The following is a 56,182-nucleotide window of genomic DNA, read 5'->3' on the forward strand; positions in this document are numbered from 1 at the left end:
GCTCCACCGACTTGCGCCCGCCGTCCAGCAGCAGACCCCGCAGATAGACCCCGCCCCACCGGCGCTGATCCGCCCGCGCGAACGGCTCGAACATCTCCGCCGCGAAGTCCTCCAGATCACACCGGACCGCAGCCAACTCCCCACCCAGCACACCCGGTCAACGACACGACCAATCAAGAAGACACGCCACCACGAACCGCACATGACCAAGCACTACTAGCCACGCCCCGGCCTCAGGACGCCGCCCGGCGTGCCACGCGGTAGCGGAGGTGGACGACGTTCGAGCTGAACGTGCGGGTTTCGACGAGATCGAGATCCACCCGGCGCTCGCGCCGGGGGAAGAACGGAACACCGCCGCCGACCAGCACCGGGTAGACCCTGGCCCGGTACTCGTCGATCAGGCCCGACGCGGCCGCCTCGGCGGCGAGGGTCGCGCCGCCGATCGCGATGTCGCCCTCCCCCGGCTCGGCCCGCAACCGCTCGATCTCCTGCGCCAGGCCGCCGGAGGCCAGGCGGGCACGGCCCTCCACCGCCGTCAGCGTGGTGGAGAACACCACCTTGGGGAGCGACTTCCAGAGCGCGGTCCACTCGAGCTTCGAGTCGTCGAGCGAGGGATCCCGGTCGGCGGTCTCCCAGTACAGCATCGTCTCGTACAGCCGTCGGCCCAGCAGGTGGACGCCGACTCCCCGGATCTCGTCGATCCAGGAGCGGAAGACCTCCTCGTCGGGCCCTGTCCAGTCGAAGCCGCCGTCCGGCCCGACGATGTAGCCGTCGAGCGAGACGTTCATCGAATAGGTCACGCTGCGCATCAGAAGTCCTCCTCGTCACGGGGTCGCCCACCTCGTGGACCTGCTACCCACCTCGTGGACCCGCTGCCCACTCTCGGTGCAGGTCGGGAGCCGGAGCTTTCGGCACCGCCCGCGAAGGCGCCTCAGGGCGCCGTCTCGCCCCGCACCAGCGGATGGCACACCGGCTGGACGCCCTCGGGCAGGTCGTCCGGGCGGCACCAGCGGGCCTCCAGGATCTCGGCGGGGTCGATGCGCAGCTCGCCGCCCAGCAGGCGGGCCTCGTACGCCACCTCCAGGCGGGTGCGCAGGCCGCTGTTCAGCATGACCAGGCGGCCCACCTCGACGTCGAGGCCGGTCTCCTCCCTGACCTCGCGCACCACGGTCCGGCGGAAGTCCTCGCCCTTGCGCGCGAAGCCGCTCGGCAGGCCCCACTGGCGGCCCGGCGGCCACATCCTGTGCCTCAGCATCAGGACCCGCCCCTCGTCGTCCCGTACGACGCCGGTCACACCGACCACGAACTTCGCGTTCACGAGCCACATGACGCGGCTCTGCACCGGGCGCAGGAGGCGCCAGAGGCGGGTCAGGAGTCGTCTCACAGAGCGGACGGTACCTGGTCGACGTATCGGCCCGTCCGGCGAGTCCCGCCCGCCTGACGGACGTACGTTGACAGCCGCGTTCCCCTCCCGCGACAGTTGCATGAGAGTGCCATACGCCTGACCGAGTCCAATACCCTGAACTCTGCCGTGCAGCACGATGAACGACGTCCACCCGCACACCGTCCCGGAGCCCTCGTGAGCACTCCCAGCGCCACCCCCGGCACCCCGTCCCCGGCAGCCGCCCCCGTGGCGGGCCCCGAGGCAGCGCCCGCCACCGGCCACGCGCCCGCGCCGAGCGGTGCCCCGGGCGGCCGGTGGGGTGCCCTCGGCCCCGTCGGCCTGGTCCTCGCCGGTGGTCTGTCCGTGCAGTTCGGCGCCGCGCTGGCGGTGAGCCTGATGCCCCGGGCCGGTGCGCTCGGCGTGGTGACCCTGCGGCTGGCCGTGGCCGCCGTCGTGCTGCTGCTGGTGTGCCGGCCCCGGCTGCGCGGCCACTCCCGGGCCGACTGGGGCACGGTCGTCGTCTTCGGCATCGCCATGGCCGGCATGAACGGCCTCTTCTATCAGGCCGTCGACCGCATCGCCCTCGGCCCCGCCGTCACCCTGGAGGTGCTCGGCCCGCTCGCCCTCTCCGTCTTCGCCTCCCGGCGTGCGGTCAACCTGGTCTGGGCCGCGCTCGCCCTGGCCGGCGTCTTCCTGCTCAGCGGCGGCGGCTTCGACAGCCTCGACCCGGCCGGTGCCGCCTTCGCGCTGGCGGCGGGCGCGATGTGGGCGGCGTACATCGTCTTCTCCGCGCGCACCGGACGCCGCTTCCCACAGGCCGACGGACTGGCCCTCGCGATGGCGGTCGGGGCGGTGCTGTTCCTGCCGCTGGGCATCGCCGAGTCGGGCGCCGAGCTGATCGACCCGGTGACGCTCGCGCTGGGCGCCGGGGTGGCCCTGCTCTCCTCCGTCCTGCCCTACACCCTCGAACTCCTCGCCCTGCGCCGCATGCCCGCGCCCACCTTCGCCATCCTCATGAGCCTGGAGCCCGCCATCGCCGCGGCGGCCGGCTTCCTCGTCCTCGACCAGGCCCTGTCCGCCACCCAGTCCGCCGCCATCGCCCTGGTCATCGCGGCCAGCATGGGCGCGGTGCGGACCCAGGTGGGGCGGGGCAGCCGGAAGCGGCGACCGCTCCCGGGGCCGGGGGACGACGGCCGGTAGCCCCCGCCCCCGGGGCCGCAGACGACGGCGGGCAGCCCCCGCCCTCCGGAGTCGGGGGCGACGGCGGGTGGCCCCGCCCACGGGACGCCGACGGCAGCCCTCAATCCACCTAGCCCCCGGGGCGCTGTCGGCGCGCGTCGCGGGGCGCCGATCGCTCCGTCAACGTTGAACGCCGAGCCCGAGCCCGCGCACCACGCCTGTGGCCCCAATTCATGCAAGCGTGCTTGATTGTTTCCGCACCCCCTGCCATGCTCCTCCCCACACCGCGCCGCACGCCGCCGTGCCCGAGGGGAGCGCCCCGTGTCCGATCCGACGCCCGTGATCGACGACCTGCGCGAGGAGAGCGAGGAACTCGACGCGCTGGTCGCCCGGCTGAGCCCCGAGGAGTGGCGGCTCGCCACCCCGGCGCCCCGCTGGACGATCGCCCACCAGATCGCGCACCTGGCCTGGACCGACCGGTCCGCCCTGCTGGCCGTCACCGACGAGGACGGTTTCCGCGTCCTGGTGGAGCAGGCCCTCGCCGCGCCCGACCGGTACGTCGACGACGGCGCGCGGGAAGGCGCCCGGCAGCCCCCCGGCGAGCTGCTGGCCGTCTGGCGCCAGGGCCGCGCCGCCCTCGACAGAGCACTGCGCGAGTCGCCACCCGGCGCCCGTTTCCCCTGGTACGGCCCGCCCATGGCGGCCGCCTCCATGGCCACCGCCCGCCTGATGGAGACCTGGGCCCACGGCCTGGACATCGCGGACACGATCGGTGTGACGCGCCCACCCACCGACCGGCTCCGGCACGTGGCCCGCATCGGCGTACGGGCGCGGGACTTCGCCTACGCGACCCACGGCCTCACCCCGCCCGCCGAACAGTTCCGCATCGAGCTCACCGGGCCCGGCGGGGACCTGTGGACCTACGGCCCCGAGGACGCGGGCCAGCGCGTCACCGGCCCCGCCCTCGACTTCTGCCTGCTCGCCACCCAGCGCGCCCACCGCGCCGACCTCGCCCTGCACGCCGAGGGCCCGGACGCCGACCGCTGGCTGGACATCGCCCAGGCCTTCGCGGGACCGCCCGGGGCGGGACGGAAGCCGAAGGGGGCCCGGCGGTGACGGGGCCGCTGCGCATCGGCAACGCCTCCGGCTTCTACGGCGACCGCTTCGACGCCCTGCGCGAGATGCTCACCGGCGGCCCCCTCGACGTCCTGACCGGCGACTACCTCGCCGAGCTGACCATGCTCATCCTGGGCCGCGACCGCCTCAAGAACCCCGACGCCGGATACGCCCGCACCTTCCTGCGCCAAATGGAGGAGTGCCTGGGCCTCGCCCACGAGCGGGGTGTCAGGATCGTCAGCAACGCCGGCGGGCTCAACCCCGCCGGCCTCGCCGACGCCGTGCGCGCCCTCGCCGACCGCCTCGGCATCCCCGTACGGGTCGCGCACGTCGAGGGCGACGACCTCACCGCCGCCCACCCGGGCAGCCTCGCCGCCCACGCCTACCTCGGCGGCTTCGGCATCACCGAGTGCCTGCGGGCGGGCGCCGACGTCGTGGTCACCGGGCGGGTCACCGACGCCGCCCTGGTCACCGGGCCCGCCGCCGCGCACTTCGGCTGGTCGCCGACGGAGTACGACCGGCTCGCGGGCGCGGTCGTCGCCGGCCACGTGCTGGAGTGCGGGGCGCAGGCGACCGGCGGGAACTACGCGTTCTTCCACGAGGGAGACGTCCGCCACCCCGGCTTCCCCCTCGCCGAGCTGCACGCCGACGGCACCTGTGTCATCACCAAGCACGACGGCACCGGCGGCTTCGTCGACATCGGCACGGTGACCGCCCAACTGCTGTACGAGACGCGCGGCGCCCGGTACGCCGGGCCGGACGTCACCGCCCGGCTGGACACCGTACGGCTCAGCCAGGACGGCCCCGACCGCGTACGCGTCCAGGGCGTGCGCGGCGAGGCCCCGCCGGCCACGCTCAAGGTCGGGCGCAACCGCCTCGGCGGCTTCCGGGGCGAGGTCGCCTTCGTCCTCACCGGCCTCGACATCGAGGCCAAGGCCGCGCTGGTACGGGCGCAGATGGCACCCGCCCTCGGCAAGGTCGCCGACGTCCGCTGGGACCTGGTCCGCACCGACCGGCCCGACGCCCCGACCGAGGAGACGGCCGCCGCCCTGCTGCGGCTCGTCGTCCGCGACGCCGACCAGCGGGTCGTCGGGCGGGCGCTGAGCGGGGCCGCCGTCGAGCTGGCCCTCGCCAGTTACCCCGGGTTCCATGTGCTCGCGCCACCGGGAAAGGGCGAGCCTTATGGGGTCTTCGAGGACGTGTACGTCCCCCATGGCGCCGTCGACCACGTGGCCGTCCTCCACGACGGGCGCCGGGTCCCGGTGGCACCGGCCCAGGACACCGCAGTACTGGCGGACGTACCGGAACCCGCCTTGCCGCAGCCGCTCCCGCCGGGCCCCGCGCGCCGCGCCCCCCTCGGCCGGGTCGCCGGAGCCCGCAGCGGCGACAAGGGCGGCGACGCCAACGTCGGCGTGTGGGCGCGGACCGACGACGCCTGGCGCTGGCTGGCGCACGAGCTGACCGCGGACCGCTTCCGGGAGCTGATCCCCGAGGCCCGCGACCTGCCCGTCACCCGGCACGCGCTCCCCAACCTGCGCGCCCTCAACTTCGTCGTCGAGGGACTCCTCGGCGAGGGCGTCGCCGCCCGGCACCGCTTCGACCCGCAGGCCAAGGCGCTCGGCGAATGGCTGCGCGCCCGCCACCTGGACATCCCGGAGGTACTGCTGTGACGGTCCTGTCCTCCGCCCTGGACCCGGCCGACCCCGACCACCGGGCGAACCGCGAGGCCATGCTCGCCAAGCTCGCCGAGCTCGACGCCGAACACGCCAAGGCGCTGGCGGGCGGCGGCGAGAAGTACGTCGCCCGGCACCGAGGACGCGGCAAGCTGCTCGCCCGCGAGCGCGTCGAGCTGCTCCTCGACCCGGACACGCCGTTCCTGGAGCTGTCGCCCTTGGCGGCGTGGGGGAGCGAGTACACCGTGGGCGCCTCGCTCGTCACCGGCATCGGCGTCGTCGAGGGCGTGGAGTGCCTGATCACCGCCAACGACCCGACCGTGCGCGGCGGCGCCAGCAACCCCTGGTCGCTGAAGAAGGCCCTGCGCGCCAACGACATCGCGCTCGCCAACCGGCTGCCCTGCATCAGCCTGGTGGAGTCCGGCGGCGCCGACCTGCCCTCCCAGAAGGAGATCTTCATCCCCGGCGGCGCGATCTTCCGGGACCTGACCCGGCTGTCCGCCGCCGGCATCCCGACGATCGCCGTCGTCTTCGGCAACTCCACGGCCGGCGGCGCGTACGTCCCCGGCCTGTCCGACCACGTGATCATGGTCAGGGAGCGGGCGAAGGTGTTCCTCGGCGGACCACCGCTGGTGAAGATGGCCACCGGCGAGGAGAGCGACGACGAGTCGCTCGGCGGCGCCGAGATGCACGCCCGCACCTCCGGCCTCGCCGACCACTTCGCCGTCGACGAGCCGGACGCGCTCCGGCAGGCCCGCCGCGTCGTGGCCCGCCTCAACCACCGCAAGGCGTACGCCGACCCGCCCCTCGCCGAACCGCCGAAGTACGACCCCGAGGACCTGCTCGGCATCGTCCCCGGCGACCTCCGGACCCCCTTCGACCCGCGCGAGGTCATCGCCCGCGTCGTCGACGCCTCCGACTTCGACGAGTTCAAGCCGCTGTACGGGACGAGCCTGACGACCGGGTGGGCGACCCTCCACGGCTACCCGGTCGGCATCCTCGCCAACGCGCGGGGCGTCCTGTTCAGCGAGGAGTCGCAGAAGGCCGCCCATTTCATCCAGCTCGCCAACCAGCGCGACATCCCCCTGCTCTTCCTGCACAACACCACCGGCTACATGGTGGGCAGGGAGTACGAACAGGGCGGCATCATCAAGCACGGCGCCATGATGATCAACGCCGTCTCCAACTCGCGCGTCCCCCACCTGTCCGTCCTCATGGGGGCGTCCTACGGCGCCGGGCACTACGGCATGTGCGGCAGGGCCTACGACCCCCGCTTCCTCTTCGCCTGGCCCAGCGCCAAGTCCGCCGTCATGGGCCCGCAGCAGCTCGCCGGCGTGCTGTCCATCGTCGCCCGCCAGTCGGCCGCCGCGAAAGGACAGCCGTACGACGACGAGGCGGACGCGGCGCTGCGCGCCATGGTGGAGCAGCAGATCGAGGCCGAGTCGCTGCCCGTGTTCCTGTCCGGCCGGCTCTACGACGACGGCGTCATCGACCCGCGCGACACCCGCACCGTCCTCGGCCTGTGCCTGTCGGCCGTCCACACCGCGCCCTACGAGGGTGCGCGCGGTGGCTTCGGCGTCTTCCGGATGTGAGGGGATCACCTTGATCAGCACTGTCCTCGTCGCCAACCGGGGCGAGATCGCCTGCCGGATCTTCCGCACCTGCCGTGAGTCGGGAATCCGAACGGTCGCCGTGCACTCGGACGCCGACGAGAACGCCCTCCACGCGCGCGTGGCCGACGCGGCGGTACGGCTGCCGGGGACCGCCTCCGCCGACACGTACCTGCGCGGCGACCTGATCGTGAAGGCCGCGACCGCCGCCGGGGCGGACGCCGTGCACCCCGGCTACGGCTTCCTCTCCGAGAACGCCGACTTCGCCCGCGCCGTCGTCGACGCCGGCCTGACCTGGATCGGACCGCCCCCGGAGGCGATCGAGGCGATGGCGTCCAAGACGCGCGCCAAGGAACTGATGGGCGTCGCCCCCCTGGACCACGTCACCGAGGCCGACCTGCCGGTCCTGGTGAAGGCGGCGGCGGGCGGCGGCGGACGCGGCATGCGCGTCGTACGGCGCCTCGCCGACCTGGAGGCCGAACTGACCGCCGCCCGCGCGGAGGCGGCGAGCGCGTTCGGCGACGGCGAGGTGTTCGTCGAGCCGTACGTGGTCGACGGCCGCCACGTCGAGGTGCAGGTCCTCGCCGACACCCACGGCACGGTGTGGGCGCTCGGCACCCGGGACTGCTCCCTGCAGCGCCGCCACCAGAAGGTGATCGAGGAGGCCCCGGCACCGGGCCTGACCGCATCGCTCACCCAGGACCTGTACGAGCAGGCCGTACGCGCCGCCCGCGCCGTCGACTACGTCGGCGCCGGCACCGTCGAGTTCCTCGTCGCGGACGGCAGGGCGCGCTTCCTGGAGATGAACACCCGCCTCCAGGTCGAGCACCCGGTCACGGAGGCGGTCCACGGCGTCGACCTCGTCGCCCTCCAGCTCCGGATCGCCGAGGGCCACGCCCTCGCGACCGACCCCCCGCGCGCGCGGGGCCACGCCGTCGAGGCCCGCCTGTACGCCGAGGACCCGGCGGCGGGATGGGCCCCGCAGACCGGACGCCTGCACCGCCTCACCGTCCCGGACGGCATCCGCCTCGACACCGGCTACACCGACGGCGACGACATCGGCGTCCACTACGACCCGATGCTCGCCAAGGCCGTCGCCCACGCCCCCACCCGCGCGGAGGCCGTCCGCCGACTCGCCGGAGCCCTGGAACGGGCGGCGATCCACGGCCCGGTCACCAACCGCGACCTGCTCGTCCGCTCCCTGCGCCACGAGGAGTTCACCTCCGCCCGCATGGACACCGGCTTCTACGACCGCCACCTGCCCGAACTGACCGCACCCGCACCCGACCCCCTCGCCCCGCTGGCCGCCGCCCTCGCCGACGCGTGTGCCGCCCCCCGCTCCCGCTTCGGCGGCTGGCGCAACCTGCCCTCACAGCCGCAGGTCAAGCGGTACGCCATGGCGGGGGAGGAGCACGAGGTCCGCTACCACCACACCCGTACGGGACTCGCCGCCGACGGCGTCCGTGTCGTGCACGCCGACGCCGCGCGGGTCGTCCTCGAAACGGGCGGCGTGCAGCACCGCTTCGAAGTCTCCCGCTACGGCGACCAGGTCCACGTCAACGCCACCGCCCTCATCGCCCTGCCCCGCTTCCCCGACCTCACCACCCCCCATGCCCCGGGCTCCCTCCTGGCCCCCATGCCGGGCACGGTCGTCCGCGTCGCGGAGGGCCTGGCGGACGGCGCCGCCGTCGAGGCGGGCCAACCGCTGTTGTGGCTGGAGGCCATGAAGATGCAGCACGTCATCGCGGCCCCGGCGAACGGCACGCTGGCGGAGTTGCCGGTGACGGAAGGACAGCAGGTGGAGATGGGGGCCCTCCTGGCCGTCGTGCAGGAAGCCGACCTATAGGGGCGCGGGGAACTGCGCGACCAGCCACGACGAACCTGCAGCCGAAGGAGCCACATGACCACCCTCATCGAATCCGAAGAGCACAAGGCCCTCCGCGAAGCGGTCGCTTCGTTCGCGAACAACCACCCCCGCACCCCCGGCACCGACAACAGGCCGTTCTGGCAGCAGGCCGCCAAGCTCGGCTACATAGGCGTCAACCTGCCGGAGGCATACGGCGGAGGCGGCGGCGGCATCGTCGAACTCTCCCTCGTCCTCGAAGAGATGGGCGCCGCCGGCAACCCCCTGCTGATGATGATCGTCTCCCCGGCGATCTGCGGCACGGTGATCGCCCGCTTCGGCACCGAGGCCCAGAAACGCGCATGGCTCCCCACCCTGGCCGACGGCAGCCGCCTGATGGCCTTCGGCATCACCGAACCCGACGCCGGCTCCAACAGCCACCGCATCACCACCACCGCCCGCCGCGACGGCACCGACTGGCTCCTCACCGGCCGCAAGGTCTTCGTCAGCGGCGTCGACATCGCCGACGCCACCCTCGTCGTCGGCCGCACCGAGGACGCCCGCACCGGCAGGCTCAAACCCTGCCTGTTCATCGTCCCCCGTGACACCCCCGGCTTCGGACGCCGGCAGATCGACATGGAACTGCAGGCCGCCGAGAAGCAGTTCGAGCTGACCCTCGACGACGTACGGCTGCCCGCCGACGCCCTCGTCGGCGACGAGGACGCGGGCCTCCTCCAACTCTTCGCCGGCCTCAACCCCGAGCGCATCATGACGGCGGCGTTCGGAATCGGCATGGGCCGCTACGCGCTCGCCCGCGCCGTCGAGTACGCCCGCGAACGCACCGTCTGGAAGACCCCCATCGGCGCCCACCAGGCCATCGCCCACCCCCTCGCCCAGGCGCACATCGACCTCGAACTGGCCCGCCTGATGATGCAGAAGGCGGCCCACCTCTACGACGCCGGTGACGACGCGGGCGCCGGCGAGGCCGCCAACATGGCCAAGTACGCCGCCGGGGAGGCCTGCGTGAAGGCCGTCGACCAGGCCGTGCACACCCTCGGCGGCAACGGCCTCACCCGGGAGTTCGGGCTCGCCTCGCTGATAACGGCGGCGCGCGTGGCGCGGATCGCCCCGGTGAGCAGGGAGATGATCCTCAACTACGTCTCCCACCAGACCCTGGGCCTGCCCAAGTCGTACTGATCCGGCGGTGCGTTGTGCGAGGAGGAAGCACGTGGTGACGGCACGACCGAACCCTTCGGAGGGCGGGAGCCCATGACCCCGACCGGCCTCGCCCGCGCCCGTGAACGCGGCGTCGAGACCCTCACCCTCGACTCCCCGCACAACCGCAACGCCCTCTCCGCCGCCCTCGTCGGCGACCTGGCCGACGCCCTCACCGACGCGGGTGAGGACCCCGGCGTCCGCGCCGTCGTCCTCACCCACACCGGCACCACCTTCAGCGCCGGCGCCGACCTGCACGACCCGCCCGACCCGGACGCCCTGGTCGCCCTGCTCCGGGGGATCGTCGAGCTGCCCAAACCGGTCGTCGCCCGCGTCGCCGGACACGTCCGCGCGGGCGGCCTCGGCCTGCTCGCCGCCTGCGACATCGCGGGCGCGTCCACCGCGTCGACGTTCGCCTTCACCGAGGTCCGCATCGGCGTGGCGCCCGCCGTCATCTCCCTGCCCCTCCTGCCGCGCACCGATCCCCGCGCCCTCGCCCGCTACTACCTCACCGGCGAACGCCTCGACGCCGCCGAGGCCACCCGGATCGGCCTGGTCACGGCGGCGGGCGACGACGTGGACGCCGTACTCGCGCCCGTCCTGGACGGTGTGCGCCGTGCCTCACCGCAGGGCCTGGCCGAGACGAAACGACTGCTCACGGCTAGGGTGCTGGAGGCCTTCGACCGGGACGCGGCCGATCTGACCGCGCTCTCGGCCCGGCTGTTCGCCTCCCCGCAGGCCCGCGAGGGGATGACGGCCTTCCTCGAACGACGGGATCCGGAATGGGTGGTGTGAGCGGCGCCGTGAGCACGGCCGACCGCGCGGAGCGCGTTCCCAAGCAGGACCGCAGCCGGGCCACCCGGCAGCGCCTCCTGGAAGCCGCCGTGGCCTGCCTCGCCGAACACGGCTGGGCCGGCTCCACGGTCTCCGTCGTCGCCGAACGCGCCGGAGTCTCCCGGGGCGCCGCCCAGCACCACTTCCCGACCCGCGAGGACCTCTTCACGGCGGCCGTGGAGTACGTCGCGGAGGAACGGTCCGTCGCCCTGCGGGCCCTGTTCCCCGACGGCGCCGCGGCGGCCGGCCGCCGGGCCGTGGTGTCCGCCCTGGTCGACCTCTACACGGGCCCGCTGTTCCGCGCCGCCCTCCACCTGTGGGTCGCCGCCTCCAACGAGGAGCAGCTGCGCGGCCGGGTGACCGAACTGGAGGCCCGCGTCGGCCGCGAGAGCCACCGCATCGCGGTCGACCTCCTCGGCGCCGACGAGACCCGCCCGGGCGTCCGCGAAACCGTCCAGGGCCTGCTGGACATGGCCCGCGGCCTGGGCCTGGCCAACCTCCTCACCGACGACGGGACACGCCGCGAACGGGTGGTCGAGCAGTGGGCCCGGCTGCTGGACGAGGCGCTGGACTGAAGCTCGTTCTTCTCAGGGGCTGAGCCGCTCCACCCGCCAGCCCCCGTCCGCCTCCGCCACGTAGCGCAGCCGGTCGTGCAGCCGGTTCTCCCGACCCTGCCAGAACTCCACCGCCCGCGGCGCCACCCGGAACCCGCCCCAGTGCGGCGGCACCGGCACCTGCTCGCCCTCCGGATAGCGCGCGGCCAGCTCGGCGTACGCGGCGTCCAGGGCGTCCCTGCCGGAAACCACCGACGACTGGACGCTGGCCCAGGCGCCCAGCTGGGAGCCGTGCGGCCGGGTCCGGAAGTACGCGGCGGTCTCGTCCCGCCCGGTCCGCCGCGCGACACCCGTGACGACGACCTGCCGGGCCATCGGATGCCACGGGAACAGCAGCGAGACGTGCGGGTTCTCGCCCAGCTCGCGCGCCTTGCGGGAGTCGTAGTTGGTGTAGAAGACGAAGCCCTGCTCGTCGAAGTGCTTCAGCAGCACCGTGCGGGAGCTGGGCCGGCCCTCGGCGTCGGCCGTCGAGACGACCATGGCGTTCGGCTCGAACAGCCCGCCCTCCGTCGCGGCCTGCTTGAACCAGCGCGCGAACTGCTCGACGGGCGTGGCGGCCAGCTCGCTCTCGGAGAGGCCCTCGGCCCGGTACTGCTTGCGCATCGACGCAAGATCGAAAGCCTCGGACGATGCAGACGACGCAGACGATGCGGAGGAGACGGAAGCGGGGACGGCGGGGACGGCGTCACGGTCGGTCACGCGGCCATCCTGCCGTATGCACGCCGCCCTCAGGCCGGATCCCCGGTGTCCTTGGTCACTGAGTGGCACTGAGTGCCGCGCCCCCTCCCCAATCGTGGCACTCAGGGATATCGTGCTGATCCCGGCCCGGTTGGATGACCGCCGACCGTACGGGGCATCACAGGGGGGACCGCCAGGACCGCGAGTCGACGACACGACCGTGGATCCGAGGGACCCGGCGGGCCCATGGCGGAGACCGCACAATCGCCGCACGGGTTCGCCGCCACACACCACGATCACGAGGAGCCGCCTGATGTCCGACTTCGTACCCGGACTCGAAGGAGTCGTCGCGTTCGAAACGGAGATCGCCGAACCCGACAAGGAGGGTGGCGCCCTGCGCTACCGCGGCGTCGACATTGAGGACCTCGTCGGCCACGTCTCCTTCGGCAACGTCTGGGGCCTGCTCGTCGACGGCGCCTTCAACCCCGGCCTGCCGCCCGCGGAGCCCTTCCCGATCCCCGTGCACTCCGGCGACATCAGGGTCGACGTCCAGTCGGCGCTCGCCATGCTGGCGCCGGTCTGGGGCCTCAAACCCCTCCTGGACATCGACGCCGAACAGGCCCGCGCCGACCTCGCCCGCGCCGCCGTCATGGCCCTGTCCTACGTCGCCCAGTCCGCCCGCGGCCAGGGCCTGCCCATGGTCCCGCAGCGCGAGATCGACAAGGCGCAGTCCGTGGTCGAACGCTTCATGATCCGCTGGCGCGGCGAGCCCGACCCCAAGCACGTCGCCGCGGTCGACGCCTACTGGACCTCCGCCGCCGAACACGGCATGAACGCCTCCACCTTCACCGCCCGCGTCATCGCCTCCACCGGCGCCGACGTCGCCGCCGCCCTCTCCGGCGCCGTGGGCGCCATGTCCGGCCCCCTGCACGGCGGAGCCCCCTCCCGCGTCCTGCACATGATCGAGGAGATCGAACGCACCGGGGACGCCGAGGCCTACGTCAAGAAGACCCTCGACGCCGGCGAACGCCTCATGGGCTTCGGCCACCGCGTCTACCGCGCCGAGGACCCCCGCGCCCGCGTCCTGCGCCGCACCGCCCGCGAACTGGGCGCCCCGCGCTTCGAGGTCGCCGAGGCCCTGGAGAAGGCGGCCCTGACCGAGCTCCACAACCGTCGCCCCGACCGTGTCCTCGCCACCAACGTCGAGTTCTGGGCCGCCATCATGCTGGACTTCGCCGAGGTCCCGGCCCACATGTTCACCTCGATGTTCACCTGCGCCCGCACCGCCGGCTGGTCCGCCCACATCCTCGAACAGAAGCGCACCGGCCGCCTGGTCCGCCCCTCCGCCCGCTACGTCGGCCCGGGCTCCCGCGACCCGCGCGAGATCGAGGGCTACGACGCCATCGCGAGCTGACTTCGCCACAGGGCCCCGAACACCACAGGGCCCCGAACACCACAGGCTCCGAACACCACAGGGCCCCGAAAACGCAGACGACCCGCGAGTCTGGTTCCTCCGGAGGAGGAGCCGGCCGGACGTACCGGCGACTCGCGGGTCGGGTGACTGCTCGGGATTGGGCCGGCTGCACGCGTCTGTCACGCGCTGGTCCGGCACCGCACTGAGTGTGGTGGCGGGCCGCTAGCCCGCAGTCACCTCACGCGTCCGGTATTCATACATCTGCCGAACCACCTCCCTTCTCGTGTACTGAACACCCTAGGAACTGGTCGGCCGCCGATCAATCGGTTTTTCCGACTCGATTCGCCGTCGATCTCCATGGACGCGTCCGCGCTGGTCACCTAGCGTTCCGCCCATGATGAATCGTCAGGGGGAGCCGTCGGGACCGGGGCTGCGGATCGAGGCCGTGGACGGCGACGCCATGGTGGAGGAGTGGCGGCACGTGCACAACGTGATCGTGCCGCCCGCCGCGATGTCCCTGGAGGAGGCGCGGGAGCGCAGCGCGCGCTACCGGCTGGAGAACGCCTATCTCGGGGACGTGCTCGTCGGCTGTTCCACCGTGCGCCCGCCCGAGGGCGAGGAACGGGTGGCGACCGTGATCGCCCGGGTACTGCCCCCGTTCCGGCGGTGCGGGATCGGTAGGGCGCTCTACGCGTCGGGGCTGGCGCACGCGCGCGTGCTGGGCGCCGGGGCGGTGGAGACCGTGGTGCTGGCGGCCAACGCCGACGGGCTGCGGTTCGCCGGGGCGCGGGGGTTCGCGGAGCGGGAGCGGTACGTGCTGGACGGCGAGAGTGACGAATGGGTCGGTCTGCGACTCGTCCCGCACCCGGCATGACGGGGGCGTATGCCGAGTTTCCGCAGTACAACGATTTCTGCAATCTTGCGGGAACCCGGTGTGCGGTGCATCACGTTCGAGTTGAATGAAGGCCAGTGAGCGAACCGACGTACGGTACGGCGGACGCAGCCTGCAGGGGGTCCAGGTGAGTGCTTCCCGGCGTAGTGGGACCACCGACGAGCTGGGGCCGGACGAGCCGGAGCAGCCCGAGCGGGACGGCGCGGACCTGTTGGCCGCGCTCCTCGACGGCATGGACGCCGCCCTGTGCGCCTTCGACGCGGACGGGGTCGTCACCCACTGGAACCGCGAGGCGGAGCGCATCCTGGGCTGGACCGCGGCCGAGGCCGTGGGGCGGCAGGGGTTCGCCGGGTGGGCGGTGCGCAGGGCGGACGCCGGGGAGGTCGAGGAGCGGCTGCTGTCCGCGATGCGGTCCCCGGGGCGGCAGGTGCACGAGTTCGCCCTGCTGACCAAGGACGGCGGACGGGTCCTGGTGCGTACGCAGTCCGCGGCCGTGCGCGGTCCCGACGGCAGGCCCGCGGGGGTGTACTGCGCGTTCAGCGAGGTGCACGCGCAGATCGACCTGGAGCGGTCCATCGCGCTGAGCGAGGCCCTGCTGGAGGACGCGAGCTGGGGTGTCGTGCTGGTGGACGCCGATCTGCGCCCCGCCGTCGTGAACGCCCACGCGGCGCGTGCGCTGGGGGCCGGGCGTACGTCCGTGCTGGGCCGCCCGCTGGGCGACCTGCTCACCCAGGGCGTCGAGGAGCTGGAGAACGCGCTGACGCACGTCCTCGCGGAGGGAGCGCCGCCCGCGCCCGCCGAGGTGTGGGTGCGGGTGCGCACCCCCGAGGGCGAGCGGCGCAGGTGCTGGCGCAGCGGGTTCGTGCGGCTGGCGTCGCCGCTCGCGGAGGAGCCGGTGCCGCTGGGCGTCGGATGGCTGTTCCAGGACGTCACCGAGGCCAAGCAGGTCGAGCAGGAGGCGGCGCTGCTGCGGTTCCGGGCCAACCAGTTGCACCGGGCGGCGCGGGCGGCGGCCGAGTGCGAGGATCCGGCGGAGGCGGCGGTCGTCCACCTGGACTTCGCGCTCGCCGGTTTCGCCGACCACGCCCTGATCGACCGGGTGGTGGGCGGGGCGGCGGCGGACACCGACGCGGCGGAGCCGGTCCGGCTGGTCCGGGTCGCGGCCACGCCGTCCGGCGCGCCGGGCCCGAGCGTGCCGACCGGGACGGCGGGGCTGCCGGTGCGGTACGGCGAGGGGCATCCGGCGGTGCAGTGCGTGGAGCGGGCGGGCTCGGTGCGGGCCAGCGCGGGGGTCAGGGCCGCGCCCGAGCAGGTACGCGAGTGGGCCGTGGCCCGGCAGTGGCCGGCGGACACGGTGCACGGGCTGTGCGCGGTGCTGCGCAGCCGGGGCCGGACGCTGGGGGCCGTGACGTTTCTGCGGGGCGCGGGCCGCAGCGCGTTCGAGCGGCCCGACGCGATGTACGCCGAGGACGTGGCCGCCCACATCGCGACGGCGCTGGACCTGGCCGGTGCGACGGACGCGAGGGAGACGCCGTAGCGGGGCCGCCGTGGGCGGGCGTGGGTCCGCGGCGGCCGGGTGACGCGGGTGGGCGGAGTGGCGGTGTCGGCCGGGGGAGCGGTCGTCCGTCGGGGGAGTCCGGTTCAGCGGCGGTAGAAGATCCGGTCCTGGTACTGGTCCAGCACGCGCCCGTTCCACTCGAGGCCGCCGTCCACGTTGCCCGAGCGCAGCAGCGGGGGTTCGATGCCGCGGTCGGCGAGGGTGGCGGCCGCCGTGGCCATCACGGCCTGGAGGAGGGCGCTGGTGACGACCGTGGAGGCGGGCGCGAAGGGCGCCGGGACGGTGTCGAGCGTGAGCTCGGCGTCCCCGACGGCGATCTTGGAGTCCAGGACGAGGTCGCAGTGGTCCTTGAGGAAGGTGCCGGACGAGTGCCGCGACGTCGTCTCGCGGGCGTACGCCACCGACGTCACGCCGATGACCTTCACGCCGAGCGAGCGGGCGTTCACGGCCATTTCCACGGGCAGGGCGTTGCGCCCGGAGAGGGAGACGACCACCAGTGTGTCGCCCGCGCGGAGGGGCGAGGAGTCGAGGACGGCCCTCGCCAGGCCGTCGACGCGCTCCAGGGCGGAGCCGAGCGTGGCCGGCATGACGTCGACGCCGACGACACCGGGCACGGCGAGCAGGTTCATCAGGGCGAGTCCGCCGGCGCGGTACACGACGTCCTGGGCGGCGAGGGAGGAGTGGCCGGCGCCGAAGGCGAAGAGCCGGCCGCCGTCCTGCACGGTGTCGGCGAGCAGGACGCCGGCCGCCTCGATGGCCCCGGCCTCCTCGTCGCGGACGCGTCGCAGCAGGTCGATCGCCGCGTCGAGGAACTGGCCGGCGGGCTTGCGGTCGCTCATGCGGTGCCCCTTCGGTGTGGCTGCGTCGCGGATCACCGTGCGGTCTGGACCAGCGTGGTGTCAATACGACGGGCGGGCCGCGTCGGCGGTACCGGTGGCCGGAACGCGCGGCCCGGGCGGCCGGGTGGTCGCGGCGAGGCACGGTTGTCAGTGGTATGCGTCAGAATTGAATCCAGGGCCAGCGCACGCGCCGGTGGGCCGTAGCCTCCGGCAATCTCATCGAGGGGCATGTATGTCCGGACTGATCGACACCACGGAGATGTATCTCCGCACCATCCTCGAGCTGGAGGAGGAAGGTGTGGTCCCGATGCGCGCCCGGATCGCCGAGCGGCTCGACCAGAGCGGCCCGACGGTCAGCCAGACGGTGGCGCGCATGGAGCGCGACGGTCTGGTGTCCGTGGCGGCCGACCGGCACCTGGAGCTGACCGACGAGGGCCGTCGGCTGGCCACGCGTGTGATGCGCAAGCACCGGCTCGCGGAGTGCCTGCTCGTCGACGTGATCGGCCTGGAGTGGGAGCAGGTGCACGCCGAGGCGTGTCGCTGGGAGCACGTGATGAGCGAGGCCGTGGAGCGCCGCGTGCTGGAGCTGCTGCGGCACCCCACGGAGTCGCCGTACGGCAACCCGATCCCGGGCCTGGAGGAGCTGGGCGAGACGGACGGCGCGCACCCGTTCCTGGACGAGGGCATGGTGTCGCTCGCCGACCTGGACCCGGGTCTGGAGGGCAAGACGGTCGTCGTGCGCCGTATCGGCGAGCCGATCCAGACGGACGCGCAGCTGATGTACACGCTGCGCCGGGCGGGTGTGCAGCCCGGCTCGGTGGTGAGCGTGACGGAGTCGCCGGGCGGCGTGCTGGTGGGCAGCAGCGGCGAGGCGGCCGAGCTCGAGTCGGAGGTCGCCTCCCACGTGTTCGTCGCCAAGCGCTGAGCGTCGCCGTGCGCTGAGTGCCGCCATTCTCCGAGGGCCGCCAAGCGACGCTGCCGGGATTCTGTGCGCCGAACCGCAACGCCCGCACGCCTCGCGTGCGAGGCTGCGCCGTGAGGCGTATGGCGTGCGGGCTCTTGGCCGTGGGCGGGCGGTGACGGCCCCGGTCGGAGAGGTGGTGGGCGTGGCGGAGAGATGGAGAGGGCCCCGGCGCGATGTGGCGCCGGGGCCTGTCCTCCCCTGTGCTGACCCGGAGCCCCGAGCTCTCAGGGTCAATCCCCTCGGACCGTTTTCCCCGAGCGGTCCGCCTCCCGTTGGAGATCTCCCCCCGGTGGCGACGATCAATCCCTGAGGGGTGTCACTCGAATGAGCGGTGTTGCTCACCGATACGGCCGTTTCGAATAGGCATTCGATAGGCTGCGGGTGCCGTCTCCGGCCGTGAGTGCGACGGCGACACGGCGAGCAGGACAGGCACGGCAGGCAGGACACGGTTCACAGGACCGGTCGGCCCGAGAGGGCGACGGTCCGAGCGGAGCTTGGGGGTGCCAGACCTATGGCGCGGCGCATCGACGTGACCGGCGCGGGCGGCGTACGCCTCGCCGCCTGGGAGTTCGGCGACCCACCCAAGACCGACACGTACGACCAGGACCAGCACGACACGCCTCTCGGCCACGGGGCCGGTGGCCTGCCGGGCGTGCTGTTACTGCACGGCCTGATGGGCCGCGCCTCGCACTGGGCCGCCACGGCCCGCCGGCTCTCCGCCCGCCACCGGGCCGTCGCCCTCGACCAGCGCGGCCACGGCCGCAGCGACAAGCCCCCGCGGGCCTCCTGCACCCGGGAGGCCTACGTGGAGGACGCCGAGGCCGCCCTGGAGCAGCTCGGCCTCGGCCCGGCCGTCCTCGTCGGGCACGCCATGGGTGCGCTGACCGCCTGGCAGCTCGCCGCCCGACGCCCCGATCTGGTCCGCGGTCTGATCATCTGCGACATGCGGGCCTCCGCGCTCGGCGCCGCCTCGCGGGACGTCTGGGCCGAGTGGTTCCGCGCCTGGCCGGTCCCCTTCGCCACGCTCGCCGACGTGCGCAAGTGGTTCGGCGAGGACGACCCGTGGGTGGAACGGCCGAATCCGGCCCGCGGCGAGTTCTACGCCGAGGTGATGGCCGAGTCCCCGGACGGCTGGCGGCCCGTCTTCGAGCCGGAGCAGATGCTCAGGTCCCGCGAGACCTGGGTCCACGACGCCCACTGGGAGGAACTGGCCCAGGTGCGCTGCCCGACCCTGGTCGTCCGCGGCCTGGACGGCGAGCTGGGCCGCGCCGAGGCGCAGGAGATGGTCCGGGTGCTGCCGTGCGGCCAGTACGCGGAGGTCGCCGACGCCGGCCACCTCGTCCACTACGACCAGCCGGAGGCGTGGTGGGCGGCCATCGAGCCCTTCCTGGACGGCCTCCGGGAGAGCTGACCCCGGCGCCCGGAACCCGAGGCCGGCCGTCAGGCAGCGGAGTGGTGCCGTACGGCACTCGCGGCGACCTCCGACGCCATCCCTCCCGCCTTTCCCGTCCCCTCCGCCGCGTCCCCGCCCGTCACCGTCAGGAAGGCCACCGCGCCCACCGCGACCAGCAGGACCGCGAGCAGGCACCACCGGCGGGCCGTGTGCAGGGCGGCGCGGAACTGCCAGACGTGGGCCATGGCGAGCAGCCAGCGCACGAAGGGGTCCGTGCGCGCCACATTGGCCCGGGCCCGCCCCAGATGGTGCCGGAGCAGCTCACGCCGGGCGGGGTCGGTTTCGGCGGCCAGCATGCGCTGGACCTTCGCGGCGACGACCCGGTGGCGCAGCAGGTCGTCCACGCCGGTGGCCGCGGCGCCGAAGAAGTCGGCGGGGGAGGCGTCGATCATCTGCCGCAGGCCGCGCAGCGCCGGGGAGGCGAGCGTGGCCGTGGTGGTCACCGGGGGCACCAGCACCCGGCTGACCTGCCACACGGCGAGGCTCACCCCGGCCAGCGCGACGACCAGGGCGGCCCCGGCGACCAGCGCCTCGCCGAGCCCGTGCACCTTTCCGACGGCCACCAACGGGCCGCCGCCGACGAGTGCGGCGCCGACCGCGCCGAAGGCGCCGATCATCCAGCGTGCCGCCGCGCGCAGCTCCGGTACCGCGTCCAGGGGTGGGGGCAGCGCGTCGAAGGGCGTGCCCTGCGTGCCCGGTTCCGGGGCCGGTGGCGAGGTCACCGTGTGTCGTCCTCGCGGTTCACCGCGTTCGGCGGGCCGTGGTCCTCGGGCACGTCCGGGTACGGCACCCACGCGGTGCCGTCTTAGAACTCCAGTACGCCGTCGATGCCGAGCCGCACGTCGTTGATCTCCGGCTCCTCCTCCATGTGCCGCAGTATGGCAGCCGGGGCCGACACCCACTCAGCGCCCGGCGAAGCAGGGGCAGTTGGAACCTCCTGGGCCATCCGCCGGGTCGGCTGTCTGGCGGGTCTGGCGGGTCTGGCGGGACTGGCGGGTCTGGCGGGGCTGCCGGGTCTGGCGGGGCTGCCGGGACTGTCGGGGCTGTCGGGGCTGCCGGGGCTGCCGGGGCTGCCGGGTCAGCCAGGTCCGCTGGGGCTGTCGGGGCTGCCAGGTCCGCCGGGGCCCTCCGTGTCCTCGAGGTCGGCGACGCTGTGCAGCAGGGCCGTCACCATCGCCCGCTGTGCCGGGTCGCGGAGCCGTGCGGCGAGGGCGGGGTCGCGGTGGCCGGCGAGGATTTCCGTCAGGGCCGGGGCGAGCGGGGCGAGGAGCGGGTCGGCGCGGAAGCCGTCGAGGGCCTCGCGGGTGGCCGCGGCGGTGCCCGAGTCGCCCGCGGCGGCGCCGACCAGGTTGCCGAGCACCAGCCCGAGGTGCATGACGGACCAGAACCATCTGGCCACGCTCGCCCCTCAACCGGTGGATGCCGACGGTGTCGCCCTGGACTACTCCCCGGTCTTCCCCGCCTCACCCCTTGCCGACCGCCGTGAGAATCCCGGGCGCCGACCCGCCGTCCTCGGCGCCGGCCCGACGGGTCCGACGAACCCGCCCGCCGGCGACCCGAGTTCGACGCCGCCCCCGGCGACCCGCTGCCCGAACCGCTTCCAGGGCCCTTGCGTACGTACGGCGCCGGGAGTCACCGCGTCTCCCTCCGTCACCTTCGAACCGCACGGGGGAGAGAGGCGCCCCGGCAGGGGGCGCGGGACTGTGCCGTCGTGCGGCGCGGCGGCGTGGGTGCGAAGGCGCCCCTAACGATCGCGACCGCACGCGTACGCCAACGGCGAGATCAACTCCTCCACGTCCGGCAACCACCGGTTCGCCGGCGTCGGCCGGCAGGCCCACTGCACGGCCCCCCGGGTCCCGTACCGGGTGGGCGGCGCGGCCACGTACGTTCCCTCCCCCCACACGGCCAGGTCGAGGGACAACGGCGCCCACCCCAACCGCCGCACCAGGTCCGGCACTTTCGCCGCCGCCCCCGGAAGGACGAAGAACCGCATCCGCCGGTCCGGCGACAGCGTCACCGGCCCGAGCGTCAGTTCCATCCGCTCCATCCGGGCCAGCGCCAGGAAACCCGCGGTCTCGGGCACGTCGATCGCGTCGAAGGTCCGGCCCGTGGGCAGCAGGATCGACGCCGTCGGCTGCTGCTGCCACATCCGGCGGGCGACGCTCGCGCTGCCCGTCGCCTGCGTCGCCCAGTCCTCGTGCGCCGGGTGTGCGCCCGGGGCGGCGCACGCCGGGTCCCCGCAGGAGCAGCGCTGCACTCCGTCGGCGGCCTCCAGCCAGGTGCCGGGGAACACGTCCCAGTGGCGCTCCTCGGCATAGCGGACGGCGGTCTCCAGCAGCGATGCGCCACGCTGCTGCGGGATCTGAGCGGCTTCGGTGCCGGGGATGGTCTCTTCCACGTGGAACTCAACTCCCGTGCTCAACCGGGGTTACGGGGGTTGCGCGCGCGGGGGAGGAGCATCGATTCCGCATTCGGGGCGCATGGGTGCATATGTGGGGGCGCGCGGGAGGATCCGCCGCGGGAGCCGGGTAGTCACGTCTGGGGCCGGCAACGGCCGTTACCCCGGCAATCTTCGCAAGCTTCGCAAGGCTCGCATTGTCGGCACTTCGACGGGGCACTGATCTTCACGGCAGGACCTTCTCGTCCGCCGGGACAGCTTCGAACCGCAAGAGACCGCATGGGGGTACGCCATGGCCGCAAGGCCTCTCGTCGCGCGGCAGCCGAACGAACGACTGCAGGCGCTCATTCAGGAAGCGGGCTGCTCGAACGCGGGCCTAGCCCGCCGGGTCAACATGTGCGGCGTCGAGCACGGCCTCGACCTGCGGTACGACAAGACGTCCGTCGCCCGCTGGCTGCGCGGACAGCAGCCGCGCGGCCGGGCCCCGGCGATCATCGCCGAGGCGCTCGGACGCAAGCTCGGCCGCACGGTCACGATCGACGAGATCGGCATGGCCAACGGCAAGAACCTCGCGTCGGGCGTCGGCCTCCAGTTCTCGCCGACGGTACTGGGGGCCATCGAGCAGGTCTGCGAGCTGTGGCGCAGCGACGTCGGACGCCGGGACTTCCTGTCCGGCTCCTCCGTCGCCGCCTCCGCGCTCGTCGAACCCAGCCGCGACTGGCTGATCTCCGCCCCCGACCCCCAGGTGTCGCGTGCGGCCGGGCCGAGGGTGGGCCGGTCCGACGTGGCGGCCGTGCGGGCGACGACGCAGGCGCTGGTGGACCTGGACCACCAGTACGGCAGCGGGCACGTGCGCCCGGTGGTCGTGCACTACCTGAACAGCGTCGTCTCGGGACTGCTCGGGGGCTCCTACCGGGAGGCGGTCGGACGCGAACTGTTCGCCGCGGTCGCCCGGTTGACCGAGCTCGCCGGATACATGGCCGTCGACACCGGGCAACCGGGCCTCGCCCAGCGGTACTACATCCAGTCGCTGCGGCTCGCGCAGGCGGCCGGCGACCGCGGGTACGGCGGGTACGTCCTCGCCGCGTCCATGAGTCACCTGGCCGCGCAGCTCGGAAACCCGCGCGAGATCGCGCAGTTGGCGCGTGCGGCGCAGGAAGGGGCGCGGGGGCGGGTGACGCCGCGCGCCGAGGCGATGTTCCACGCGGCCGAGGCGCGCGGTCACGCGCTGCTCGGCGACGTGCGGGCGGCCCACGAGGCGGTCGGACGGGCGGTCGGTGCCATGGAGGCGGCCGACGCGGCCTCCGGGGACGACCCGGTGTGGATCAGCCACTTCGACGAGGCCTACCTCGCCGACGAGTTGGCGCACTGCCACCGGGACCTCGGGCAGGCCGACGCGGCGGCGCGGTACGCGCGGCAGGCCCTGGACGGACACCCCGAGTCGCGGGCGCGCAGGCGGGCCATCGGGCATGTGGTGCTCGCCACCGCACAGGTGCAGCAGCGCGAGGTCGAGCAGGCCTGCAACACCGCGACGAAGGCCGTGGAACTCCTCGAGACGCTGCGCTCGAACCGGGGCGCCGAGTACCTGGAGGACTTCCAGGCGCGGCTGGAACCGTACCGGGAGGAGGCGGTGGTCAGGGAGTTCGGGGCGCGGCTCGACCTGCGGACGGCCGCGTGAGGGGCCGGGCCGGCGGAACGTGAACGGGCCGGAGAACGCGGCACGGTGAGGGGGAAGGGGTGTCAACAGCGTGTCGCGGCCCGGTTTTGTTACCGCGGTCACAGGGAAAGAGGTGACGCCCCCCTGCGGCGTGGCAGTGGACTCCGGGGACCCGGTAGCGTGAGCCGACGATTCCGAAGGTCCCCCATTCATTGGAGTCCCGGTGACGCAGAGCGGACAGGGCGAGGAGCCCTCGGCGCGGCAAGCGCGCGAAGGCATCGTGCTGCCCTCCGACGGTGGCGAGCCCTTGCTGCCCGGCCCGGCGGGCGGCCCCGTCGGCCCGCAGGCCGGCCGGCCCGCGCCCGCCTCGGCGCCGCCCGGCGGCCAGGCCTGGGACCGGCCGTGGGGCCCCGACCGGCAGCAGAGCCCGGCCACGGGCCAGGGCTGGCCCACGCAGTCCGGCGGCCAGCCCTGGGGGTCCCCGGACGCCGACGGGCAGCCCGCCACGCAGGCCTGGCCCGTCCAGGGCGGCCCGGCCCAGGCACCCGGCGCCCTGCCGCCCCAGGCAGGCCCGGGCCCGCTGCCCCCGGAGGGCGCGCCCGCCCCAGCGTACGGCGCACCGGCCGACGGCCAGGCCTACGGCGCTCAGCCGTCGTACCCGCAGTACGGCCAGGCGCCCGCCCCCCGGCCGTCGGCGCCCCTGCCGCCCGCCGACCAGGGCGCCACCCAGTACCTGCCGCCGGTCGGCGCGCCGGCGGACGAGGGCGCGACGCAGTACATACCCCCCGTGGGGCCGGGGGCGCTGCCTCCGGAGAGACCCGCGGAGACGCACGCCGAGTCGACCCAGTTCCTCGGCCGGGCCCCGCAGTACCCCCCGCAGCCCGCGGCCGGGCAGCAGTACGCCCCCGCCGCGCCCGGGCACCAGCCCGTCCCCGCCGCGCCCGTCCCGAACCCCGACGCAGAGGCGACGCAGTACATCGCGCCCGTGCCCGGTGGTCCCGCCGCGGGCCCGTACGGCGCGGTGCCCGGCGGTGACGAGGGGCGGCAGCCGCCCGCCGAGTTCGACAACCTCTTCCGCAGCGCGCCGGGAGCCGACGCCCCGGCCTCGGCCACCCAGCAGCTGCCCCGCTTCGACGAGCCGCAGCCCCCGCACCCCGCCGACCGGTCCGGGTACGCCCCGCAGGGGCCGGGCGGTGACGGAGGCAGGCGGCGCGGCGGATACGACGACGGCGGCGGCCGGGGTGGCCGCGGCGGCCGGTCCGGTTCGCGCGTGCCGCTCTTCGCGGCCGTCGGTGTCGCCATCGCCGTCGTCGGTGTCGGCGCCGGGGCGATGATGGCCGGGGGCGGCGAGGAGGACAAGGGCGGCAACCGGACCGTGTCCGCCACGGCCCCCGCCTCCGAGTCCGCGTCGGCCTCCGCCCCGCCGTCCGTGGACCCGGTCCGGCAGCAGGCCGTCGAACTGGACAAGCTGCTGGCCGAGAGCGGCACCGGCCGGACCACGGTGATCAACGCCGTGGCCGACGTGAAGTCCTGCGACAACCTGCCCCAGGCGGCCAAGGACCTGCGGGAGGCCGCCAAGCAGCGCACCGGGCTGGTCACCAGCCTCTCCAAGCTGTCCGTGGACAAGCTGCCGCAGCACACCGAGCTGACCACCGCCCTCACCAAGGCGTGGCAGGCCTCGGCGTCGGCCGACAACCACTACGCGGCCTGGGCCGACCAGACGGCCGGCAAGAAGGGGTGTCAGAAGGGCAAGGCCCGCTCCACCAGCCAGCACCAGGCCGGGAACAAGGCGAGCGGCACGGCGAGCAAGGAGAAGGCCACGGCCGCCAAGCTCTGGAACGCCATCGCCAAGCAGTACGGACTGACCGAACGCGGCCCGACCCAGCTGTGACCCGCCGGGCGGGCCGCCCGGCGTGCCTCGCGTGCGGGCCCGGCCCGGCCTGCTCCACGTGCCGGACCCGTCGGGTCCGGGGCTGATCCCCCGCGCCGGGTCCCGGGTGGTCCGGCCGGCGCCTGCCTCAACCCGCGCCCGGCCGGGCGCGGGTCAGGCCACGTCGGCGCCGCGCAGGATGCGTGTGGTGTCCACGGTGTCCTTGCGGGCCGACACCAGCCGGCCCTGCCGTACGACCTGGAGGGTGACCTCGGTGTTGACCAGGCGCGGGAAGCCGACCGAGGCCAGCTTGTCCGCGAACGTCCACTGGAGGGGCGGCGTGAGTCCCCCCGTGCCGACCTCCAGCCCGCCGTCGACGGCCCGCCTGACGGTGCCGGCGCTCACCTCGCCGTCGCCGAGCGACTCGACGACCCGCTTGAGGACGGTGTACGCGATCCAGGTCGTCTGCACCCCGGCGTCCGCCGCGTCGACGCTGTTGTCGCCGAACGCCTCCGCCTCGATCACCTTCTTCATCCCGTCCCAGGCCGGGTCGCTCACCGCCGGGTACCAGCCGGTGACGTACGCGCCCTCGTAGGGCCCGGCCGCCCCGCCGCTCGCGTTGACCGTGGTCTGGTCGACGCTGCCGAGCACGGTCGCGGTCCGCACCTCGGGGTGGTCCGCGCGGTCCCGCCGGAAGGAGTCCATGAAGGTGCCGGTGCGGTCCCCGAGGACGGGCACCACGCACCCCGGTTCCACCGGGTCGGCGGTCGCCCGCTCCAGCGCCTGCCCGGACTGGTCGTCGTACTCGGTGGCGTCCTCCGCCGCCCGCTGGTCGTGGGCCCGCGCGTGCCGGCCCGAGGTCAGCCCCGAGTCGAGCAGCACGGGAAGCGGGTCGCCCGCGATGGTGTCGGGGCGGACGAGGACGACGGGTCCGCAGGAGTCGGCGAGCACGCTGCCGAGGCCGGCCAGCAGCGCGGGCTGGCCGCCGTTGACCGGGTAGGACAGGGGGCTGGTGAACTCCGTGTTGGTGATGCCGTACCCGCCGATGTACGGGATGCCGGCGCCCTCCAGCACCGGGAAGAACGAGTCGGCGTGCTGGCTGTAGGAGCCGACGACGGCGATCGCGTTCTCCTTGGCGGCGCGGCGGGCGCACTTCGCGGCGGTGACGCCGTCGTTGTGGTCGTTGCAGGTCAGGACGTTGAGCTTGCGGCCGTTGAGGCCGCCGTTGGCGTTGACCCAGCGGGCGTACGCACGCGCGAGGGCGGGCATGCCGGGCTTGTTGGTCGCGCCCGTGTCCTCGGGCGCCCAGGTCATGACGGTGATCGGGTCGTCCCCGGAGCCCCCCGTGGCACCGGGGACGACCCCGCAGCCGGCGGTGAGCGACACACACGCCACCAGCGCGCCCGCGGACAGCGCACCGGTACGGGTGGTCCGGGAGCGGCCGCGGAGGCCGCGGAGGAAGGTGCTGCGGGTGGGTCGCCTGCCGGTCATGTGCCCGCACGATTCCGTCACACGGCCAACCACGCGGTGACCTGCGGTCAACGCGTGGTGACGCGGGGGTGAATTGCGGGGGCCGGTGTGCCGGGGACGGAGGGGAACGTACGATCGATGACCGTGCAAGGTTCGGAGAACTCTTCCCGTCGCGGCCGTCGCTCCTCCACCATGGGCGGCATGCCACTCAACGACATGCCGTGGTGGCGCTGGCGCAGCAATGTGCGCTCCGCGCTGCACATGCTCTCCGCCCCCGCCTTCCAGCGGGACGTCTGGCTGGCCGGTGTGGACGGCTACGGCGACGTCACCGACGCGGTGTACCGGCTGGTGGAGGACACCTGGCTGGACCACTGGTCCGCCGAGAAGTACGTGGGCACGGTCTTCCGTGACTCGCAGGAGGCGGCCCTCGTCGACACCGCCGTGCTGCGCGTCCTGCGGATCATGCACCAGGTCGGGCCGGACGCGCCGGTGCACGCGTACCTCGACCACGCGGACTGGCCGGAGGCGGTGCGGGCGGCGCGGGACGCGCACCTGCGGCTGGCCACCGGCGACGGCGACGATCCGGAGGCGGAGCCGCGCTCGCTCGAGGTGCTGCGGATTCTGACCCGGTCCGCCTGACGGGACGCCCGCCGGAACAGGGGTCGGATATGGGACCCTGTCCTGCATGAACGAGCAGTCCTCCCCGGCCGCCCCCTCGGCCGCCGCCCCGGCCGACCAGTACGTCCTCACCCTGTCCTGCCCCGACAAGCAGGGCATCGTGCACGCCGTGTCGAGCTACCTGTTCATGACCGGCTGCAACATCGAGGACAGTCAGCAGTTCGGCGACCACGACACGGGACTGTTCTTCATGCGGGTCCACTTCACGGCCGAGGCGCCGGTGACCGTGGACAAGCTGCGCGCCAGCTTCACGGCGATCGGTGACGCCTTCCACATGGACTGGCAGATCCACCGGGCCGACGACAGGATGCGCATCGTCCTCATGGTCAGCAAGTTCGGGCACTGCCTGAACGACCTCCTGTTCCGGTCCCGGACCGGCGCGCTGCCGGCGGAGATCGCGGCGGTGGTGTCCAATCACACCGATTTCGCCGAACTGGTGGGGTCCTATGGCATCCCCTTCCACCACATCCCGGTGACGAGGGACACCAAGGCGGAGGCCGAGGCGCGGCTCCTGGAGATCGTGCGCGAGGAGAACGTCGAACTCGTCGTACTGGCCCGCTACATGCAGGTCCTCTCGGACGACCTGTGCAAGCAGCTCAGCGGCCGGATCATCAACATCCACCACTCCTTCCTGCCGAGCTTCAAGGGTGCCAAGCCGTACCACCAGGCGCATGCGCGGGGCGTGAAGCTGATCGGCGCGACCGCGCACTATGTGACGGCCGACCTCGACGAGGGGCCGATCATCGAGCAGGAGGTCGAGCGGGTCGGCCACGACGTCACGCCGGACCAGCTGGTCGCCATCGGGCGGGACGTGGAGTGCCAGGCGCTGGCGCGGGCCGTGAAGTGGCACGCCGAGCGGAGGATCCTGCTGAACGGGCGGCGGACGGTGGTGTTCGCGTAGGGCTCGGCCCGCCCGCGGAACCGCGATCCGCCCCTACATCCGGCTCAGACTCGCCGCCGCGAACAGCACGTCCCTGATCGCCTCCCGATCGCCCACCTGGCCCGCCGCCGCCTCCGCGGGAGGCACACGGCCCGCGGCCAGCCGGCAGAACTCCACGCTGTCCAGGGCGACATGGGCCACCTCGTGGTCGGCGGAGCCCACCGCGCCCGGTGAGTCCAGCGGGATGAGCCACTCGCCGCCGCCCGAGCCCTCGATCTCCAGCCGCAGACTGCGGCCCGGCTCACCCGCCTCGACCAGACGCGGTCGGGCGCCGTGCGCGGCCAGTCCGGCGCGGCGACGCTCGGCCAGTACGCCCGGCAGCATCCGGGCCGCGAGGTCGACCATGAGGTTCAGGTGGCGTGCGGAGGGCGGCTCGTACGGGTAGTCCACCGCCTCGGCGATGTCCTCCGCGTGCACCCAGCACTCGAACGCCCGGTCCACCATGGCGTCGTGCAGGGGCAACGCGAAGTCGCCGTACGGGACCGGCATCCGGCCCGCGCCGCCACCGGAACCGCCCGTGCTGCCGGTGAACGCCACCGTGCGGACGATGTCGTGGCTCTGCTCCCGCCACGGAGCCCGCACCGCGCGGGTCGGCGGGTAGTGCGAGGCGCGCCAGTAGGCCTCGGTGCGGGCCGCCGGCGCGGGGACCGGCGCGGTGATCTCGCCCAGTGGATCGGCGAGACCCAGGGCGACCGCGACCAGCCCGTCGACCGACAGCAGGTGTGCGATGACCCCGGCGACGGTGGTACGGCGACTGGCGGTGCCGTCCGCCTCGAACCAGCGCAGCCTCACCGGCGCGTGCCACTCGGCGTCCCCGATGTCCTGCGGCAGCGCGTCCAGCCGCGCCGTCTCGGCGTCGTACGGCGTGGCCCACCCGGGCACCGGGATGCGCGGCGGCCGCCGCTCCAGGCAGCCCCGCAGGACACGGGTGCGCAGGGCGGGGTCCAGGTCGAGGCTCTCCGGGCGCTGGAGCAGCCCGACGGCCTCGCGCAGCCGCAGGGCCTCGTCGGCGCAGGCGTCGCACGCGCCGAGGTGCTCCTCGACGGACGCCGCCTCCTCCGGCGAACAGGCGGCCAGTGCCCAGGCTCCGAGCAGCGACGTCAGCACGTGGTGCTCCAACGCGAGCGGCGCGACCGGGGGCGGCGGGTCGGGCAACGACCACCCACCGTCCTCGACGGGGGCCCGCGGAAGCGGTATGCGCGGTGCCCGGCCCGGCCCGGAGCGCGGCATCACTCCGCCGGGGCCGCCCGGTCCGTTGCGGGTCGCTCCGCCGGGGGCGTCCGGCTCGGCGGGGGCGACAGGTCTGCCCGAGGCGCCCGGTTCGGCGTGGCCCGCGGGCGCGTCATGCGTGCCGGGCCGGTCGGGGCCTGCACCGTTGCGGGATGCCGGGTCGGCGGGGGCTTCCGGGCAGCCGGGGTCGCCCGGTTCGCCGTGGCGCGCCGGGTCGTCGGGGTCGTCGGGGCCGTCCGGCCCGTGGTGCTGTGCCGGGCCGGCGGGGGCGGTCGGTGACTCGCCGCCGGTGTGGTCCGGACTCCCGTTGCCGGCGGGGGCGTCGCGGTGCTCGTCCTCGTCGTACGCCCCGCTCATGCCGCACCCCCGTATTCGGGCGGCGCCCCGGGGGCCTGCGGTGATCCGGCGTCGCGGGCGGTGGAGAGCAGTTGGAGGCCGAGGCGGAGGCGGCGGCGGGCCTCGTCCTCCGTGACGCCGAGGTCGGCGGCGGTCTGGCGGTAGTCGCGGCGCTGGAAGTAGGCCAGCTCCAGGGCGGCGCGCAGGGGAGCCGGCATGGACTGGACGATGTAGTCGGCGCGGGCGGCGACCGAGGCGTGGCGCACCTTGCTCTCCAGTTCCTCGGTGGTGCCGGGGCCGCCGCGCGCGAGGGCGGCCGTCTCGGTGGCGCGCAGCCGCCGCACGGCCAGGCGGTGGGTCAGCGTGGCGATCCAGGTGCGCAGCGGGCCCTGCCGGGGGTCGTAGGCGTCCGGGTGCTCCCAGACGTGCGCGAAGACGTCGCGCGTGATGTGGTCGGCGGCCCGTTCGTCACCGAGCACGCGGTGCGCGAGACCGTGCACGAGCGACGCGAACCGGTCGTAGAGCTCGCCCAGGGCGGCCGCCTCTCCGCGTGCGAGCCGCTGCTGCATCTTGCGGTCCCAGGGCAGCGGTACGTTCCTCTTCGCCATGCGGTCCCTCCACCCCCCTGTCCGGCCCCCGTGTTCGGCCACCACCTCCCCGAATGTAGTCGGCACGTCCGACAGTGCACTCCCCTTTGTGCCAATACGCGCCCCCGACGGTCCGCAGGTGATAAGCGCCCCCCTACTCTCTATCGTGCGGCCGGATCCGATCGAACAGGATCGAAACCGTCTGAAACAAGCCGCTTCCGGCCCGCCTCCGTTTCCCGTCGCGTGTTTGCGGGAACGGCCGGTGGGCAGGCGCGCGCCCAAGAAGCGTAATCACGGCTTCCGTTTTGGGTGAATCCGAACGTTCCGACGAATGAAGGGCATGGTGGTGACGCTCAAAGTGACCGGCGGCGGGCAGGGCGAGTGGGCCGTGCTCCAGGTGTCGGGCGAACTGGACCTGGTGACGTCACCGGTGCTGCGGCAGCGCGTGCACGACGAGGTGGCCGAGGGGCGGCACAGCCTTGTCCTGGATCTCTCCGAGGTCCTGTTCTGCGACTCCAGCGGGGTCGGCGTGCTCATCGCCGCCCGCCGGCTGATCCGCTCCTGCCAGGGCCGGCTGCGCCTGATACTGCCGGCCCAGGGAGCCGTCGACGGCTCCCACGTCAACCGCGTACTCGGCGCGCTGGGGGTGCGCCGGCTCTTCGACGTCCACCCCGACCTGGCCTCGGCGACCGGCGACGAGCCGCGCCCGCTCTCCGCGTAGATCCCGCCCGGGACCGCGTCCGGCGTCGTACGCTCCGAGCGAGACGTACCCACCGACACCGAAACGTGAGGCGGCCGGAGAAAAGATGGTCAACAGCGAGTACGGGCGCCAGATCGCCGCGCGGTTCGCCACCTTCGACCAGGACGGCAACGGCTACATCGACCGCGCGGACTTCAGCGCAGCGGCCAAGGCGCTGCTCGCCGAGTTCGGCACCACCGCCCGGTCCGACAAGGGCCAGGCCCTGTACGGCGGCGCGGAGGCGTTCTGGCAGGGCATGGCGGGCATCGCCGACCGGGACGGCGACCAGCGCATCACCCGCGAGGAATTCGTCACCGGAGCCGTCAAGCGGCTGCGGGACAACCCGGAGCGGTTCGCCGAGATCGCCCGCCCGTTCCTGCACGCGGCCCTGGACGTGGCCGACGCCGACGGCGACGGAGCCGTCACCGTCGCGGACGCCGCGCGCGTGCTCACCGTGCTCGGGGCGGAGGAGGGCACCGCCCGGTCGGTCGCCGCCGCGCTCGACACGGACGGCGACGGCAAGGTGGGGGAGGCGGAGATCGTCCCGGCCTTCGCCCGCTACTTCACCGTGCCCGAGTGACACCGCCCGCCTCGCCGACGGACGCCCCCCGATTCCTGGCCGGATGTCATGGATCGTGGCAGGGCGTGATTACAGAGCGTTGATATCGGGTTGTGTCCGACGTGTGACCCGTTACGGTCCGGAGTCGGCGCCACGCTCCGGTACCTTGTGTGGGATGCGAGTGGTACCGAGCGCCGACCGTGCCGGAGTTGCCCCTGGGGCGGCTGCGGAACCGGCGGTGCGCGCCTTGTACCGCAGGGCGGAACGGCCGTCGGCCGCCGCCTGTTCGACTTCCCGGAACGAGCGTCGCACAGTATGCCGCACGGGTACTCCTTCGCGCTGGAATATGCCCGAAGCGCTTGTTGGGGTGACTGTACGTCAACCATGCTGTCCCATAAGGGATTCACGTTCCGTGATCCCTCGCCCGGCCTTTGTTCTGGTCATGCAGAAAATGGCTACGATCGTGGCCCTCATGAGGCGTGAGCCTTTGTGTCCGCCGGTTCGGATGGTGTGAGCGGTGCAGGTGCTTCAAGTGCAGCTGGAGATCCGGCCCGACCCCTCGGAAGTGGGGCGTGCCCGGCGGTGGGCGCGTTCGCGGCTCGTCGGGTCCGGGATACAGGCCGATGAACCCCTCGCGGAGACGCTGGTCCTGCTCGTCTCCGAACTCGTCACCAACGCCGTGGTGCACACCGGCTGTACCGCCGTCCTGCGGCTGGTACTGCCGGGGGCGGTGACCGAGGAGACCGGGGAGGCCACCGTCCGCCTGGAGGTGGACGACGCCAGCGACCGGGCCCCGGTGCCCCGTTGCGTCAACGGCGACGCGACGGGCGGCCGGGGGCTCGCCCTCGTCGACGGCCTCGCCGACCGCTGGGGCTGGAGCCGCCAGGGCGCGGGCAAGCGCATCTGGTGCGAACTGGACCGCTGCGCCGAGCGTGTGGCGCCGGCACCGGTCTGTGGAAACGCCGGCGCGGTGGCGTACGAGGGGCTGGCGTACGAGGTGGTGTAGTCGGCGGTCGGCGGTCGGGTCGGCGCGGGCGCGTGGGACGCGCCGGGGGCACGGGGCGCCGTTTCCCCAGCGGTTGATGCGGCGGTGCGCCGGGGTGTGCTTCCGTGCGCGTCCTTCGCGCACAGTACGTGACTGAGGAAGCCCCCTGCGCCGGTTGACGGATCGTGACCGTTTCCTCACGCTGTAGACAACGATTCGCCGCGAGGGGACGACGAGGGCTCGGTGACGGAGGCCCTCGGCGAGCGTGGGTCGTGATTCGGCGGCGGTTCCCTCGGGGGGCGAGGGGAACCGGGCGGGAGCGCCGGAGTCGGGTGGCGGCGCGCGATGCCATGCTCGGGGCGGCCGGTGCCGCGCCGCCGACCGACGCGTCCCGGCCATGACGGCTCAGGTCCGGGTTCGGGCGGGCCCACGCTCAGCGGGACCGCTTCCGCTCATTCTCCACAGGCTGTGGACAACTCGGCCCGGAAGGTCCGCCGGTACGCGGTGGGCGTGACCCCGAGCGCCGCCTGCAGATGCTGCCGCATCGACTGCGCGGTACCGAAGCCCGCCTCGTGGGCCACCTGGTCGATGGACAGGCCGGAGGACTCCAGCAGATGCCGGGCCCGCTCGACGCGCTGCTGCGTGAGCCACTGCCCCGGGCTGATGCCGACCTCCTCACGGAAACGGCGGGTGAAGGTGCGTACCGACATGGACTCCTGCGCCGCCATGTCCCGCAACTGGATCGGCTCCCGGAGCCGGGCGAGCGCCCAGGCGCGGGCGTTGGTCGTGGACGACTGCTGCGGATCGGGCACCGGCCGCTCGATGTACTGCGCCTGCCCGCCGTCCCGGTGCGGCGGTACGACCGTGCGGCGGGCCACCTCGTTGGCGACGGCGGTGCCGTGGTCCCGGCGCACGATGTGCACGCACAGGTCGATCCCCGCCGCCACCCCGGCCGAGGTCAGGACGTCCCCGTCGTCGATGAACAGCACGTCGGCGTCCACCCGCACCTTCGGGAACAGCCGCTGGAAGTGCTCGGCGGAGGCCCAGTGCGTGGTCGCCGGGCGGCCGTCGAGGTACCCGGCGGCGGCCAGGACGTAACCGCCCGTGCAGATCGCGACGAGCCGGGTGCCGGGCCGGATCCGCGCCAGCGCGGCGGCCAGTTCCTCGGTCAGCACGCCCTCCTCGTGGACCGGGCCGAGCTCGTAGGAGGCCGGGACGACGACCGTGTCGGCGGTGGCCAGGGCCTCGGGGCCGTGCCCCACCAGGATCGCGAAGTCGGCGTCGGTCTCGACCGGCCCCGGCGGCCGGACCGAGCAGGTGACGACCTCGTAGAGCCGACGCCTGCGCTCGTCCCGGGCGAGCCCGAAGATGCGTTGCGCGATGCCCAGTTCGAAGGGGATCAGACCGTCGAGGGCGAGGACGACGACGCGGTGCCTGTCGGACGCGTGACCGGATGCCATGGCCCGATCCTAGTGAACAATGGCATTCGGGTCACTCGATCGAGCGGTCACCGCACCGCACCCTCAATGACGTGACCCAGACAACCGACCCCGCAGCAGCCGTACGGAAGCCCGAGCCCACCCGACCACGCCGCGGTACCCGTGTGCACCGCGCGTGGTGGGTCGCGGCCGTCACCTTCGTGACGATCATCGGCGCCGCGGCCTTCCGCTCCCTGCCCGGCATCCTCATCGACCCGCTCCACGAGGACTTCGGCTGGTCCCGCGGCACCATCGGCGCCGCCGTCTCCGTCAACCTGGCGCTCTACGGACTCACCGCCCCCTTCGCCGCCGCGCTGATGGACCGCTTCGGCATCCGTCGCGTGGTCGCCGTCGCCCTGGCCGTGATCGCGCTCGGTTCGGGCCTGACGGTGTGGATGGACTCCGCCTGGCAACTCATCCTCTGCTGGGGCCTGCTGGTCGGCCTCGGCTCCGGTTCGATGGCGCTGGCCTTCGCGGCCACCGTCACCAACCGCTGGTTCACCGAGCGGCGCGGCCTGGTCACCGGCGTCCTCACCGCCGCCTCGGCCTCGGGGCAGTTGATCTTCCTGCCGCTGCTGTCCTGGATCGTGGAGACGTACGACTGGCGCCCCGCGGCCGTCACCGTCGCCCTCGCCGCCCTCGCCGTCATCCCCTTCGTCTGGCTCCTGCTGCACGACCACCCGGCGGACGTGGGGCAGAAGCCGTACGGCGCCGAGGAGTTCGTGCCGAAGCCCGCCCCCGTCACGGGCGCCGCCCGCCGCGCGCTCACGGTGCTCTTCTCCGCCGTCCGCACCGGCCCGTTCTGGCTGCTGGCCGGCACCTTCGCGATCTGCGGCGCCTCGACCAACGGCCTGATCCAGACCCACTTCGTGCCCGCCGCCCACGACCACGGCATGCCGTTGACGGCCGCCGCCTCGCTGCTCGCCGTGATCGGCGTGTTCGACGTGGTCGGCACGATCGCCTCCGGCTGGTTCACCGACCGCTTCGAACCGCGCCGCCTGCTCGCCGTGTACTACGCCCTGCGCGGCATCTCCCTCCTCTTCCTCCCCCTGCTGCTCGCGCCCAGCGTCCACCCGCCGATGATCTTCTTCATCGTCTTCTACGGCCTCGACTGGGTCGCCACCGTCCCGCCCACCCTCGCCCTGTGCCGCGAGCACTACGGCGACGACAGCGCGATCGTCTTCGGCTGGGTCCTCGCCTCCCACCAGGTCGGCGCCGCCCTCGTCGCCTTCCTCGGCGGCGTCGCCCGCGACACCTTCGGCTCGTACGACGTGGTCTGGTACGCGTCCGGCGCGCTGTGCGCGGCCGCGGCGCTGATGGCCCTGGTGATCCGGCGGCGGGCCACTCCGGTGCTCGGGCTGTCCTGAGCCTGGCGTACGCTCCCGGGCATGGGGTGGGGAAGAGGGCCGGGGGCGGCCGGGCGCAGACGCCTGAGGTGGTCGAACGACGAGTGGAACGGGGCGGCGGCGCTGTGCGCGGCGCAACTTCCGCTGGTGTGGCTGGCGTGGTGGTTCGTCGCGGAGGCGGGGCACGACGACCACGGCCGCGGCGGTGGCTTTCTCGGCATCGTGTGCGCCCCGCTGATCCTGCCGTTGCTCGGCGTCCTGCACGCCAGTGCGCAGATCATGCCCGGCGCGACCCTGGCCCGCCTCGTCGCGCCGCGTCGGCGCGGTCCCGGGTGGGCCTGGCACGCGGGGGCGTCCGCACTGGTCGGTGCCGGCTGGGCGGTACTGGGACGCGTGGTGTGGGAGGACTGGTCGCTCCCGGACACGCTCCCGTGGTTCGCGGGCGCCGGCGTCCTGCCCGTACTGGGCCTCACGTACCTGCGCGGGCGGGAGTGGGGACGGTGGAGCGTCTGGTTCCGTTCGGCGGGCGCCTGCTTCGTCCTCTTCGCGGTCGGCGGGCTGGGCGCGGCGGCCCTGGCCGACGAGTACGAGCCCCCGGCGCTCTCCGCCGAGCGGCTCGCCGGGGACTGGCACGGCGACCACGGGGCCGTACTGCGGCTGGCTCCGGGCGGCCGGGCCGAGCTGACCCGGGTCCCGGCCCAGCCCGACCTCGACGCGACCGGGGACTACACCCGGTGCGACGGCACCGGCACCTGGACCCGCCACCCGGACGGGCACGGGAGCGGTGGCCGCGACGGCGTCCTGGTACGCCTCGACGGCGACTGCGGCGAGGAGACGTACTGGACGATCGGCGGCACCGGGCAGGAGCCCGAGCTGTTCGCGCTGTTCGGCGACCCGGACGCCGGGGAACTGTTCGTCCTCGACCGCGACTGACCCCGCCCGCCCCCGCCCCTCGCCCTCAGCCCGCCGGCCGGGAAATCCGCTCGCCACCGTGTCGCGCGACCGCCTTGGCTATCCGCGCCGCGTCGAGCGCCAGCTCGCGGAGCATGCCGCTGAGGGGGTTGGTGAAGCCGGTGAAGTACAGGCCGGGGGCGCCGGCCGCGGTGTGCCCGCCGCGTACGAGCGGCCGGCCCGCCGCGTCGAGTACGCCGAGGTGGCCGACCAGCCCCTCCAGGCCCCGCCGATAGCCGGTGGCCGCGATCACCGCGTCCGGGGCGAGGCGGGTGCCGTCGGCCAGGAGCACCTTGCCGTCCTCGAAGCCGTCCACCGCCGCGACGACCTCCACCCGGCCGGCGCGCACCGCGTCGATCAGGCCGACGTCCTGCACCGGGATGGCGCCCTCCGCCACCCGGCTGTAGAGCCCGGTGCCGGGGCGGGGCAGCCCGTGGGCCGACAGGTCGGGCACGCTGATCCTGGCCACCGGCCGGGCCAGCCGGTCGACCAGGCCGACCGGGAGGCGCCGGCAGAGGACGCCGGTGTACTGGGCCGGCCACCCGGCGGTCGAGCGGCGGACGATGTGCGGCGCGGTGCGCACGGACAGCCGTACCCGGGCGGCCCCGCCCTCCACCAGGTCCACGGCGATCTCGGCCCCGGTGTTGCCGACGCCGACCACCAGGACGTCCCGCCCGGCGTAGGGAGCCGCGTTCCGGTACTCGGCGGCGTGCCGGAGCCCGCCGGGGTAGGTGTCCCGGCCGGGCCAGTCCGGCAGGCGCGGGGTGTGGTTGTAGCCCGTGGCGACCACGACCGCGGCGCCGGTCAGCTCGCGGCCCCCGGAGGCGTGCAGCAGCCAGCCGGTGCCGTCGGGCGCGCGCTCGACGCGGGAGACCTCGACACCGGTGACGATCTCCAGCTGGTGGTGCTCGGCGTACTTCTCCAGGTACCGCACCACGTCGTCCCGGGCCACCCACCGTCCGAAGCGGCGCGGCATCGCCAGCCCCGGCAGCGCCGACATGCGGCGGGTGGTGTGCAGCCGCAGCCGGTCGTAGTGGCGCCGCCACGACGCCCCGACGTGGTCGGCGCGTTCCAGGACGACGGCCCGCAGACCCCGCACGCGCAGCGCGTGGGCGACGGCGAGGCCGCCGGGACCGGCGCCGATGACGTACACGGGGCGGTCCGCCGGGTGGGTGGGCCGCGCTGCGGCGGACGCGGTGGAGTCGGCCATGCGGCGAGCGTAATGGCGCTGACGGTTGATGGGTCTCGGTCAAGCCGGGAATGCGTTGCGGATCGGTCACGACCGCCCGCCGGTCGGTGCCCTTGGGGGCGGGGGCCGTGGGCCGCGGTGCTGTGGGTCGGGTTGTCGCCGGTCGGGTGGCGCGGGTCCGGCTGCTGTGGGTCGGGGTGGCGTGGGCCGGGTGGCGTATCCAGGGTGCTGTGGGCCGGGGTGCCGCGGGTCGGGGTGTCGCCGGTCGGGTGGTGCGGGGCGGGGTGCCGTCGACCGGGTGCCGTGGGCGGGGTGTCGGCGGTCGGGTTGAATGGCTCGATGGCCCACACACGCATGTACACTCGCGACCCCTCCCTCACCGAACCGCACGGACACGGCCTCCGCCTCCGCGCCTGGGACGCCGGCTCGGACGCCGACGTGGCGACGTGGCTGCGCGGCTTCCTGGACCCCGAGTTCCAGCGCTGGAACACGCCGCTCAAGCTGTGGACCGACCTCGCCGGGGCCCGCGAGTCGCTGCGCGCCCGGGCGCGGGAAGCGGAGGAGGGCACGGCCGCGTCGTTCCGGGTCACCGACGAGGAGAGCGGTACGACGCTGGGGCACATCGGCGTCAACGAGATCAGCCCGCAGTTGAAGGTCGCCCGGGTCGGCTACTGGGTGCTCCCCGAAACCCGGGGCCGCGGCGTCGACACCCGCGCGCTGCTCCTCGCCTCGCGCTGGGCCTTCACGGAACTCGGCCTCCACCGCCTGGAACTGGGCCACGCGGTGGGGCACGTCGCCTCCTGCCGGGTCGCCGAGCGGTGCGGCTATCCGGCCGAGGGGACCCTGCGCGAGGCGATGTTCGAGGCCGGCCGGCACGACGCGTTCCGGGACGTGCACCTGCACGCCCGGCTCGCGACGGACGAGGAGCCGGCGGCGGCCGGCGGACGGTGACGCCCGCTCACGGCCACAGCAGCCGCGTGCGCCAGCCGCCGTCCTCCGTCCGCCGGTAGGCCAGCCGTAGGTGGCGCCGACGCGCGTCCCCCTGGAAGAACTCCGCCTCGTCGGGGAGCAGTCGGTACAGCGTCCAGGACGGAACGGGCGCGTCCGGCTCCCGGCCCGCCCGCTCCCAGGCCGCCTCGGAGGCCCGGGCCAGCTCCTCGGGCGACTCCAGCTCCGCGCTCTGCCGTCCGGTGAGGGCGGCGGCCAGGGCGCCGGTCGACCGCGCGTGCAGGTCGGCCAGCGCCTCCTCGGCCCCGGCGACGGCGACCGGGCCGCGCAGGCGCACCTGACGGCCCAGCACCGGCCAGTAGAAGGAGAGGGCGGCGTACGGGCGGGCGGCGAGGTGGCGGCCCTTGCGGCTGTCGGCGTGCGTGGCGAAGGACCAGCCGGCCGCGTCCGCGCCGTGCAGCATCACGATCCGTACGTCCGGCAGCCCGTCGGCGTCCGCCGTCGCCAGCGCCACGGTGTGCGGCTCGGTCTGGCCGGCCGCCACCACCTCGGCGAACCACCGCGCGAACAGGGGCAGCGGTTCGCCGGGCGCGGTGGCCGGGTCGAAGGGCGGCAGTTCGGTGACCGCGGGGTCCCACACCCGCAGCGACCTCAGCAGTTCGTGGAGATCGGTTCCCATGCCCCCGATTGTCACGCGCCGGGCCCGTCGCCGTCCGGTACCGGCCGCCGTCCTACACCGATCCGAGGTCGGAGGAGACCCAGCGTTCGGGCCGCATGCGGACGACGATCTGCTCGCCGTGGTTCGCGGTGGCGAACGCGACGTAGCCGTCGACCTTCTCGGCCGGGAGGTAGCGGGCGGAGATCTCCCGCAGGTCGCCCTCCGTCGCGGGGACCGTCTCGACGACCGGCCCCTCGACCGAGACGTACCGGATGGTGGGCTCCAGCCGGTCGACCATCAGGGAGAACCGGCCCGCCGCCTTGATCAGCCGGTTCTTGCGGCTGTCCAGCCCGGTCATGATCCATACGTCGCCACCGGGCTCGTACTGGTACCAGATCGGCACGGTCAGCGGGGCGCGGCCCGCCTCCGCGTCGACGGCGAGCGCGGCGATGTGCGGCTCGGCCAGGAACTTCTCACGCTCGTCGCGGGTCAGGGCCATTCCGGTCTCCTCCAGCGGGTAAGGCGGACGCGGGCAGCGGTGCTGAGCACAACACCGGCCGGGCGGAGGGCTGTTCCCCGTTCGTGCGACGCCCGCCGGACGTCCGCCGGAGCATCGCCGGGCGCCGTACCGGCGCGAACGCGCCGATGCCCGGCCTCGCGGGCCCCTGACGGGCGACGGCACGGCACACCCGGCGCAGCAGCCCCAGGACGACAGTCTGCACGGGCACCGGCGGGTGCGCACCCCGGGTGACCGGGAAGTGCGACGGCACGGATGCCCGCCGGGCTGCGGCAGGGTGATCGGTGGCCACCGGGCGGGGGTGGATGCGGTGCGGCCGCCGTGGGGCTGAGGGCCGAACTTCGAGGCGCCGGTCCTCGTGTCGGTGCGGCGGGAGGGCCGGGACACGGGGCGCCGAGTTCGAGCGGGAGGCCGGCGGGGCGGCGGCGGTGGCGGTGCGGGGCCGGCCGCGGTCGGCCTGGTGGGGGAGGGGACGTGGCACAGATGACAGGGCTGCTGTGTCGCGTCACCGCGCCACCGGTTACTTCGTGGGCTTCTTCCCGGTGACACCCAGGTACATCAACAGCGACAGCGCGGGCTTGAGTTCGGCCTGCTTGACGCCCCAGGAGGAGAAACCTTTCTGGTGCGAGGCGGCGGCGGCCAGCATGACGACCAGTGAACCGGCGATCGCCGCGGGGTTCACGTCCTTGTCGACCTTGCCCTTGGCCTGCAGTTCGGCGACGGAGTCCGCGAGGGAGGAGTTCACCGAGTTCAGGATCTTCATACGGAGCTTGGCGAACCGTTTGTCGCCCTCCGCCGCGCCCAGGTCGACGACGCGGAGGATCGCGTCGTTCTTCCGCCAGAACTCCAGGAATCCGTCGACGAGTTCCTGCGCCGTCTGCCAGCCGGCCTTGCCGACCCACGAACGGCCCGCCGTCAGATCGGCCAACCCCGAGCTCTCGGCGGCCATTTGGTCGGCGATCTCCAGGACGGCGCCCTCGACGTCCGGGAAGTACTGGTAGAAGGTCGCCGGCGACGTGCCTGCCTTGCGGGCGACATCGATGACTTTGACATCGCGATAGGGGGAAGAGCTGAGCATGTCGCTGAGGCAGTCGAGCAGTTTCTGCCGGGTCGCCTGCCCACGTCGACCGGCCACGCGGCCGTCGACGGTACGCACTTGTCCTGTCATGACGTCAGCTTACCGACGGGTGATCGGCGCGCGATTCGGCCGACTGCAAATGGGGTGCGCGGGCGCGGAGAGGCTGGTGTGCCTGGTCTGCGCGGTGCGGGCGGCACGGTTACTTTGACGGCATGGCCGAAAAAGGGGCATCCGCGAAGCGGACATCCAGCCGCCCGTCCGCATACCCGGAAGGCGTCCCCTGCTGGGTGGACGCGCAGCTTTCCGACGTCGAGGCGGGCAAGCGCTTCTACGGCGAGCTCTTCGGCTGGACCTTCGAGGAGGGCGGGGGGACGGGACCCGGCGCCTACGCGTGGGCGAGGCTGGACGGCGAGCCCGTCGCCGCGCTCGTACGCAAGACGGACGGCCGGATGCCCACCGTCTGGACGGTGTACTTCGCCGCCACCGACGCCGAGGCCCTGGCCGGGCGGGTCCGCGCGGCCGGCGGGCAGATCGTCACGCCGCCACAGCCGGTGTCCGAGCTGGGCACGACCGCGCTGGTCACCGACCCCCAGGGCGCCGTCTTCGCCCTGGTGCAGCCCCCGGGCGCGCCCCGCACCCCCGGCCACGCCGGTTTCACCGGTTTCGGGCGGCGGCACGAGCCGGGCACCTTCGCCCGGGTGGAGCTGTACACCCGGGACACCGAGGCCGCCGGCGCCTTCTACGGCGACCTGTTCCACGACGCCCTCCTCGGCCCGGACGCCGCACCCGACTTCGGCCGCGCCCCGGTCTCCGACGTCTTCCCCGCCGAGATGCCGCCCCACTTCCTCGTCCACTTCCTGGTCGAGGACTGCGAGGCCGCGCTCGGCACGGTGGCCCGGCTCGGCGGACGGGTGCGGGTGCCGCCGTTCGAGACGTCGTACGGACGGGTGGCCGTGGTCTCGGACGGTCAGGGGGCGTCGTTCGCGCTGCTGCAACGCTGACCGCGGGTCGGCGGGTGTGGCTCTTTGCCCTGGTTCGGGTGAGACACCCTGATTATCCTCAGGTTCGCCACCGGCGCCTCGGCCAGGAAGAATCGGGGTGCGTGCCGCCACGGAGGTGCGGTGGTGAGACGCTGCACTTCGGTCGCGTACATATGTGGGTGGCGCGGCTCGTACGGGGAGGTGGCAGGCAAGTGGTGGATCAGCTGACGCAGCACGATCCGCGGCGGATCGGGCCGTTCGAGGTGCTGGGGCGACTCGGCGCCGGCGGCATGGGGCTGGTCTATCTCGCGCGCTCGGCGTCCGGCCGGCGCGTGGCGATCAAGACGGTCCGGACGGAGCTGGCGGAGGACCAGCTCTTCCGCGTCCGCTTCACGCGCGAGGTGGAGGCGGCCCGCGCCGTCTCCGGCTTCTACACGGCGGCCGTGGTCGACGCCGACCCGCGCGCCGCGGTGCCGTGGCTGGCCACGGCGTACGTCCCCGCACCGTCCCTCGAAGAGATAGTGAACGAGTGCGGGCCGCTCCCGGCCCAGGCGGTGCGCTGGCTGGCGGCGGGCGTCGCCGAGGCGCTGCAGTCGATCCACGGTGCCGGGCTCGTCCACCGCGACCTGAAGCCCTCCAACGTCCTCGTCGTCGAGGACGGCCCCCGGGTGATCGACTTCGGCATCGCGTCCGGCGTCTCGAACACCCGTCTGACGATGACGAACGTCGCCGTGGGCACCCCCGCCTACATGTCCCCGGAGCAGGCGAAGGACTCCCGCAGCGTCACCGGCGCGAGCGACGTGTTCTCGCTCGGCTCGATGCTGGTCTTCGCCGCCACGGGCCACCCGCCCTTCCACGGGGCCAACCCGGTCGAGACGGTCTTCATGCTGCTGCGCGAGGGCCCCGACCTGGAAGGCCTCCCGGACGAGCTGCGTCCGCTCATCGAGTCCTGCATGCAGATGGAGGCCACGGCCCGCCCCAACCCCGCCGACCTCCAGTCCCAGCTCGCCCCGCACCTGTTCGGCTCCGGCTCCGACGACAGCGGTACGGCGTCGGCGTGGCTGCCCGAGCGGGCGGTCGGCCTGATCGAGGGCCGTCGTGGCGGCCGGCCTCCGGCCAAGCCCGCCACGACGGCCGGCGGCCGCGGCGGCGGGGCCGGTGGCGGTGGCCCGGTCGGCGCCCGTCCCGCGGTCCCCGTGCCCCCGCCCCCGCCTTCGCACGACCCCGTCGTACCGGCGCCGCCGGTGCACGCACCGCCCGTGCACGCGCCCGTCGGCGCGCCCGACACCGGCCCGGTCCGGCTGGCCGGCGTCGCCGTGCCCATCGGTCCCGGCCCGCGCGTCGCCGACATGCGTGCCGCCGCCGTGGCCGCGCCCCCGCCGGAGTCCGCCCTCGCCGCGTCCTGGTCCCGCCCCCGCCCCGGGGTCAACGGCGCCGACCCCGCCGTACCGGCCGCGCCGCCCGCCCCCCTCGCACCCCCCGAGGCGTCGCCGGCCGGCTGGCGCCCCTGGCGCTTCCGCATGTCCAACGACGTCTGGGGCACGCCGTCCGTCGCCGAGGACCTGGTCTACGTCACCTCCTTCGAGGTGCACGCCCTGGACGTGGGCACCGGTCGCCGCCGCTTCAAGACCCGGGACGTCGCCTGGTCGATGGCGGTCGCGGACGGCCGTATCCACGCCTCCGACGGCCCGACCCTCTTCGCCCTGGACGCCCGCGAGGGCGCCGACCTGTGGCGCGTGCAGACCGATGCCTGGGTGTACTCCCTCCAGGCCGACCGGGGCACGGTCGTCACCGCCACCCGCGGCGGCGGCGTCCAGGCCTGGGAGGCCTCGGGCGGCCAGAAGCTGTGGGAGATCACCGGCGCCCAGAGCGACTTCGAGTCCCCCGAGGCGGGCGCGGCGCTCCACGACGGCACGGTGTACGTGTGGCAGGACGCCCGGCTGCGCGCCCTGGACGCCCGTACCGGCGACGAGAGGTGGTCGTACCCGATCGGTGACGCCGCCTCCTGCGGCGGGGTGCCGGTCCGCGTCACCCAGGCACCCGACGGTTACGTCTACGTCGCGGCCGGCACCCGGGTCCTCGCCCTGGAGGTCACCTCCGGCCACGTCCGCTGGCACTTCGAGGCGCCGGCGGTCTTCCTCGCCCCGCCGGCCTTCGTACCGGGCCCCGCGGTGACCGGCGGCGGTGTCTACCTGGCCGACTACCTCGGCACGGTCTACGCCCTCGACGCCACCGACGGCCGCGACCGCTGGCGCATCGCGACGGAGGCCCGTTCCTCGACCGACCCGGTCCTGGTGGCCGCCGGCCACGTGCACGTGGGCAGCGGCAAGGGCCTGTACACCCTGGACGCGGTCACGGGCACGCCCAAGTGGCGCTTCCAGGCGGGCGGCGACATCGTGGGCGCGCCCGCGGTGGCCGAGGGCCGCATCCACTTCGGCTCGACGGACCACCTCCTCTACACCCTGAAGGCCGACGACGGCCGCCTGCGCTGGAAGCTGGCGACCGGCGGCGAGATCACCGGCTCCCCGGTCGTCCGCGACGGCATCGTGTACGCGTGCAGCAAGGACCGCTGCGTGTACGCGCTGGACGCGGAGAAGGGCACGGGGACGGCCCGTACGACGTGAGACGGGGCGGCGGGCCGCGGGCCGTGTGGTCGGGTGCGCTGGGTGGGCGGGGTGCGCCGCCGTGGCGCCCTGGTGACATGCCCGTGACACGTGGTCGTTAGCGTGAGCGGCATGACAACACGGGGGCGAGCACTCAGGTTCACGGCGGTCTCGGCACTGGTGGTCCTCAGCCTGACCGGCTTCTCGACGGGACGCGGTCACGGCCACGGGGGCGGTGACGGCGGCGGCGGTTGCAGCAGCTCCAGCCAGGACCACGACAGCTCGTCGTCGACCACGTCCGGCGGCGGCGCCCACAAGGACGACGACACCGACGACGACAGCGGCTACGGCGGTGCCACGACCGGCGGCTACGGCAGCGGTTACGACACCGATGACGACGGCGGCGGCAGCGGGGGCGGCGACGCGGACACCGGCGGCCCGGAGCCCGCCACGGTGGAACTGGTGAGCTGCGCGACCGAGTCCGACCCGTACGCCACCGTCGAGATCACCAACCCGAACGCCCGCGAGTACACCTTCGCCGTCACCGTGTACTTCAAGGACGGGGAGGACTTCGCGATCGACGACGCCCGCGAGGAGGCCACGGTCCCCGCCCGCGGCGTGAGCCAGGTCCGCCTGAGGCTCGTCACCGACACCCTGCCCGACCACTGCGAGCTGTACGACCCGGAGCCGCTGCCGCTCACGTAGGCGGGGCCGGCATCACGGACACACGTCGGCCGCGGCGGCTCCCCTCCGCGCCGCCGCGGCCGATCCCCGTGTGGGAAAGAAGGTCTACTTGCCGTCCAGATCCAGGGCGGGCGGGGCCGGCATGGGGTTCTCCCCCATCGTCGTGATCGCGGGCTTGGCCGGTCCGCTGGGCATCGGGTTCTCCAGCGTGGTGGCGCCACCGTCCTTCGGCGGCGCGGGCATCGGGTTCTCGAGCGTCGTGATGGCCTCGCCCGTGACCGCCCTGCCCGTGGCCGCCACTTCCGTGTCCTTCTGGTTGTCGCTCATGGGCTTGGTTCCCTCCGCTGTGGTGGCATGTGGCAGACGCCCGCCCGGGGGCTCCCCCGCGGGCCGCCGGGCGGGCGTTCGGAGCCGCACCATAACTGGTCGGTCCCCTGGCCAGACCGCCTGCCCCCCGACGCGACGGTGTGACGGGTACGACCATGCCGTGGGGCGATAAACGAACGCTGAACGCCCTTCGCCACGCACGCGGTTCAGGCGGCCGAGGCGGGGGTGAGCAAGGCCCGTGCCTCACTCGCCTCCTCGGCACCCTCCTGCTCGTAGAGGCGCAGAGCCTTGTTCCAGCAGGCCCTGGCCCGGTCCGTCTGCTCCAGGTCGGCCAGGGCGCGGCCCAGCAGCGTCAGAACGTTGCCCAGCATGCGGTCACCACCGATGCAGCCGAGGGCGAGGGCCTGTTCGGCGTGCTGGGCCGCCTGCGAGGGCCGTTGGGCCGCGAGGTGCACTTCGGCGATGCGGAAGTTCGTCGTTCCCTCCCAGAGCCGTTGGCGGTGGGCGGTGAAGATCGTCAGTGCCTCGGAGAAGTGCCCGAGGGCCTCCGTGTGCCGACCGGCCCGGTTGAGTGCGATGCCCAGCGCGTAGTGGCTGTTGGCGAGCCGGACGGTCCTGCCGAACTCGGCGTGCGCGGCCAGCCCCCGTCGTGCGAAGTCGACGGCTTGCACCACGTCGCCCACTCCCAGGTGGGCCCGTGAGAGGTTGCACAGGGCCGTCGCCTCGGGCGGACGGTTGCACAGGGCCCGGAAACCCTCGATGGCCCGCTCGAAGAACGGCTTGCTGTCGCCGTGCCTCCCCTGGTGCAGGCAGATGAGCCCCAGACTGTTGGCGACCCAGCTCACCGCGACGGCGTCCCGGACCGACTCCGCGAGCCGCATCGCCAGCCGGGACTCCTCCTCGGCCTGGGAGATGCGGCCTGACACCAGCAGGACGTCGGTGAGCACCGTCCGCGCCCGTCCCTCGGCCAGAGTGTCGCCGGCCGTGCGGGTCGCTTCGCACATGCTTCTGGCCGTCGTTTCGTACTGATGCGAGTTGGCACCGGACTCGGTGAGGTCCTTGGCGGCCCAGAGCAGGTCGACGGCACGCCGGAGCCGGTCCGACTCGGCGGCCTGGCGTACGCACGCGAGCAGGGGCGCCGCCTCGCTGTACAGCCAGTCCAGCGCCGCCGAGCCCTCGGTGAACGTCAGCCCGGGATGGTCCGTCGGCTCCAGGCCGTCCACCAGCCGGTCCCCGGGCCGCTCGATCGCGTAGACCCCCGCCGCCGTGGCCAGGTAGAAGTCCAGCAACCGCGACAGCGCCGCCCCCCGCTCGCTCGGCGGATGCTCGTCCCGTTCCGCGCACGCACGCGCGTAGAGCCGCACCAGGTCGTGGAACCGGTACCGCCCCGGTGCCGCCGATTCGAGCAGCGACGTGTCGACCAGGGACTCCAGGAGGTCCTCCGTGTCCTCGACCGGCAGGTCCAGCACCGCCGCCGCCGCCGCGAGGGAGATGTCCGGGCCGTCGGCGAGGCCGAGGAGCCGGAAGGCGCGGGCCTGGGCCGGTTCGAGCTGGCCGTAGCCCAACTCGAAGGTGGCCTTGACCGCGAGGTCACCGGCCTGCAGCTCGTCCAGGCGGCGGCGTTCGTCGGCCAGCTTGGCGGCGAGGACCGAGACCGTCCACGTGCGGCGGGCCGCGAGGCGGGACGCGGCGATGCGGATCGCGAGGGGGAGGAAACCGCAGGCGCCGACCACGTCCAGGGCCGCCTTCCGCTCCGAGGCGACCCGCTCCTCGCCCACGATCCTCGTGAACAGCGCCAGTGCCTCGTCGGGGGACATCACGTCCAGGTCGACCAGTTGCGCCCCGGCGAGGTCCACCATCCGCACCCGCGCCGTCACCAGCGCGGCGCAGCCGTCCGTGCCGGGCAGCAGCGGGCGCACCTGGGCCGCGTCACGGGCGTTGTCGAGGAGGACGAGGACGCGGCGGCCGTCCAGGACGGAGCGGTAGAGGGCGGCCCGGTCCTCCAGGGACTCGGGGATGGCCGAGTCGGCCGTGCCCAGGGCGCGCAGGAAGGAGCCCAGCACCGTCTCCGGTTCCGCCGGCCGCGCGCCCGCGCCCTGGAGGTCGACGTAGAGCTGTCCGTCCGGGAAGGCGGCCCGCGCCTGGTGGGCGACGTGCACCGCGAGGGTCGTCTTGCCGACGCCGCCGATGCCGGCCAGCGCCGAGACCGCCATCACGCGGCCCGCGCTGCCGGCACCCGAGGCCGCGGCCAGTACGTCGCTCAGCTCGCGGACGAGGGACGCGCGTCCCGTGAAGTCCGGGACCGTGGCGGGTAGCTGGGCCGGGCGGAACCGGGCCACCGTCGACTCCGCGGCCGGCGCGGGCGGTTCGGCCAGACCCGGGTCGGCCCGGAGGATGCGCTGCTGGAGTTCCTGGAGGCCGGGGCGCGGGTCGACGCCGAGTTCGTCGGCGAGCAGGCGCCGCGTGTCCGCGTAGACCGCGAGGGCCTCCGCCTGGCGTCCGCTGCGGTAGAGGGCCAGCATCAGCAGCTCGCGCAGGCGTTCCCGGAGGGGGTGGGCCGCCGTGAGCGCCGTCAACTCCGAGACGGCCTCGGCGTGGCAGCCCTGCTCCAGGTCCATGTCCAGCCGGGCTTCGAGGAGTTGGAGCCGCCACTCCTCCAGGCGGACCCGCTGCGCCTCCGCGTACGGGCCTGGCACACCGGCCAGTACCTCGCCGTCCCACAGCGCCAGCGCGCGGCGCAGGACGTCACGGGCGCGGCACAGGTCCCCGGCGCCGCGCGCCCTCTCCGCCTCGGCGGCCAGGTCCTGGGCGGCGGTCAGGTCCAACGCCCCCTCGCCCAGGCCTCGTACGGCGTACCCACCCGACTCGCTCACCAGCACCCCGGTGTCCAGGACTTTGCGCAGGCGGGACGCGTACGTCCGTACCGCCGCCAGCGCCTGCGACGGCGGGTCCTCGCCCCACAGGGCGTCGATCAGCTCGGCGGCGGTGGCGGTGCGGCCCTCGCGGAGCAGCAGGGCGGCCAGCAGCGCGCGCTGCTGGGGGGAGCCGGTGGCCAGTGGTTCGTCGCCGCGCCAGGCGCGCACCGGTCCGAGCACGCCGAAGCGCAGCGCGGCCGACGGCTCCCGTCCGGCCGACGTCCCCCGTGCCGAGGACGACTCCCGGTCCGGCGACTGCCGCCGACCCGGAGATTTCTCCGTTTCCGGCGATTTCTCCGGTTCCGCCGGGGATCCGGGGCGCCGCTGCTCCGGTACCCGCGGTACACCGTCCATGCAGTCCCCCTAGACATCCTGAGCAACTACGCCAGTTTGCCTTGTTCATGCCGACCTCGTCAGCCGTGGGAGACGGCGATCACAGGTCCGTCACATGCCTCCGCGGCCCTCCAGATCCACCCGCACCGTCAGCAGTCCCGTCCCGACCCCCATCGCCCGCACCGCCAGGCTGTTGAACCGGGGGAGGCGGCGCAGGCGCGCGATGGGGTCGTCGTCGGGCAGGACGTGGGCCGTCCCCGTGTGCCAGCGGCCCCGGACACGCACCCGCACCCGCGGATCGGCCCGGAGGTTGCGGACGTACTGGGACCGCTCCCCGAACTCCGACACCAGCCAGAACGAGTCCCCCACCAGGCGCCCGCCGACCGGCGTGCGGCGGGGCAGGCCGGAGACGCGGCCGGTGGTCTCGAGCAGGGTCTGGGTCGGCAGCCGGCGCAGGACGGAGTTGAGCCGGCGCTGGAAGGCCGTGACGGCCCGGTACTTCTTCTCGGCGTAGGACGACATCGTTCGTTCACCCTCCCGTTTCGTGTGTGTCCATGTTCCCCGGAAAACCTCTTGGGGACGGTGTGGGCGGGGCGGGAGGACGGGCGGTGCGGGCGTGCGGGTCGTGACGTGGAATCTGTGGTGGCGGTTCGGGCCGTGGGCCGAGCGGCAGAAGGCGATCCTCGCCGTACTGAGGGAACTGCGGCCCGATGTCGTCGGCCTCCAGGAGGTGTGGGCCCACGCGCCGCGCGCCGACGGCGAGAACCTCGCCGAGTGGCTGGCCGGCGAGCTCGGCCTGCACTGGGCCTGGGCGCCCTCGCCCGCCCCCGAGCGGTGGCAGCGGCGCATCGGGGACGACACGGTCGGCATCGGCACCGCGGTGCTCAGCCGCTGGCCCGTCGTGGAGCGGGCGGTGCTGCGGCTGCCCGTCCCCGAGGAACTCGACGACGGACGGCTCGCGTTGTACGCCCGGCTGGACGCGCCCGGCCACCAGGTGCCCTTCTTCACCGCCCACCTGACCTCGGGCGGCCACGCCTCCGCCGTGCGCCGCGAGCAGACCGCCGCGCTCGCGGACTTCGTCGCCGGGCACCGGCACGGCACCGGCTTCCCGCCCGTCGTCACCGGCGACTTCAACGCCCGTCCCGAAGCGCCGGAGGTCCGCCTCCTGCGCGCGCGGCGACTCCACGACGCCTGGGAGCACGCCGGGCCCGGTCGGCCGTCCGGCACCTGGGACACGGCGAACCCGTACGTCGCGCACGCCGACGGCGAGCCGAGCGTGCGGATCGACTACGTCCACGTGGGCCCGCCCGGCCCCGGCGGGCTCGGGCGGGTCCGGGCGGCACGGCGGGCCGGCGACGGCCCCGTCGACGGCGTCTGGCCCTCCGACCACGCCGCGGTCGTCGCCGACCTGGACGACGGCCGAGCGGCTACCGCCGCCCCAGGAACACCGGGTTCGTGAACGCCGCCAACGCGCCCGGTACCGGCCCCGCCGCCGCCTCGTGCCGCACCTCCGCCCGTACGTACGCCGCGTAGGAGGCGGTCGTCCGCCACTCCACGACGCCCGAGCCGGACACCGGCAGCGGTCCGCTGGTGAACAGCACGCCCTGGTCCGTGACGAAGCGCACCGTGCAGCGCGGGGCGCCCGTCACCTCCAGGCGGACGGTGACCGGGGTGTCCTGGTCCACGCGCAGCCGCTCGCCGATGCCGGCGTGCTCACCGCGCCCGCCGGACGCCGTGAAGGCCAGCGACACCTTCGCCGACTCCGCGACGTACGACCGTCCCGCGCGGATGCCCTCCTGGATCGCCTCCCGGGTCAGGTCGTCGGCGAGGACGACGGTCTGCGGGCGGCCGATGACGTCCGGGGCGCGGTGGGAGTCGCTGCTGCCCATCGCCGGGATCCAGCCCCTGCCGCCCTGCCCGTCGCGCACGGAGGCGACCAGCATGCCGTCCCAGTCGGCCAGTGCCACCTCGTCGTCGGGACCGTAGGCGCCGTTCCACACCTCGACCGCGTCCGCCTCCCCGAACCCGAACTTCCAGTTGCAGCCGATGCAGGTGGCGTGCGGGTGGGCCGGGACGACCAGGCCGCCGGCGCGGCGGATCTGGCGGGCGAAGCGGCCGAAGCGGTTGTCCCGGGCCCGGTAGCGCCAGTCGACGAACGTGCCGGCGTCGGTGCCGAGGGCGACGACGTGACCGTTGCGGGTCGTCACCTCCTCGCCGAGCAGGACCAGCAGGTCGTCCCCGGCCAGGTCCGCCCAGTGGGCGTGCGCCGAGTGGGTGTTGTGCTCGGAGGAGTTGATGAAGTCCAGGCCCGCCGCGCGGGCCAGCCCCGCGATCTCGGCGAGGGTGTAGCGGCCGTCGGAGTACACGGAGTGCAGGTGGCAGTCGCCCCGGTACCAGGCGCGGCCCCGCCCCTTGGCGCGCTCGGGCGGATACACCGGCCGGACACCTTCGCCCTGCTCGCCGTAGGTCAACGTGATCGCGATCTCGTACGACAGTCCCTGCGGAGCCACCGTGTACGGGCCGAGCGCGATGTGCCACACGCCCGCGCGCACGGGCCCCGGGACGTACCCCGGCGTCGCCTCGTCGGCCCGTACGAAGAACTCCGTGCGGGCCCCGCCCGACCAGCCCCTGAAGCCCCGGCCGCCCAGCTCGGTGCCGCGCTCGTCGAAGAGGCCGATGTCGAGGGCGTTGCCCTGGGTGCCGGCCGGGACGGCGGGGCGGTCGTAGGTGTAGGCGACGTGGATCTCCCGAACCCCCGGGGGGACCTCGACCGGGACGTACACGAAGTCGGGGGAACCGGGCGGCAGGGTGCCGCGCACGGTCCTGGTCCGCTGATCCCGGGCACCCTGGTTGTTCCGGCCTTCCGCCGAAGCGAAGCTCACGCTTCCCAACGTAAGCGCGGCGGCGGCTCCCGTCACGAACAGGGCGCGTCTGCCCGGGCCCGTGCCGGCGTGGTCGTCCTCGCACATGCTGCTGCTCCCAGGTGTCGTCTTTGGCATGACATCGGTGGTGCAGGAATGGTGCGTGCAACCCTCGTATTGAGCCGTGAACTCCCGTACAAGGAAAGGGGTTCGGCGGATTGAGAACCGCCGAACCGCGCGGTGGGCCGGCGGGACGGAACCCGCGCGCTGATCATCCCGCTCGTATGCTCGAAGGATGACGACTTCCGCGACCTCCGGAACCGGCCCCACCGACCCCACCGGTCCCACCGAGAACTCCCTGCGCCGCGCCCTCAAACGCGCGCGGGACGGTGTCGCCCTCGACGTGTCCGAGGCCGCGGTGCTGCTCCAGGCCCGCGGCGAGCACCTCGACGCCCTCACCGCGTCCGCCGCCCGGGTCCGGGACGCGGGTCTGGAGGCCGCCGGGCGCCCCGGCGTCATCACCTACTCGAAGAGCGTCTTCGTCCCGCTGACCCGGCTGTGCCGGGACAAGTGCCACTACTGCACGTTCGTCACGGTGCCCGGCAAGCTGCGCCGCGCCGGACACGGGATGTTCATGTCCCCCGACGAGGTCCTCGACATCGCGCGCAAGGGCGCGGCCCTCGGCTGCAAGGAAGCGCTGATCACCCTCGGCGACAAGCCCGAGGACCGCTGGCCCGAGGCACGCGAGTGGCTCGACGCGCACGGCTACGACGACACGATCGCCTACGTCCGCGCCGTCTCCATCCGCATCCTGGAGGAGACGGGGCTGCTCCCGCACCTCAACCCGGGAGTCATGACCTGGACGGACTTCCAGCGGCTCAAGCCGGTCGCGCCCTCGATGGGCATGATGCTGGAGACCACCGCCACCCGCCTGTGGTCCGAGCCCGGCGGCCCGCACCACGGCTCCCCGGACAAGGAGCCCGCCGTACGGCTGCGCGTCCTGGAGGACGCCGGACGCTCCTCCGTCCCCTTCACCTCCGGTGTCCTCATCGGCATCGGCGAGACCTACGAGGAGCGCGCCGAGTCCCTCTTCGCCCTCCGCAAGGTCTCCCGCGCCTACCACGGCGTCCAGGAACTGATCATCCAGAACTTCCGCGCCAAGCCCGACACCGCGATGCGCGGCATGCCGGACGCGGAACTGGACGAACTCGTCGCCACGGTGGCGGTGGCACGGCACATCATGGGCCCCTCCGCCTGCCTGCAGGCCCCGCCCAACCTGGTCGACTCGGAGTACGAACGCCTGATCGGCGCGGGCATCGACGACTGGGGCGGGGTCTCCCCGCTCACCATCGACCACGTCAACCCCGAGCGCCCCTGGCCGCAGATCGACGAACTCGCCGAGAGGTCCCGGGCCGTCGGCTTCGAGCTGCGCGAACGCCTCTGCGTGTACCCGGAGTTCGTCCGACGCGGCGAGCCCTGGCTGGACCCGCGCCTGCGCCCGCACGTGACCGCCCTCGCCGACCCGGCCACGGGCCTCGCGCGCGAGGACGCGACGGTGGAGGGCCACCCCTGGCAGGAGCCGGACGAGGCCTTCACCGCCACCGGCCGCACCGACCTGCACGCGACCATCGACACCGAGGGCCGCACCTCCGACCGCCGTGACGACTTCGACGAGGTGTACGGCGACTGGGGCGCCCTGCGCGAGGCCGCCGCGCCCGGCATGGCACCCGAGCGCATCGACACCGACGTACGCCAGGCCCTGGCGACGGCGGCCGACGACCCGACGAAGCTCACGGACGACGAGGCGCTGGCGCTGCTGCACGCGGACGGTCCGGCACTGGACGCCCTGTGCCGGGTGGCCGACGACGTGCGCCGGTCGGCGGTCGGCGACGACGTGACGTACATCGTCACCCGGAACATCAACTTCACCAACGTCTGCTACACCGGCTGCCGCTTCTGCGCCTTCGCCCAGCGCCGCACGGACGCCGACGCCTACACGCTCTCCCTGGACCAGGTGGCCGACCGCGCGCAGCAGGCCTGGGACGTGGGCGCGGTCGAGGTCTGCATGCAGGGCGGCATCCACCCCGACCTGCCGGGCACGGCGTACTTCGACATCGCGAAGGCGGTCAAGGAACGCGTCCCCGGCATGCACGTGCACGCCTTCTCGCCGATGGAGGTCGTCAACGGCGCGACCCGCACCGGCCTGTCCGTCCGCGAGTGGCTGAGCGCGGCGAAGGAGGCCGGCCTGGACTCGATCCCGGGCACGGCGGCGGAGATCCTCGACGACGAGGTCCGCTGGATCCTGACCAAGGGCAAACTGCCCGCGGCGACGTGGATCGAGGTCGTCGAGACCGCCCACGACCTGGGCATCCGCTCCTCGTCCACGATGATGTACGGCCACGTCGACCAGCCCCGCCACTGGCTCGGCCACCTGCGCACCCTCGCCGGCATCCAGCAGCGCACGGGCGGCTTCACGGAGTTCGTGACGCTCCCGTTCATCCACACCAACGCGCCGGTGTACCTGGCGGGCATCGCGCGCCCCGGTCCGACGACGCGCGACAACCGCGCGGTCACGGCGATGGCCCGCCTCCTCCTGCATCCCTGGATCCCGAACATCCAGACGAGCTGGGTCAAACTCGGCACGGAGGGCGCGGCCGAGATGCTGCGCTCCGGCGCGAACGACCTCGGCGGCACGCTGATGGAGGAGACGATCTCCCGCATGGCGGGCTCCTCCTACGGCTCGTACAAGTCGGTCAAGGACCTGATCGCGGTCGCGGACGCGGCGGGCCGCCCGGCGAAGCCCCGGACGACGCTGTACGGACCGGTGCCGGAGGAACGGCAGCGGGCGGCGAAGGCGTCGGACGGGCATCTGCCGGAACTGCTGCCGGTGCTGGACTGAGGTCGGCCGTGGAAGGCGCGGGCCGCCGGGAGCGCGGGGTGTCGGGGTACGGGCCGTCGGAAGCACGGGCGTCGGTGCACGGCGGGGTCGCAGTACGATGATCGGGCCCCCGGTGTGTCGGGGTTCTCGTAGCTGAGGAGATGCGTGCCCGTGCCTGCCCGACTTCCCTCATGGGCCTGGGTCTCCGGTCTGACGGTGGGGGCGATCGCGGCGGTGGCCGTCCTGGCCGTGAAGGCGGACCAGGGCCCGCACCCCACCGCGGCGGTCACCAGACCCAGTCCCTCGGTGTCGGCGGACGCGCATCCCACGCCGAAGCAGACCGCACCGGCCCGGGTGCCGGACGGCTCCGGCACCGGGCGGCGCATCGTCTACTCGGTCGGCCAGAAGAGGGTGTGGCTGGTGGACGCCAGCGACGCGACCCGGCGGTCCTTCACCGTGTGGCCGGGCACCGTCGACCCGGACCCCGGCACGTACAGCGTCGGCACCCGCCGCCAGGACCCGCAGGACGGCTCCGACGGGGTGCGGATCGAGCAGATCATGTACTTCACCCAGGAGGACGGCGTCTGGATCGCCTTCTCCAACGCGGTGGACGGCTCCTCGCCCCCTCCGCCGGCCTCCGGCGCGAAGACGGGCGGCATACGGCTGCCCAAGGCGGACGGCGACGCGCTCTGGGAGTTCGGAACGTCCGGCACGAAGGTCACCGTGGTGGCGTAGCCTCCGCCCGCCCGAAGGGCAGGTGCGCCACGATCAGTACGACCCCGCTCAGCAGGAACACCCGCGTCGCCGCGTCCAGCCCGTTCCAGTCCGCCGACTGCCACATCGCGAACCACTCCCCGCCGATCCCGATGAATCCGGCGCCGAAGAGCAGCATCAGCATGAGCGTGCCGTACGTGGTCATGCGCCGCGCAGGGGCGTGGTCCCGGCGTATCCACAGCCAGGTCGCGTGGATCAGCACGAGGGCGGCGACCGTCTCCCACACGATGATCGCGACGTAGGCGGCGTCCTGGACGCCCTTGTTCGTGATCGCCCGCCACATCAGGTCGTCGTCCTTGAACGTCGTGTCCATCGCGAGGACATGGCGCACGAAGTCCTGGTTGGTGCCGAAGTCGGTGATGTTCCCGAAGGCGACGAGGGTGATGTAGAGGGCGAGGACGCCGGTGAGGACGGTGGCGGCGAGGGGGAGGGTGTGTCTGGTCGTGGTCATGATCTCTCCCTTCCCCACGCCGCTCACGGTCAGCCCACCAGAAGATCCGCCTTGAGCCGGCGGAGTTCGCCGGCGTCCAGGCCCAGGGCCTTCTTCTCGTAGGCGGCGAACGATCCGTACGCGTCCTCGACCTCGTCGAAACCGGAGTTCAGGTACTCGGCGCGCACGTCGAGCATCGGCTTGTAGACCGCGGCCTGCTGCGCGGGCATGGCCGCCAGGGCGGCGGCGTTGGCCTCGGCACGGTACTCGTTGGAGGCGAGGTAGTCCGCCATGACCGTCTCACGCGGCACACCGAGCACGGTGAGCAGCGTGGCGCCGGCCCAGCCGGTGCGGTCCTTGCCCGCGGTGCAGTGGTAGAGGGCGCCGTCGGCGTCCCGGGCCAGGCCGGAGAACACGGTGGCGTACGCGGCCTTGGCGTTCGCGCCGCTGACCATCGTCCGCTCGCCGTCGATCATCATCTGCTCGGCCTCGGCGGCCGTCGTCGGCATGGAGAAGA

51 protein-coding genes (1 of these 51 cut by a window edge) are annotated in these 56,182 nt (G+C 73.8%); 29 read left to right on the forward strand and 22 right to left on the reverse strand.

The features are described from left to right. The 3 genes from RM812_RS29105 to RM812_RS29115 form a co-directional block, all read right to left on the reverse strand. On the reverse strand, nt 1–151 hold a 151-nt coding region (locus RM812_RS29105), incomplete at its 3' end, for a transposase (protein ID WP_311578937.1). Between the two features lie 82 nt (nt 152–233). After that, nucleotides 234–809 carry a dihydrofolate reductase family protein gene (locus RM812_RS29110; protein ID WP_311578714.1) on the reverse strand — a complete coding sequence of 192 codons (576 nt, stop codon included), beginning with the start codon at nt 807–809 and terminating at the stop codon, nt 234–236. A gap of 122 nt (nt 810–931) precedes the next feature. Further along, nucleotides 932–1,384: an NUDIX hydrolase gene (locus tag RM812_RS29115; RefSeq protein WP_311578719.1), complete on the reverse strand. Its 453-nt coding sequence runs from the start codon at nt 1,382–1,384 to the stop codon at nt 932–934. Between the two features lie 195 nt (nt 1,385–1,579). Here RM812_RS29115 and RM812_RS29120 point away from each other — a divergent pair, with 195 nt between their 5' ends. From RM812_RS29120 to RM812_RS29155, 8 genes are all read left to right on the forward strand, one after another. After that, nucleotides 1,580–2,584, forward strand: a complete 1,005-nt coding sequence (locus RM812_RS29120) for an EamA family transporter (protein WP_311578722.1) — start codon at nt 1,580–1,582, stop codon at nt 2,582–2,584. Between the two features lie 300 nt (nt 2,585–2,884). Continuing rightward, entirely contained in the window at nt 2,885–3,679 is a 795-nt protein-coding gene (locus RM812_RS29125) for a TIGR03084 family metal-binding protein (RefSeq protein ID WP_311578725.1), read from the forward strand. Continuing rightward, nucleotides 3,676–5,349, forward strand: a complete 1,674-nt coding sequence (locus RM812_RS29130) for an acyclic terpene utilization AtuA family protein (RefSeq protein ID WP_311578728.1) — start codon at nt 3,676–3,678, stop codon at nt 5,347–5,349. Before RM812_RS29125 ends, RM812_RS29130 begins: the two co-directional genes overlap by 4 nt. Beyond that, entirely contained in the window at nt 5,346–6,944 is a 1,599-nt protein-coding gene (locus tag RM812_RS29135) for an acyl-CoA carboxylase subunit beta (RefSeq protein ID WP_311578732.1), read from the forward strand. Before RM812_RS29130 ends, RM812_RS29135 begins: the two co-directional genes overlap by 4 nt. Before the next feature lie 10 nt (nt 6,945–6,954). Then, entirely contained in the window at nt 6,955–8,808 is a 1,854-nt protein-coding gene (locus RM812_RS29140; protein ID WP_311578735.1) for an acetyl/propionyl/methylcrotonyl-CoA carboxylase subunit alpha, read from the forward strand. 54 nt (nt 8,809–8,862) lie between these two features. After that, entirely contained in the window at nt 8,863–10,002 is a 1,140-nt protein-coding gene (locus RM812_RS29145; protein WP_311578738.1) for an acyl-CoA dehydrogenase family protein, read from the forward strand. A gap of 72 nt (nt 10,003–10,074) precedes the next feature. Then, nucleotides 10,075–10,815, forward strand: coding sequence for an enoyl-CoA hydratase family protein (locus RM812_RS29150; RefSeq protein WP_311578741.1), 741 nt, complete (start codon nt 10,075–10,077; stop codon nt 10,813–10,815). Beyond that, nucleotides 10,803–11,429, forward strand: a complete 627-nt coding sequence (locus RM812_RS29155; RefSeq protein WP_311578746.1) for a TetR/AcrR family transcriptional regulator — start codon at nt 10,803–10,805, stop codon at nt 11,427–11,429. Before RM812_RS29150 ends, RM812_RS29155 begins: the two co-directional genes overlap by 13 nt. Before the next feature lie 12 nt (nt 11,430–11,441). Here RM812_RS29155 and pdxH read toward each other — a convergent pair whose 3' ends face one another. Then, nucleotides 11,442–12,167, reverse strand: coding sequence for a pyridoxamine 5'-phosphate oxidase (gene pdxH / locus RM812_RS29160; protein ID WP_394816532.1), 726 nt, complete (start codon nt 12,165–12,167; stop codon nt 11,442–11,444). Nucleotides 12,168–12,459: 292 nt separating this feature from the next. Here pdxH and RM812_RS29165 point away from each other — a divergent pair, with 292 nt between their 5' ends. From RM812_RS29165 to RM812_RS29175, 3 genes are all read left to right on the forward strand, one after another. Further along, complete coding sequence (locus RM812_RS29165) at nt 12,460–13,560, forward strand: citrate synthase 2 (protein ID WP_311578754.1); 1,101 nt, start codon at nt 12,460–12,462, stop codon at nt 13,558–13,560. A gap of 394 nt (nt 13,561–13,954) precedes the next feature. Then, a complete protein-coding gene (locus tag RM812_RS29170; RefSeq protein WP_311578759.1) occupies nt 13,955–14,434 on the forward strand; it encodes a GNAT family N-acetyltransferase in 480 nt (159 codons plus the stop codon). Between the two features lie 85 nt (nt 14,435–14,519). Then, nucleotides 14,520–15,989 (forward strand): PAS domain-containing protein, encoded by a 1,470-nt coding sequence (locus RM812_RS29175; protein ID WP_311578765.1) that lies wholly within the window; start codon nt 14,520–14,522, stop codon nt 15,987–15,989. Nucleotides 15,990–16,093: 104 nt separating this feature from the next. On the opposite strand, the gene RM812_RS29180 is transcribed toward RM812_RS29175, so the two are convergent. After that, the gene (locus tag RM812_RS29180) at nt 16,094–16,849 is read right to left on the reverse strand and encodes an SIS domain-containing protein (protein WP_311578771.1); all 756 of its coding nucleotides are present in this window, start codon (nt 16,847–16,849) and stop codon (nt 16,094–16,096) included. A gap of 232 nt (nt 16,850–17,081) precedes the next feature. Between RM812_RS29180 and RM812_RS29185 the strand changes: the two genes are divergently transcribed. Together RM812_RS29185 and RM812_RS29190 are read left to right on the forward strand one after the other, a co-directional pair. Then, the gene (locus RM812_RS29185; protein WP_311578774.1) at nt 17,082–17,774 is read left to right on the forward strand and encodes a metal-dependent transcriptional regulator; all 693 of its coding nucleotides are present in this window, start codon (nt 17,082–17,084) and stop codon (nt 17,772–17,774) included. A 550-nt stretch (nt 17,775–18,324) separates the two neighbouring features. Continuing rightward, nucleotides 18,325–19,224 (forward strand): alpha/beta fold hydrolase, encoded by a 900-nt coding sequence (locus tag RM812_RS29190; RefSeq protein ID WP_311578777.1) that lies wholly within the window; start codon nt 18,325–18,327, stop codon nt 19,222–19,224. A 29-nt stretch (nt 19,225–19,253) separates the two neighbouring features. On the opposite strand, the gene RM812_RS29195 is transcribed toward RM812_RS29190, so the two are convergent. The 3 genes from RM812_RS29195 to RM812_RS29205 all read right to left on the reverse strand — a co-directional run bounded on the left by RM812_RS29195 (nt 19,254) and on the right by RM812_RS29205 (nt 21,664). After that, entirely contained in the window at nt 19,254–19,988 is a 735-nt protein-coding gene (locus tag RM812_RS29195; RefSeq protein ID WP_311578780.1) for a hypothetical protein, read from the reverse strand. Between the two features lie 356 nt (nt 19,989–20,344). Continuing rightward, the gene (locus RM812_RS29200) at nt 20,345–20,665 is read right to left on the reverse strand and encodes a hypothetical protein (protein ID WP_311578782.1); all 321 of its coding nucleotides are present in this window, start codon (nt 20,663–20,665) and stop codon (nt 20,345–20,347) included. 345 nt (nt 20,666–21,010) lie between these two features. Then, nucleotides 21,011–21,664, reverse strand: coding sequence for a bifunctional DNA primase/polymerase (locus RM812_RS29205; RefSeq protein WP_311578785.1), 654 nt, complete (start codon nt 21,662–21,664; stop codon nt 21,011–21,013). A 292-nt stretch (nt 21,665–21,956) separates the two neighbouring features. Here RM812_RS29205 and RM812_RS29210 point away from each other — a divergent pair, with 292 nt between their 5' ends. Next, a complete protein-coding gene (locus tag RM812_RS29210) occupies nt 21,957–23,342 on the forward strand; it encodes a tetratricopeptide repeat protein (RefSeq protein WP_311578788.1) in 1,386 nt (461 codons plus the stop codon). Between the two features lie 202 nt (nt 23,343–23,544). Beyond that, complete coding sequence (locus tag RM812_RS29215; protein ID WP_311578791.1) at nt 23,545–25,212, forward strand: hypothetical protein; 1,668 nt, start codon at nt 23,545–23,547, stop codon at nt 25,210–25,212. Between the two features lie 153 nt (nt 25,213–25,365). Here RM812_RS29215 and RM812_RS29220 read toward each other — a convergent pair whose 3' ends face one another. Next, nucleotides 25,366–26,682, reverse strand: a complete 1,317-nt coding sequence (locus RM812_RS29220) for an ABC transporter substrate-binding protein (RefSeq protein ID WP_311578794.1) — start codon at nt 26,680–26,682, stop codon at nt 25,366–25,368. Nucleotides 26,683–26,799: 117 nt separating this feature from the next. Here RM812_RS29220 and RM812_RS29225 point away from each other — a divergent pair, with 117 nt between their 5' ends. Both RM812_RS29225 and purU read left to right on the forward strand, forming a co-directional pair. After that, complete coding sequence (locus RM812_RS29225) at nt 26,800–27,300, forward strand: SCO4402 family protein (RefSeq protein WP_311578796.1); 501 nt, start codon at nt 26,800–26,802, stop codon at nt 27,298–27,300. Between the two features lie 46 nt (nt 27,301–27,346). Next, nucleotides 27,347–28,240, forward strand: a complete 894-nt coding sequence (gene purU / locus RM812_RS29230; protein WP_311578799.1) for a formyltetrahydrofolate deformylase — start codon at nt 27,347–27,349, stop codon at nt 28,238–28,240. A 33-nt stretch (nt 28,241–28,273) separates the two neighbouring features. On the opposite strand, the gene RM812_RS29235 is transcribed toward purU, so the two are convergent. Continuing rightward, entirely contained in the window at nt 28,274–29,509 is a 1,236-nt protein-coding gene (locus tag RM812_RS29235) for a zf-HC2 domain-containing protein (RefSeq protein WP_311578940.1), read from the reverse strand. A 353-nt stretch (nt 29,510–29,862) separates the two neighbouring features. Next, nucleotides 29,863–30,453, reverse strand: coding sequence for a sigma-70 family RNA polymerase sigma factor (locus RM812_RS29240; RefSeq protein WP_311578802.1), 591 nt, complete (start codon nt 30,451–30,453; stop codon nt 29,863–29,865). 319 nt (nt 30,454–30,772) lie between these two features. Here RM812_RS29240 and RM812_RS29245 point away from each other — a divergent pair, with 319 nt between their 5' ends. The 3 genes from RM812_RS29245 (at nt 30,773) to RM812_RS29255 (ending at nt 32,736) form a co-directional block, all read left to right on the forward strand. Further along, nucleotides 30,773–31,153 carry an STAS domain-containing protein gene (locus RM812_RS29245; protein WP_311578943.1) on the forward strand — a complete coding sequence of 127 codons (381 nt, stop codon included), beginning with the start codon at nt 30,773–30,775 and terminating at the stop codon, nt 31,151–31,153. Nucleotides 31,154–31,238: 85 nt separating this feature from the next. Then, nucleotides 31,239–31,751, forward strand: a complete 513-nt coding sequence (locus tag RM812_RS29250) for an EF-hand domain-containing protein (protein WP_311578804.1) — start codon at nt 31,239–31,241, stop codon at nt 31,749–31,751. A gap of 511 nt (nt 31,752–32,262) precedes the next feature. Next, nucleotides 32,263–32,736 carry an ATP-binding protein gene (locus tag RM812_RS29255; RefSeq protein ID WP_311578946.1) on the forward strand — a complete coding sequence of 158 codons (474 nt, stop codon included), beginning with the start codon at nt 32,263–32,265 and terminating at the stop codon, nt 32,734–32,736. A 431-nt stretch (nt 32,737–33,167) separates the two neighbouring features. Here the strand turns inward: RM812_RS29255 and RM812_RS29260 are convergent, their stop codons facing one another. Continuing rightward, complete coding sequence (locus RM812_RS29260) at nt 33,168–34,175, reverse strand: GlxA family transcriptional regulator (RefSeq protein WP_311578807.1); 1,008 nt, start codon at nt 34,173–34,175, stop codon at nt 33,168–33,170. 71 nt (nt 34,176–34,246) lie between these two features. On the opposite strand from RM812_RS29260, the gene RM812_RS29265 reads away from it, so the two are divergent. Continuing rightward, nucleotides 34,247–35,560 carry an MFS transporter gene (locus RM812_RS29265; protein ID WP_311578810.1) on the forward strand — a complete coding sequence of 438 codons (1,314 nt, stop codon included), beginning with the start codon at nt 34,247–34,249 and terminating at the stop codon, nt 35,558–35,560. Between the two features lie 21 nt (nt 35,561–35,581). After that, a complete protein-coding gene (locus RM812_RS29270; protein ID WP_311578812.1) occupies nt 35,582–36,472 on the forward strand; it encodes a hypothetical protein in 891 nt (296 codons plus the stop codon). 25 nt (nt 36,473–36,497) lie between these two features. On the opposite strand, the gene RM812_RS29275 is transcribed toward RM812_RS29270, so the two are convergent. After that, entirely contained in the window at nt 36,498–37,700 is a 1,203-nt protein-coding gene (locus RM812_RS29275; protein WP_311578815.1) for a flavin-containing monooxygenase, read from the reverse strand. A gap of 318 nt (nt 37,701–38,018) precedes the next feature. Between RM812_RS29275 and RM812_RS29280 the strand changes: the two genes are divergently transcribed. After that, entirely contained in the window at nt 38,019–38,630 is a 612-nt protein-coding gene (locus RM812_RS29280) for a GNAT family N-acetyltransferase (protein ID WP_311578818.1), read from the forward strand. 7 nt (nt 38,631–38,637) lie between these two features. On the opposite strand, the gene RM812_RS29285 is transcribed toward RM812_RS29280, so the two are convergent. The 3 genes from RM812_RS29285 to RM812_RS29295 form a co-directional block, all read right to left on the reverse strand. After that, a complete protein-coding gene (locus tag RM812_RS29285; protein ID WP_311578821.1) occupies nt 38,638–39,306 on the reverse strand; it encodes a pyridoxine/pyridoxamine 5'-phosphate oxidase in 669 nt (222 codons plus the stop codon). 52 nt (nt 39,307–39,358) lie between these two features. After that, the gene (locus RM812_RS29290; protein WP_311578824.1) at nt 39,359–39,784 is read right to left on the reverse strand and encodes a pyridoxamine 5'-phosphate oxidase family protein; all 426 of its coding nucleotides are present in this window, start codon (nt 39,782–39,784) and stop codon (nt 39,359–39,361) included. Between the two features lie 538 nt (nt 39,785–40,322). Beyond that, nucleotides 40,323–40,958 (reverse strand): TetR family transcriptional regulator, encoded by a 636-nt coding sequence (locus tag RM812_RS29295; RefSeq protein ID WP_311578949.1) that lies wholly within the window; start codon nt 40,956–40,958, stop codon nt 40,323–40,325. Between the two features lie 134 nt (nt 40,959–41,092). On the opposite strand from RM812_RS29295, the gene RM812_RS29300 reads away from it, so the two are divergent. The 3 genes from RM812_RS29300 (at nt 41,093) to RM812_RS29310 (ending at nt 45,168) form a co-directional block, all read left to right on the forward strand. Next, nucleotides 41,093–41,881, forward strand: a complete 789-nt coding sequence (locus RM812_RS29300; RefSeq protein WP_311578827.1) for a VOC family protein — start codon at nt 41,093–41,095, stop codon at nt 41,879–41,881. Nucleotides 41,882–42,072: 191 nt separating this feature from the next. Beyond that, nucleotides 42,073–44,484, forward strand: a complete 2,412-nt coding sequence (locus RM812_RS29305) for an outer membrane protein assembly factor BamB family protein (protein WP_311578830.1) — start codon at nt 42,073–42,075, stop codon at nt 44,482–44,484. 111 nt (nt 44,485–44,595) lie between these two features. Then, nucleotides 44,596–45,168, forward strand: coding sequence for a hypothetical protein (locus tag RM812_RS29310; RefSeq protein WP_311578833.1), 573 nt, complete (start codon nt 44,596–44,598; stop codon nt 45,166–45,168). An 84-nt stretch (nt 45,169–45,252) separates the two neighbouring features. Here RM812_RS29310 and RM812_RS29315 read toward each other — a convergent pair whose 3' ends face one another. From RM812_RS29315 to RM812_RS29325, 3 genes are all read right to left on the reverse strand, one after another. Next, the gene (locus RM812_RS29315) at nt 45,253–45,474 is read right to left on the reverse strand and encodes a sigma-like protein (protein ID WP_311578836.1); all 222 of its coding nucleotides are present in this window, start codon (nt 45,472–45,474) and stop codon (nt 45,253–45,255) included. A 206-nt stretch (nt 45,475–45,680) separates the two neighbouring features. Then, complete coding sequence (locus RM812_RS29320) at nt 45,681–48,743, reverse strand: AfsR/SARP family transcriptional regulator (RefSeq protein WP_311578839.1); 3,063 nt, start codon at nt 48,741–48,743, stop codon at nt 45,681–45,683. A 90-nt stretch (nt 48,744–48,833) separates the two neighbouring features. Continuing rightward, nucleotides 48,834–49,244: a nitroreductase/quinone reductase family protein gene (locus tag RM812_RS29325; RefSeq protein ID WP_311578842.1), complete on the reverse strand. Its 411-nt coding sequence runs from the start codon at nt 49,242–49,244 to the stop codon at nt 48,834–48,836. A gap of 94 nt (nt 49,245–49,338) precedes the next feature. Here RM812_RS29325 and RM812_RS29330 point away from each other — a divergent pair, with 94 nt between their 5' ends. After that, complete coding sequence (locus tag RM812_RS29330) at nt 49,339–50,181, forward strand: endonuclease/exonuclease/phosphatase family protein (protein WP_311578845.1); 843 nt, start codon at nt 49,339–49,341, stop codon at nt 50,179–50,181. Here RM812_RS29330 and RM812_RS29335 read toward each other — a convergent pair. Next, nucleotides 50,150–51,691 (reverse strand): CehA/McbA family metallohydrolase, encoded by a 1,542-nt coding sequence (locus RM812_RS29335; RefSeq protein ID WP_311578848.1) that lies wholly within the window; start codon nt 51,689–51,691, stop codon nt 50,150–50,152. The genes RM812_RS29330 and RM812_RS29335 overlap by 32 nt on opposite strands. Before the next feature lie 187 nt (nt 51,692–51,878). Between RM812_RS29335 and RM812_RS29340 the strand changes: the two genes are divergently transcribed. Further along, nucleotides 51,879–54,482, forward strand: a complete 2,604-nt coding sequence (locus RM812_RS29340; RefSeq protein WP_311578851.1) for a bifunctional FO biosynthesis protein CofGH — start codon at nt 51,879–51,881, stop codon at nt 54,480–54,482. Nucleotides 54,483–54,632: 150 nt separating this feature from the next. Further along, nucleotides 54,633–55,196 carry a hypothetical protein gene (locus tag RM812_RS29345; protein ID WP_311578854.1) on the forward strand — a complete coding sequence of 188 codons (564 nt, stop codon included), beginning with the start codon at nt 54,633–54,635 and terminating at the stop codon, nt 55,194–55,196. Here RM812_RS29345 and RM812_RS29350 read toward each other — a convergent pair. Both RM812_RS29350 and RM812_RS29355 read right to left on the reverse strand, forming a co-directional pair. Next, a complete protein-coding gene (locus RM812_RS29350) occupies nt 55,180–55,686 on the reverse strand; it encodes a DUF2165 domain-containing protein (RefSeq protein ID WP_311578857.1) in 507 nt (168 codons plus the stop codon). The genes RM812_RS29345 and RM812_RS29350 overlap by 17 nt on opposite strands. Nucleotides 55,687–55,715: 29 nt before the next feature. After that, nucleotides 55,716–56,182 carry the 3' portion of a tyrosine-protein phosphatase gene (locus RM812_RS29355; protein ID WP_311578860.1) on the reverse strand. It continues 616 nt past the right edge of the window, so only the last 467 of its 1,083 coding nucleotides appear in the window; the start codon falls outside the window, past its right edge — the gene reads right to left on this strand; its stop codon occupies nt 55,716–55,718.

The sequence above is a fragment of the Streptomyces lancefieldiae genome, from assembly GCF_031845825.1.
Taxonomy (GTDB): Bacteria; Actinomycetota; Actinomycetes; order Streptomycetales; family Streptomycetaceae; genus Streptomyces; species Streptomyces lancefieldiae.

What these genes read in the sequence shown, in the direction of transcription:
- RM812_RS29210 (WP_311578788.1), top strand. Translation starts at nt 21,957, where the DNA reads ATGGCCGCAAGGCCTCTCGTCGCGCGGCAGCCGAACGAACGACTGCAG.
- RM812_RS29270 (WP_311578812.1), top strand. Translation starts at nt 35,582, where the DNA reads ATGGGGTGGGGAAGAGGGCCGGGGGCGGCCGGGCGCAGACGCCTGAGG.
- RM812_RS29315 (WP_311578836.1), bottom strand. Translation starts at nt 45,474, where the DNA reads ATGAGCGACAACCAGAAGGACACGGAAGTGGCGGCCACGGGCAGGGCG.
- RM812_RS29290 (WP_311578824.1), bottom strand. Translation starts at nt 39,784, where the DNA reads ATGGCCCTGACCCGCGACGAGCGTGAGAAGTTCCTGGCCGAGCCGCAC.
- RM812_RS29250 (WP_311578804.1), top strand. Translation starts at nt 31,239, where the DNA reads ATGGTCAACAGCGAGTACGGGCGCCAGATCGCCGCGCGGTTCGCCACC.
- RM812_RS29165 (WP_311578754.1), top strand. Translation starts at nt 12,460, where the DNA reads ATGTCCGACTTCGTACCCGGACTCGAAGGAGTCGTCGCGTTCGAAACG.
- RM812_RS29320 (WP_311578839.1), bottom strand. Translation starts at nt 48,743, where the DNA reads ATGGACGGTGTACCGCGGGTACCGGAGCAGCGGCGCCCCGGATCCCCG.
- RM812_RS29280 (WP_311578818.1), top strand. Translation starts at nt 38,019, where the DNA reads ATGGCCCACACACGCATGTACACTCGCGACCCCTCCCTCACCGAACCG.
- RM812_RS29170 (WP_311578759.1), top strand. Translation starts at nt 13,955, where the DNA reads ATGATGAATCGTCAGGGGGAGCCGTCGGGACCGGGGCTGCGGATCGAG.
- RM812_RS29300 (WP_311578827.1), top strand. Translation starts at nt 41,093, where the DNA reads ATGGCCGAAAAAGGGGCATCCGCGAAGCGGACATCCAGCCGCCCGTCC.
- RM812_RS29350 (WP_311578857.1), bottom strand. Translation starts at nt 55,686, where the DNA reads ATGACCACGACCAGACACACCCTCCCCCTCGCCGCCACCGTCCTCACC.
- RM812_RS29175 (WP_311578765.1), top strand. Translation starts at nt 14,520, where the DNA reads ATGAAGGCCAGTGAGCGAACCGACGTACGGTACGGCGGACGCAGCCTG.
- RM812_RS29285 (WP_311578821.1), bottom strand. Translation starts at nt 39,306, where the DNA reads ATGGGAACCGATCTCCACGAACTGCTGAGGTCGCTGCGGGTGTGGGAC.
- RM812_RS29325 (WP_311578842.1), bottom strand. Translation starts at nt 49,244, where the DNA reads ATGTCGTCCTACGCCGAGAAGAAGTACCGGGCCGTCACGGCCTTCCAG.
- RM812_RS29190 (WP_311578777.1), top strand. Translation starts at nt 18,325, where the DNA reads ATGGCGCGGCGCATCGACGTGACCGGCGCGGGCGGCGTACGCCTCGCC.
- RM812_RS29340 (WP_311578851.1), top strand. Translation starts at nt 51,879, where the DNA reads ATGACGACTTCCGCGACCTCCGGAACCGGCCCCACCGACCCCACCGGT.
- RM812_RS29145 (WP_311578738.1), top strand. Translation starts at nt 8,863, where the DNA reads ATGACCACCCTCATCGAATCCGAAGAGCACAAGGCCCTCCGCGAAGCG.
- RM812_RS29185 (WP_311578774.1), top strand. Translation starts at nt 17,082, where the DNA reads ATGTCCGGACTGATCGACACCACGGAGATGTATCTCCGCACCATCCTC.
- RM812_RS29110 (WP_311578714.1), bottom strand. Translation starts at nt 809, where the DNA reads ATGCGCAGCGTGACCTATTCGATGAACGTCTCGCTCGACGGCTACATC.
- RM812_RS29260 (WP_311578807.1), bottom strand. Translation starts at nt 34,175, where the DNA reads ATGGCATCCGGTCACGCGTCCGACAGGCACCGCGTCGTCGTCCTCGCC.
- RM812_RS29180 (WP_311578771.1), bottom strand. Translation starts at nt 16,849, where the DNA reads ATGAGCGACCGCAAGCCCGCCGGCCAGTTCCTCGACGCGGCGATCGAC.
- RM812_RS29225 (WP_311578796.1), top strand. Translation starts at nt 26,800, where the DNA reads ATGACCGTGCAAGGTTCGGAGAACTCTTCCCGTCGCGGCCGTCGCTCC.
- RM812_RS29150 (WP_311578741.1), top strand. Translation starts at nt 10,075, where the DNA reads ATGACCCCGACCGGCCTCGCCCGCGCCCGTGAACGCGGCGTCGAGACC.
- RM812_RS29235 (WP_311578940.1), bottom strand. Translation starts at nt 29,509, where the DNA reads ATGCCGCGCTCCGGGCCGGGCCGGGCACCGCGCATACCGCTTCCGCGG.
- RM812_RS29310 (WP_311578833.1), top strand. Translation starts at nt 44,596, where the DNA reads ATGACAACACGGGGGCGAGCACTCAGGTTCACGGCGGTCTCGGCACTG.
- RM812_RS29220 (WP_311578794.1), bottom strand. Translation starts at nt 26,682, where the DNA reads ATGACCGGCAGGCGACCCACCCGCAGCACCTTCCTCCGCGGCCTCCGC.
- RM812_RS29245 (WP_311578943.1), top strand. Translation starts at nt 30,773, where the DNA reads ATGGTGGTGACGCTCAAAGTGACCGGCGGCGGGCAGGGCGAGTGGGCC.
- purU (WP_311578799.1), top strand. Translation starts at nt 27,347, where the DNA reads ATGAACGAGCAGTCCTCCCCGGCCGCCCCCTCGGCCGCCGCCCCGGCC.
- RM812_RS29275 (WP_311578815.1), bottom strand. Translation starts at nt 37,700, where the DNA reads ATGGCCGACTCCACCGCGTCCGCCGCAGCGCGGCCCACCCACCCGGCG.
- RM812_RS29155 (WP_311578746.1), top strand. Translation starts at nt 10,803, where the DNA reads ATGGGTGGTGTGAGCGGCGCCGTGAGCACGGCCGACCGCGCGGAGCGC.
- RM812_RS29240 (WP_311578802.1), bottom strand. Translation starts at nt 30,453, where the DNA reads ATGGCGAAGAGGAACGTACCGCTGCCCTGGGACCGCAAGATGCAGCAG.
- RM812_RS29335 (WP_311578848.1), bottom strand. Translation starts at nt 51,691, where the DNA reads ATGTGCGAGGACGACCACGCCGGCACGGGCCCGGGCAGACGCGCCCTG.